Source organism: Noviherbaspirillum album (assembly GCF_035916955.1).
Lineage (GTDB): Bacteria > Pseudomonadota > Gammaproteobacteria > Burkholderiales > Burkholderiaceae_D > Noviherbaspirillum > Noviherbaspirillum album.
Window position 1 is genome coordinate 1 of sequence record NZ_JAWIIV010000034.1, and the last position, 57,041, is coordinate 57,041.

A 57,041-nucleotide genomic window follows, 5' to 3' on the forward strand; every position below is an offset into this window, starting at 1 on the left:
TCATGAACTGCGTCGATGTGTGTCCGAAGGGCTTGAATCCGACACGCGCTATCGGCAAGATCAAGGAACTGATGGTACGCCGCGCGGTGTGACGGCGAACAATGTTTCTGCAGCCGGCTTTCTCCGGTTGCGGATTCCCGAATCGGCGGTGCAGGCCTGACCGCCTGCACCGCTTTCCAAACCAGCATCCACAACCCCGCGCATAACTTGTCGCGCCTCAAACCGCAGCGCAACATTTTTCCCTTCTTCCGCAGCAAATTACACTCTGTAATGTCGCGTGCTGCATCGCAGCGAATTATTCGCTAGTCGATGGAACTTTGCTAACAACCCGGCCTCTACCATGCTCCGCTTGCCAGCCGCTTCCGGCGCGCGGTACTTGCCTTGCCGACGTGTACTCCCGGTCGGTAATCGTTTCCCTGCTTACAGCATAGCGGGACTGTGAATTCATCCCGTCTGATTAAGGATTACGATCATGTTTAGCTTTCCATTCAACACCAATGCTGCAACCAACACGAACAATTTCGGTTCGCAAGCCCCGTACATGGCCTTCACCAACCGGCTGGTGCATGCCTCATTGCAGCTGCAGGAATTAAATCGACAGGCGCTGCGCCGCCTCGTCGAGGAGTCGGCAGTCGACATGCAGAAGGCGCTGAGGGTGAGGTCGCTGGCCGATGCCCAGATACTGCTCGGCGAGCAATCCAAATCCTCCATCGAAAAAATCACGGGCTACTGGCAGAACGTCGGCAATATTGCACTGGAAACCTGGGGCTCGCCGCGCATGGTTCTCGGCGCCGTGGAGACGACTCGCGCCGTGGCGGAACCCTCGGTACCGGTGAGCGAGGCCTTTGTCGAGACGCCGGCCGTGATCACCAAGCCGCATGACAACGAAGTTCATCCGTCGCCGCTGGTAGAGAAGCTGGTGGCTTCGGTAGCGGTTGACCCGGAAAAGTCGGGTGCCCGCAGCAAGCACTGATCCAGCATTGCTTGATCGCACGCGGTCTCCCCTGAGATCATCGGCAAGCAGCGGCCATGCATGACGCGCCGCCGCTGCCGCCCGCCGGCTCGCGCGTAGCTTGGCCAGCAATGAACTTCCTTAAATCCTCCCTGCTCCCCGCCCCGTGTCTTCCCTGCTAGCAAACCCCTGTTAACTTGGGAAAATCGTGGTCTGCGCGCGACAAGGCTGCCCCAAGCCGCACTTCGACGAAGAAGCGCGATTCAACGGGGAAGATCGGCGCGGCTTTCCCGGCGGCGCTTCTTGCCGCCGAACAAGCGGTGCATGACCAGCACATAAAGACCGGCTGCGCCGCCGATGAAGGCTGCGGCCATCAGGTATCTACCGGCCAGGTTCAAATAGTAGGCACCCGGATCGGATGCCTTCAACGCATTGTCAGCCGCTTCGCGCTGCCGCCGCTTTTCCTCTGCCAATGCTTCCCGCTTGCGCACGGCCGCTTCGCATGGCTGATTGCCATGGCAGGAAGCGACCGCCCTCTCCAAGGCATGGGCGGCTTCCCGCCCGCTGTCGGCAATGGAAGATGCAGCGGGCAGAAGGCTGAGGCTGAGGCTGAAGCAGAACAGGAAAAGAAATCGAAGGATGACGGACATTCGACGGGAGATTCATTGCTGATGAGAGACGGTGCCGACTATACGGCATTCCGGCGTCAGCAGCAGACTTTACGAAGAGCCGCGTCGGATGCAGCTAGCTGTACCGTTTCCGATATAATTAAACACCTGTTTGAAACAAGCGTTTGAAACATCTGCTTGAAACACACGTTTGATCATGAAATGGCAACTTCCGACAATGTTCTCCTGGCGCGCGAGCGCCTCCTGCAAATAGCCGCCGAAACCTTCGTCGAAAGCGGCTTCAAGGCGACCTCGATCCGCAAGATATGCGAGCGGGCAAATGTCAATGTCGCCATGGTGCATTATTACTTTCGCAGCAAGGAAGACCTTTACCTGGCTGTTCTCGATTTCGCCCGCCAGCAGGAACGGGCAACGGCCATTGACCCGGCGGCGTCCGGCGCTGAAGTCGAGCCGCGGGAAAGACTGCGATTGGCGATCAAGGGGCTGGTCTTCAATCTGTTGAACCCCGGTCAGTCGTCGCTGCGGACCCGGCTGCTCGCATGGGAACTGATGGATCCGTCTCCAGCCATCGGCACCATCGCGGACAGGGACATCAAGCCCGAGCATCGTTATTTCGCCGACATGATCCGACGCATCACCGGTGACGCGCTGGACGACGATGCAATTCAGCGATGCGTATTCAGCATCATCGGGCAAGCCGTGTTTTATGCGAACGCCCGTCGCATTCATGAGATCGCCACGCCGGAAATCACCTATGACGCGGCCGGCATCGACATGATCGCCGAGCATGTCTACCTGTTTTCCATGGCCGCCCTCGATGGTTTCGCCGGCCACCACGATCACACCGGCCCCGTCCAAATCAATCAAGATCCATCGCAATGAATACCAAGCTGCTGACCATCGTCCTGGCCGGACTGGCCATGATCGGCCCTTTCGCCATCGACACCTACCTGCCCTCGTTTCCCGCCATCGCCGAACATTTCGCGGTGGCTCCCGCGCTTGTTCAGCAGACGCTTAGCGTCTACCTGTTCGCCTTCGCGCTGATGAACCTGTTTTACGGAACCCTGTCCGATTCCTTCGGCCGCCGGCCGGTCATTCTCGTGTCGCTGCTGGTCTTTACCGCCGCGTCGGTCGGCGCGACGCTGGCTCCCGGCTTTACCTGGCTGCTTGCATTCAGGGCGCTGCAGGGCGCTTCCGCGGGCTCCGGCATGGTCATCGGACAGGCCATCGTGCGCGATCGATTCCAGGGCGCGGATGCGCAGCGCTTCATTGCCAATATCATGATGGTGTTCGGCGTGGCGCCCGCAGTCGCCCCTGTGATCGGCGGCTTTCTCCATGCCGCGTTCGGCTGGCGCTCGACCTTCGCCTTCATGACGGCCATCGGCATCGTGCTGCTTCTTGCCTGCCACGCCTGCCTGCGCGAAACCTTGCCGCTTGCGTCGCGGCAGGCATTCCAGGCCTCGAGCATTGCCCGCAACTACTGGACGGCCATGCGACATCCGCAATTCCTGCTGCGCGCGCTCGGCGCAGGCTTCGCGTTCAGCGCCTTTGCGCTGTATATCTCGTCGGCGGCCAGTTTCGTCATGCAGGTGCTGCATCTGCCCGAAACCGCTTTCGGATGGCTTTTCATTCCCATGGTCGCCGGCATGGTGATCGGTTCGGCGGTTAGCGGCCGGCTGGCGCACCGGGTCGCTCTGCCGAGCATGATCCGGCGCGGCTTCGCCGTCATGGCCGTGGCGACTCTCGCCAACCTGGCCTACACCAGCCAGTTCGCTGCGGCCGTGCCCTGGGCGGTGCTGCCGATCATGCTGTACGCATTCGGCATGGCGATGGCGTTGCCCGCGATGAGCGTGATGACGCAAGGTCTCTTTCCGCAGATGCGAGGACTTGCCGCGTCGCTGCAGAACTTCGTCCAGATGCTGATCTTCGCCCTGGTATCGGGTTTCGTCTCTCCGCTGCTGTTCGACAGCGCATTCAAGATGGCCGCAGGCGTCGCCGCCGGTTTTCTCCTGAGCGTCGCTTGCTGGACGCTCGGCAACCAGCACGGCAAGCAGGTTCAGGCCGCCGATCAGGCATCCAGTCCTGCGTGAAATGCGGCTGGTCACCCGGGCAGGCGCACAACCGCGCGAGCGGCAAGCGCTGTCAGGCCGGACGGTCCACCCGCGCGACGGACTGTACTGCGCTGGCGTTCCGTTTTTCCCACCATGCGTTCAATCGCAGCCGGATCGGATTCTCGAACAGGTAAAAGGACAGCGCTCCGGCGATCATGGCCGCAGCAAGATAGAACATGCCGTGTGCAGGTTCATGCCTGGCGGCGTGATAAAACGGCTGCTGCCACAAATAGAGCGAGAAGGAGCACACCCCGAGCCAGCGCAGCCAGGCGGCCGATAGAAGCGTCCTGATCGCCGCGGGAAGCACGGCCAGCTGATTGACGGTGAACGCCAGCAGGAGCGGCGCAAGCATCAGGTGGAGGCCTTTGTCGCGATATCCGATGTAACACACCAGCCCAATCCCGAAAGTCACTACCGGCAGCAGGCCGGGTACGGCAATTCGCATACTCGATGCGTACTTGTGATGCAAAACTCCATAAGAAGCGGATGCAAGAAGTCCGAGAGCGGCATACTGGCTTTGTATTGCCCAGGGAGTCGCGTCGCCCATCATGGCAAACCGGTGTGCCGTAAGAACAAGGATCAGGCCGGTCGTTCCAACGAGGAAGATGTCCGCCGCGAGATGTCGCCGCACAAGTCTCAGCAGGACGACGCCAAGAGCAAGATAGGCATAACTGTGCTCCTCGACATTCAGGGACCATACATGCTCGATGGGCCAGTCATTGGCCCAGATGTGGGGCGTCGCCGGATAATAGGTTCTGAGAAAGGCCAGCGTGCTGACCAGTTCGCTGAAAGGCACCTCGTAGACTTCGGGCTGAAATGAGGCCGCGTAAACCGCCATGGTCGCCGTGAACAGCCAGAACGTCGGCAGCACCCGGCTGAACCTGCGGAAGAAAAAGGTTTTCAAGCCGACGCGTTTGATGAAGAGAAGCTGCCCCATCAGCAGCCCCGATAGCACGAAGAACATTTGCACGCCGAGTCCGCCAAGCACATCCAGCTTGAAAAAATGGCCGACCAGGACGCACAGGATGGCCAGGCCGCGCCAGCCGTCAAGGTAGGGAATGCTTCCGGTCCTAGTCTTCACCATGTATAGATCTTGTCGCTTTGAAAGGTTTCGTTCGAGGCTCTCGCAATCGAATCCAATAAGATTTGATAGGATTCAATGGGATTCAATAGGGTCCAATAAGGGCCGATGGGGTCATCCGCAAGTTAACCAGCGATCCTTGCATTGCGCATTGATGCGATTGGAATGAGGTTGCGAACGCCGGCGCATGGATGCCGGCGGCCGCACCATCCAATCAGGACAGCAACAGTTGTTTGACGCGTCGCGTCTTACACCCCTACTCCCCTACTCCCCTACTCCCCTACTCCCGCAGGCGGGGTGGAGGCAGGAACTGCGAACCCGCGCGGTTCGCGCTGCCGGCAGTCTTGCACCTGCAAGGCATCATTCGTCACTTTCATGATTGCCTGTGCCTGAATCCGTTTGTGTCTGCGTACGGCAGCGCTTCGATCAGCTTAGGGCGGCGCAAAAAAGCTGAAGACGAGACCTTATTCGTAATACGAATCGTCGAGCAGCACGTCTTCGAAAAATGCGCCAAACCGACGTTGCGGATCAACAAGATGAATCTCGAGGATCCAGCGCATCGGCGATGGGATATCGCCAAAATCGGCCAGCGCACCCGTATGAATGGCCGCATGCGGAAAATCCGAGACGCGATGGCCCGGCAACTCGGGATTGAGTTCCCATCCCATTTCGGCTGCACGGCGCACGGCGAAATCGTATAGCTGCCGGCCGGTCAGCTTCCCGTCCTGCCAGGCACGGCGGACCTCGTGAAAGAGGCGCTCCGCATCCGCCGCACACCGGGCGTACTCCGGCGCCTCGCCGACCACAAAAGCGGCACCGCCATCGCCTTCCCAATCCTGCACGCGCGGCGCGATATCAACAAAAAAGATATCGTTCTCGCCCAATACCACGCCCGGCTTCGATGCCCTCTTCATTGGCTGGAGTGTGTTAACGCCGAAACGCACCCGGGTCGGATGCCAGCTCAGCGAGTGGCCCTGCGAGGCGATGATCTCTTTCGCCAGCTGGACGGCATCTTCCTCCACCATTCCCGGTTGACGCGAGCCGCGATTGCCGCGATCGCTTTCCTTGTCTCGGCACGTGCCAGCATCATGCCCTCTACTGAAAACGCGGGTCCTACCCGTTCCGCCACATTTGCCACGTCGATCCCTTTCAAAGAATAGATAAATGAACTGCATGGATATTGTGCGAAAAGTGGAAATGGCATACCGGGATACCGAACGAGGAAAACGGCCAATCTGCGCGTGAAAACGGCCAGCACCGCATGCCGTTCGATCATGCGCCGCTCTAACCGTTATAGTGACGACGATTCAATCAGGAGACTCCAGTGCGAACCGTTGCTATTCTTGTCTTCCCGAATGTGCAGTCTCTCGATGTCACGGGGCCGATGGACGTATTTGCCGAGGCAAACCGCTTTCTCGAGCCGGCCGATCAATACCAGATCCGGGTGATCGGCACCGAAGCCGGTCTCATCAGCTGCGCCAACGGTCTATTGATCCAGCCGCATGACACCTGCGCCAGCTTCAGTGAATCCGTGGACCTCCTGATGGTCGCAGGCGGTCCGACCGTCACTCAGCAGCCGCGCAATGAAATCTTGTGCGACTGGCTGCGCGCGATGGACCGCCGCTGCGCGAAAATCGCATCGGTCTGCAATGGCGCCTTCCTGCTTGCCTATGCCGGGCTGCTTGAAGGCCTGCATGCGACCACGCACTGGAATGACGTACCCAAGCTGGCGGCGCGCTTTCCAAACGTGCGGGTTGAAGCGGACCGCATCTTTGCGCGCTCCGGACGCATCTACACCTCGGCCGGAGTCACGGCGGGAATCGACCTTGCGCTGCACCTGGTGTACGAGGACTGCGGGCCGGAAGTATCGCTCAATGTCGCAAAACGGCTGGTTGTATTCAGTCAGCGTAACGGCGGGCAGTCGCAGTTCAGCCCTTATCTTGCTCCTTACACGGATGAAGAGGCTTCCCTGGTACAAACCGTCCAGCAGTACGTGCTAGGACACCTGCACGAGGAACTGAACGTGGAGCGGCTCGCAAATGTGGCCGGCATGAGCGTGCGAAATTTTTCACGTGTATTTGCAAGGGATGCACGGATGACGCCAAGCGAGTTCGTCGAACGTGCGCGCGTGGACGCCGGCCGGGCATTGCTCGAAACAAGCGCGCATCCATTGAAGACGATTGCGCATCGCTGCGGCTTTGGCACATCGTCAAGGATGCGCGCCGCCTTCGTCAAGAATCTCGGCGTCACTGCACAGCAATACCGCGACAACTTCGGTGCGTACTCGGGGTCCCATATGCCATCCAGTGTCTGCAATGATTAAGGCCTTATCCGGCGCTGCGATAAATTGACGGCGACACGCCAACCTCGCGCCGGAATACCTTCGCGAAATGACTGGGGCTGGTATAGCCAACCTCCATTCCCACCTCGATAATGCTTTTGCCGGTTTCCCGCAGCAGGCGGCGCGCCCTCTCCAACCGGAGCCGAATGAAATAGGCGGAAGGCGACATGCCGGTAGACTGCTTGAACGCCCGGCAAAAATGATACTCGCTTAGACCTGCTTCCTCCGCCAGCCGGGACAGGCTGAATTCATCTTCGAGCGATTCCCGAAGGAGGTCCGTGATGCGCTTGAGCTTGTAGGCAGGCAGTCCGCCGCGATGCACGCTGCCTCGCAGCGCAGGGTCCGAGTACTGGCGCACGATATGGACAGCCAGGGATTGCCCGATGCCATGCACATACAGCGGACTTGGCTTGTGCTGGCTTGTCAGTTCCCGTCGCAAGTGTTCGAGCAATTGGGACAGCACCGCATCGCTGGCGCCTGAAATTTCCTTCAGCCCGGCATCCGTCGAATCCTCGCTGAAAAGTTCCATGACCGCCTGCCTGACCAGGCCCAAACCGAGATACAGGTGCATGACGGTGAAAGGCTCCGTCCCCTCCGCTTTCCAGCGCAGCTCGCAGGGACGCGGCGAATTCGTTAGAAAGAAGTCCCCCTGCGTGACGCGACTGGCCTTCCACTCCCCTCCCGGCTCTCGCTCCTCGACCACGGCAGTGCCAGACAGGATCCATACGACCAGCGGTTCAGGCACGGCGGGCAACATGATGCTTTCCTGGACCTGGCTGCGGGTGAACATCTGGATGTACAGATCTTTCAAGGGATAGTCCTTGCTCGTGGCAAGAAGCACTCCCGGTACATGTTCGTCGAACGCCTCTGCGGAGCTTCGGTGCGATTGGGTCAATGGCATGCTGTCTCCAGAATGTTCGTCCATTCGATCTCCCGGTGAGTTACCGGCAACTTACCGGTATCAAAGATGACTGTGCAGGAATATGGCAGTCAATGGACTTCGGCACCATGGCCGAGTTCCAGGATCCAAGTCACAACTCCCAACACCCGAGACCTGACTGCCCGCGCGGATACGGAACCAACAGGATGGCAAGTCAGTGAATGCTTGCCGTCGGCCGTACGATGATTTCGCTGACATCCACATCGGCCGGCTGTTCGATCGCATAGGCAACCGCGCGCGCGATCGCACTGGAGCCGATGGCGATTTTACGGAACTCGCGCATCTCGGCGCGTCCCTGTTCGTCGGAAATGGAGTCCGCCAGCTCCGACTCCGTCACGCCAGGCGAAATCACGGTTACGCGAATATCTTCTCCGACCTCCTGGCGCAACCCTTCCGAAATAGCGCGAACCGCATACTTCGTGGCGCAATACACCGCCGCAGTCGGGCTTACCGCATGGGCTCCGATAGAGGCCATGTTGATGATCTGGCCGCTGCGCTGCGCCTGCATCAAAGGCAGCGCGGCCGCAATGCCGTGCAGCACACCGCGAATATTGACGTCGATCATGCGGTTCCATTCGTCTATTTTCAACGCGTCCAGCTTCGACAGCGGCATGACGCCGGCGTTGTTGAGAATGACGTCGACCCGGCCATGCGCGCGCCGGGCAAAGGCGACGAACTCCTGCATGTCTTCCAGGCTGGTCACGTCGAGGCTGCGGTATTGCGCCGATCCGCCGGCTGCCCGGATCTCCCCGGCCAATGCCTCAAGGCGGTCGGTACGGCGAGCGCCGAGCACCACATGCGCGCCCCTGGCCGCCAGATGGCGCGCCGTGGCTTCGCCAATCCCGCTGCTCGCACCTGTGATGAGAATGACCTTGTTTTCGATGCCGCTTGCGTTGTGTTGGTTCTTGTCCATCTCTCGACTCCAATAGGTAGGAAAAATGCGCTTGTCCTGCACGAAGCAGCCGATACTTTTTTCAGACTTGCGCGATGGAGAAAGTGTATTGGCGGGACCGGCGATGGAAAATGGCTATTCCTCGCGACGCATTGCCTAAATCTATTGGCGTGAGTACCGACGATTCCATGCTTCAAGTTTTCGCCAGGTCCTTGATAAACGTTTCCAGCATGGCGACGGTCCTGTCGAATGCCGGGTCCGATGGATTCACCGGTATTGCGGAGGCCGCCTCGTGCATCTGGATGCTCACCGGAACGTGTGCATCATTGAGCCGCTGCGCATATAGACTGGCTTCGTCGCGCATCGGGTCCGAGCCTGTGGAGATCAGCAGGACCGGCGCTAACCCTGCCAGTCGCCGCGACCGCAACGGCGATGCATAGGGATGGTTGAAGTCTGCCGGTCTCGATAAATAGTCGGGCCAGGCGCGCAAGCAGGGATGCTGCCGCGTGCCCCGCAATGCCGCGGTCGCCTGTGCCGGATCGAGCAGCGGTGTAATCAGCACCTGTCCCGCAAGGCGAACCCCACGACCTCGGTTGAAGTGCCGGTCACGCGCGATCATCGCGATTGCCGCGGCGATGGTTCCGCCGGCTCGGTCGCCCCCGACAAACAGGTTTGCCCGATCGATCCCGAGCGCTACCGCATTGCATGCGGCCCATTGCAGCACCGTGTATCCCGTCTCGAGTGCGGCGGGGAACGGTGAGGCAGGAGCCAGCGGATAAGCTACGCAAATAACGGCAGCCGTGCCGCGCATTTCTCTTGCAATCGCATCGGCGTCTTCAATGCGACCGCTGTTGAAATAGCCGCCATGCAGATAGATGAGAGCGGGCCGGCGGGCGCGTTCGGCGTTGCCGTACATCCGCAGCTTGACCGTACGTCCGATAAACGGGACGAGCAATTCCAGTTCCCGGTACATTGGCCGCTCCGTCCCGACGAGCTTAACCGTTGCATGCATGGTGTGCTCCGCGTCCGCACCGGTTATTCACGCGGCAGCGTATTCAGGATGGGCGTTCCGAGCGCATGGGCCGCGCGCACCGGGTCGAAATACTCGCGCAGGACGGCGATTCTTCCGTTGGACGCCTTCAGGAAGACGATGTATTCCTGGCGATAGACATGACCGGTGTCATTGATGATGCCTTCGGCTTTCACCTGGGCGACCGCGGTCTCCGGGTCCGCACCGGGCATGATCCGCAAGTCGTAAAAGCGGAAGTCGCTCACTGCCTTCAGGAACCAGCCGACGTGCGTCTCGACTGCGCCGCGTCCTTCCAGTTTTTCGGGGTGACCGATGGCACCGGCATACGGCAGCTCCCAGACGATATCATCGGTTATCAGTGTTTTCCACCTTGCATTGTCCATTACCAGGGTGTTCAGGTGCTGCTCCAGCAGTTCGGATGCGATTGTCATGTCAATTCCTCAGAAGTGGTCAAGAAGGCCGCAATCGATTCACGGCCATTGGAAATCCGCCAGCGGTTCTTACGCAGGCGAAGCCGCGCTACGGATCGAACGGCGGGCGTCGAGGCTGAAGGCACCTGCACCGAAAGCCGCCACCTGCAGCAAGCCGCCGGCCATTGCAAAGTTTTTCAACAGATGAATCATCTGATTCTGGTCGCCAATCGCGCCGTGGAACAGGAGGCCGGTCACGATGGAGAATGCGGCCAAGGCGAGGGCGGTCAGGCGTGTCTGGTAACCGACGATCAGCAACAGTCCGCCAATTAATTCAATGCCCACGGCACCCGCCAAACCCAGTGCCGGCAATGGCAAACCCATTGCGGCGATGTAGCCCATGGTCGCGGCTGGAGCCGCCAGCTTGCCTGCTCCGCTGATGAGAAAGATGGCAGCCAGAAGTGCGCGGCCGATGGCAGGGACTAAAGAAACTTGATTGAATTGCTTGTTCATGATGGACTCCGATTTTAAGAATTGAAGGATGTGAAGTAATGGCACCGCGGCTTTGCTCGTCACGGTGCAAGATGCAATATGCAACAGTGGTTTATCAGGGAATCAGGATTGCGGGACCGACGAGGCTGCGCGATGCGATATCTTCGTGGGCGCGCACCACATCCGACAGCGCGTAGCGTGTTGGCTCGATCGTGCCGAAGACGCCGGCACGATAGGCGGCGAATACATCCGTGCTGGCTTCATCGAGGCTGCTGCGCTCGCCGACGTACTGCGACGTTGCGGGTTGCACGTAACGAATCCCGCGCCCCGGCAATCCCGCCTTGTCGTCCGCGGCCGGTGCGCCCGATGCGTTGCCGACATGTGCCAACGTGCCGCCGGACCGCAGAACGGCTGCTGACAGAGCGAAGGTAGCCTTGCCGACGAACTCGTAGACGGCATCCACGCCGCGCCCGCCGGTGATCGCATTCACGGTTTCCAGGAATTCCGGATCGTCAGTAACGAGGACATGGTCGATGCCCCGATTCCGTACGCCTTGCGCCTTTGAAGGCGAACCGACGGTGGCAATGACGGTGGCGCCAAGCGACTTTGCCCATTGCGCTACCAGCGACCCGACACCGCCCGCTGCGCCATGCACCAGAACGATGTCGCCCGGCTTCACTACATGCACGCGCTTGATCAGCATCCACGCGGTCAGTCCCTTGGTGAGCAGCGAGGCCGCCACGTCGCTGGCGATGTCGTCCGGGAGCTTGACCAGGACCCCGGCATCAATCAGCCGCATATTGGAATAAGCGCCCGGAGTAAAGAAGTATGCGGCGCGATCACCGCTCTTCCAGCCTTGAACGCCATCGCCGACCGATTCGACCACGCCCGCACCTTCGACGCCCATGTCGAACGGCAGGGATACGCCGAAGGCGCCGCTGCGGAACAGGGTGTCAACGAAATTCACTCCAATGGCTTCGTGGACCAGCTTGACCTGTCCATTTCCGGGGCCGCCTGCGATAGCTGCGGAAGTCTCGTATTTCATCACCGAGGGGGCTCCGTTTTCATAGATGCGTACGCGCTGTTGTTGCATGTGACTCTCCTTTAATAGGGGCAAGCCATCCCGAGATTTGAGCGGGATTGCGTTGCCAGGCCAGCGAAGTGGTGTCGTTCGCTTTCAACCTTGGATGTACGCAGTCTATAAGCACGCAAATGATTGATAAAGATGCCATCGAAGACATCAATGTTCCTTTTTCTGTGATAATCTACTCGCAAGATAACTCTGAGAAACGCCATGGATTATTTCGCTTCGGTGCGTGCCTTTACCCGTGTGGTCGAATCGGGCAGCTTCGTCAAGGCAGCCGCCTCGCTGGATTTGCCGCGCAATACATTGACAAAACAGATACAGGCTCTGGAAGCGCATCTGCGCACCAAGCTGCTTAACCGCACGACGCGGCGCGTATCAATGACCAACGATGGCGCGGCTTACTATGAGCGCATGTCGCGCATCATGGAGGAATGGGAGGAAGTCGAATCCGAACTTGCGCATGCCCAGGCAAGTCCGCGAGGACGCCTGCGTGTCGATATGGCGTCCGCAACCGCGACGCAACTTGTCATCCCGGCGTTGCCGGCGTTCCATGCGCGTTACCCGGAAGTGCAGCTTGATATTGGTGTAAGCGACCGGCCGGCGGACCTGGTGAGCGAACGTGTCGACTGCGTTGTACGGGCCGGGAAAGTGGCCGATCCCTCGCTGATTGCGCGCCATGTCGGCGACTTGCCTTTTGTGACGTGCGCAACGCCCGCCTACCTGAAGAAACACGGGACACCGGCACATCCCGCTGATCTGGAGTCCGGACACCTGCTTGTGCGTTATTTCTTCTCTGGATCCGGACGACAATTACCCGTCGAACTGACCCGCGATGGCGAACGACTGACGGTCAGGGGAAAGCACTTCATTTCGGTCAATGACGGCAATGCCTTGCTCGCCGCCGCGCTGGCAGGGCTGGGCATTGTGCATACGCCGGCGTTTATTGCGCAGTCCCACATCGATGCGGGACGGTTGATACCGGTACTGGAGGACTGGAGCGCCGATGTCATACCGATCTCCATCGTCTACTCTCCGAATCGTCACTTGAGCACCCGGGTACGCGTCTTTGTCGACTGGATGATTGAACTGTTCAGGAATAAGCAGCAGTCAAGCTGAGCTGAACTAAACTGAGCTGCGCGGTTTAATTCTGGATGAAACGTGCTGGTGGAGACAACAGTTCTTTCAAGGTTCGGCACCCGTGATACTAAGCAATGCGGTTTCCGTTACGCATGAAGAACTGTTGCGGCCAATGCCGTACCGGCCCGGCCAGCCACTTTTTCGTTCACGGTCTTCCGATAATACATTGCCTTATTTGGAACGCATGGATGCGTCATGCGCGTCGAACGCTTCATTAAGCGCATTCGCAGCATCGATGGCTCTCGGAAATCCCGCCGTGACAGTCGTCAAGTTGATGATTTCCTTCAGCTCGTCGGGCGTGACGCCAAGGTTGAGCGCATACCTTGCGTGCACCTTCAACACAGTCAGGTTACCTTGCGCAGCAAAAGCCGCGACCGCCGCCAGCTGCCGGGTTCGGTCATCGAGCCCGGGACGTGACCAGACGTCGCCGAGAGAATAATTCACGATTGCGTCGGCGAGAAAGGGGAAGTCCTGCTTGAGCTTGTTCAGGACCGGTTGGCCGGCGCCCGCCGATAACTTGTTCATGACAGACTGGCCGCGGGCGTTTCGCTCCGCATTCGTATCCTCCGCTGCAAGCGCAGGGGCAACGGCGGCAAGGAGCAGGGTATAGACTGCGAGGGTTCGTTTGATCATTTCATCTCTCCGGTTTCAAGTGTCCATTGCAAAGGGAGACCGTGCGGGCAAGTCATCCCGCCATCATCCAACTGTCATTAGAAGAATGTGCATCCGCATGACGGCAAGAATAAAAGGGATGGCACGTCGCAGGAAATGCCGGATTCTGGATTTGGTTTGCCTAATCCTCTTTCACGGTGGACATCGGAAGTGTGTAAGATTAAAGTGCATTTTCCGTTAGACGCGCCATATACCTGCCTTGGATCTTGCAATGAAAAATCCGGCTCCCGACAAAGAACAATTGATCGAACTCGTCAAGAAGCTTGCACCCTCCGAGGGCTATACGCTGACGTCCCTGGAGGGCGTACGGTTCATGAGGGCAGATCGCGCCTTGCCCCGCACACCCGTGTTGTACGAGCCCAGCATTGTCGTTGTGCTGCAGGGAGGGAAACGAGGCTTCATAGGAGACCGCATCTACAATTACAATGCGCAGGAATTTCTGGTGCTGTCGGTTCCCATGCCATTCGAGAGCGAAACCATCGCAAGCGCTGAAGAGCCGATGCTGGCAATCTCTATCCGCATCAATCTCCCGGTTGCAGCCGACCTCCTGGTTTCATTGGACGCCGAGCAGTACGGGCGGTCCGCGCCGCCGGCGGGAATATGCTCGACCAAGCTCGGCGCCGACCTGAGCGATGCCGTCTCCCGGCTTCTGCTGTGCCTCGACTCTCCGCTGGAAGCAAAGATTCTCGGCCCCTCGATTGTTCGCGAGATTTATTACCGCGTTCTGACCGGCGAACAAGGTCCGGCAATCCGGGCTGCGTTGAACCACCATAGTAATCACGCAAAGATCAACCGCGCACTGCGAAGGATACACTCCGACTATGCGGGAGACCTGGATATCAATACGCTGGCAGACGAGGCGGGGATGAGCGTAGCGGCCTTTCACTCCAACTTCAAATTGGTCACCCATACCTCTCCGATTCAATATCTCAAGACGGTGCGCCTGCACAAGGCGCGCTTGTTGATGATCCAGGATGGAGTGACCGCTTCCACCGCGGCGGTCAAGGTTGGTTACGAGAGCCCCTCGCAATTCAGCCGCGAGTTCAAGCGCTTTTTCGGCCGTCCGCCCGCGGAGGAAGCGACTCTCATGAAGAGCGCCCTGATCGTCAGCGCCGCGGAAACCAGGCCGGGGCACATTAATTTCTGATATCCCGGCAGCGCCGGGATCGTGGACTGCCTGCTTCGGCTTTAACGATGCGCTCAGCTTGCGTTGATGCCGCGTTGCAGGACCGGATGGTGAGTTTTACGCCATGGATGACTTTGACGAAACCGGAATATGGATCAGCGAGGACGGCGATGTCCGCCTCGAGTTGCGCAGCGGTCGCTTTCATGAAAGACAAAACTCCTTGCAGCTTGAATATCGAGGAAACTTTCGGGTAAGAGCCTGTTCGATCGTCTTTGTGGACGACTTGGATGGGCTGGCCACGACGGGGCATTTTGAATGCGATGGTCTGCATTTGCGGGGCACCGTCTTCCGTCGCCTGCACTAGCCTATGCAAGTAGACTCGCGGTCACGCGATCAGTCGCCGTCCACCATGCAGGTGTTGCACGAACCGGTGGTGCGCACGATTGACTCAAATGTTTAATCCGCACGTTCTCGAACCGGGTTAACACGCTGCAATGTTTGCTAAGCCAAACCATTCCGGCAATCACAACGCTGACCGCCCATCGCCCATGCCTGCTTGCAGGCCACCCTTCTCCCGCAAGCCAAGGAGACGAAACGGCCTTCCCGCAATATCGCGACAGTCGGCGCAATCCTGCGCGAGAAGCGAGCCTCTCTTTGGTCGATAGTACATCCATGTCGACAGCGACATGTCACATCAAGCCGCCTCGGCCCATGCTGCGGCCAAGGCACACACTATCGATAAAGGAGAAATGCAATGAACCAGACCGTACCGACCCCTAACGAAGTCGCAGACAAAGTGATCCTCGTCACCGGTGCAGCAAGCGGCATCGGCCGTGCCATCGCCGAAACGCTCCACGCCCGCGGCGCCCGTGTCATCGCCGAGGATATCGATCCCGCGGTCCGCTCCCTCGAGCGTCCCGGTCTCGTGCCCTTCGTCGCCGACATCACCGCCGACGGTTCCGCCGAAGCTGCTGTCGCGCTCGCCGTCAGTCGCTTCGGCACGCTCGACGTGCTGGTGAACAATGCCGGACGCATCCTCTACAAGCCGGTCGTCGAAATGACGCGCGAGGACTGGAACTGGCAAATGGAGACCAATGTCACTGGCGCCTTCCTCCATTCGCGCGAAGCCATGAAGGAAATGATGAAGCGCAAGTCGGGGGCGATCGTCAATATCGCGTCCTATGCTTCGTACTTTGCCTTCCCGGGTATTGCCGCCTATACCGCATCCAAGGGAGCGCTTGCCCAGCTTACGCGTACCCAGGCACTGGAAGCCATCGGGCATGGCATCCGAGTCAACGCGATTGGTGTGGGCGATGTCGTCACCAACCTGCTTAATCATTTCATGGACGACGGTCGCGGCTTCCTTGCCGAGCATGGCAAGCAGGCGCCGATCGGCCGCGCCGCTGCGCCCGAGGAGATTGCCGAGATCGTGGCCTTCCTCGCCTCGGATCGCGCGAGCTTCATTGTCGGCGCCGTTGTCATGGCTGATGGCGGCATGAGCGTGGCGATCGGAAGCTAGCGGCGGACGGGAAGCGCCGGTGGCTGACGCCGGCCTTCTCGCCGGGAGGTGCATTTATTGCGATGCCGCTTTGGCAACAACGTCGCTTTCAAGCAGGACCATCGCAGGGGGGAACGCAAGGAAGCAAGGCCATTTTGCCAATGTTTGTTGCAAAATACCGCAACACCCGCCGAAGATTCTTTGGAAGATTCTTTGTAGTCTTGGGCGAAATCAGTATGATGTTGCAGGGCGGTAATAAATACAGACAAGGTCGACGAACCGTGCGCAGAGACGATGACAGGCAAACGAATGCGGCATCAGGCCAGCACCATGGCTCTGCACGCGATTTGGCGGAACATGCAACGACCGTGGTATGGACTTCCGACCTGCAAGGGGTCTGCACCTGCATCCATTCCGACGTACCCGATAAATTCCCCGAGCAAGGCATGTTTGCGCAGACCGACTGGCTGGAGTCGATTCATCCCGAAGACCGCGTGCGCCTGGGGCCCCGGTTCCAGGAAGCCAGGGAAAAAAGAGTCCGCTATCAGTTCGAATACCGGGTCATCAAGCGGGACGGCTCCATCCGCTGGCTGAGAAGTTCGGCCGTTCCGCGCTTTAACGAAATCGGCGAGTTTCTCGGATATGCCGGTGCGATTACCGAATCCACCGAGCTGCGGGAAACGGTGCTGGAGCTTGCCAAAAGCGAGCTGGCGCTCCGCCTGGTCATGGAGCACAGCACCGACCTTATCAGCCACCACGCGCCGGATACGGGCGACTATCTTTACGTCTCCCCGTCATCGCAGGTCCTGCTCGGGTTCAAGCCCGACGAACTGCTCGGCGTCAGTGCGTATTCCCTGATTCACCCTGACGATGCGCATCTTGTCCGTGCCGAAGTGGCAAGACAGGCCTCCCGCGACATCGACAGCAAGCTGGTTGAATTCCGCATCCGGCACAAGGCCGGCCATTATGTCTGGCTGGGCGCAAAAATAAGGGTGCAGCGCGATCCGCTGACCGAGGAAAAACTCGGCTCGGTGGTCGTGGCGCGTGATATCGGGACCGAACGACGCGAGCGCGAGGCACTGATACGCAGCGAAGAGCGGTTTCGCAGCCTGGCGAACCTGTCCTCGGACTGGTACTGGGAGACGGACGCCGAGGGCCGCTTTACCTATGTCTCCGATGGCTTGTATAGGCTGTTTGGCGCCTCGCCCGGGGAAGTCATCGGACGCACGCGGATTGACCGGGCTGCCGACACCACGCAAGCCGGGCTGCTCGAATACCTGAAGGCGCTTGAGGAAAGAAGGGTCTTCAGGGACATCCGCTACTCCGTCTATGTTCAGAGCAAGGGGACAGTCCGGCATTCCGCGATTTCCGGAGAGCCTGTCTTCGAGGATGGGCAATTCAAGGGATATCGCGGCGTGGGGCGCGACATCACTGAACAGATTCTTGCCGAAAAGCGGCTCGAACAGCTCGCCACGCATGATTCGCTCACCGGACTGGCTAACCGGGCTCACATGCAGGAACGCCTGCAGCGGATGCTGGAGAATTCGCAGCTGGAAAGTCAGGTCGCGGTGCTGTTCATCGACCTGGACAGGTTCAAGGAAGTCAATGACACGCTCGGTCATTCGCCCGGCGACATATTGCTTGCGGAAGTCGCCCGCCGGCTCCGCAAGAATCTGCGCCCGGACGACCTTGTCGCCCGTCTTGGCGGGGATGAGTTTGTCGTTGCCATACCTTGCCCCCAGGGCGCCGAATCCGCGCGGATGCTGGTCGAAAAGCTCAGTTCCGCGTTATCGGAACCGATGGTGATCGCAGGTCATGAAGTGTTCGTCCGCGCCTCCGTCGGCATCAGCATGTATCCCGACGACGCGAAGTCGAAAGAGGCATTGCTGCAGGCAGCCGATATTGCGATGTATCGGGCAAAAGAGGCCGGGCGCAACAGCTATCGCTTCTTCAACCAGGCGATGAGCGAACAGATGAAGGGGCGGATGACGATCGAGAATTCCTTGCACCGCGCCCTTGAGCGAAAGGAATTCGAGCTTCACTATCAGCCTCGGGTCAATCTGTCGACGCTGCAGGTCGCCGGCTTCGAGGCGCTCATTCGCTGGAATCATCCACAGCTGGGGCGGATTGCGCCCCTGGAATTCATTCCGATTGCCGAGGAACGGGGTTTTATCGCCGAGATAGGAAAATGGGTCCTGGACGAGGCTTGCTGCCAGGCCCAGCGCATCATCGACGCGACTGGCAAACCGATCCGCATCTCTGTCAACCTGTCCGCGCGGCAGCTCGCCGGCGAACAACTGCTCGATGACGTTCGCAATGCATTGGACAGATCGGGACTGCGTGCCGATCTGCTGGAGCTTGAGCTTACCGAAACGGCGCTCGTCAACGACATCGATGCATCCACCAGAATCTTCCAGGCACTCAAAGGCCTTGGTGTTTCCCTCGCGGTCGACGACTTCGGCACCGGCTACTCGGGCCTGGCCTACCTTGGACAGTTCCCGATCGATGTGTTGAAGCTCGACCGCTCCTTTGTGAACCAGAAGAATCGCGACAAGACAGGCAACAAGCGAGTCATCGAGGCGTTCATCGAGATGGCGCATCGCTTGGGCATTCCGGTGGTCGCCGAGGGAGTCGAAACCGCCGATACCCTCGCCTTCCTTATTGCGTGCCGTTGCGACGAAGCGCAGGGATACTACTTCGCACCGCCGCTGCCGGCGCAGGAAGTAGCGGGCTTCCTTGAACGCTTTTCAGGAGACGCGCCCGCAATTGAGCCGAACACCTGCATAACGCCTTAACATCGACCGAAATTACGCTCTAGCTGCCGCCCTTGGCAAGGTGATGGGCGACCAGCGCATTGGCATGCCCATGGCCCAGCTTGTGCTCCGACTTCAGAATCGCAACCATCTCCATGTGCTTCTTCCCCGTCATGGCACCGAGCACGTCCATCCAGTGGGCGATGGGTTTGCCGTAGGTCTTCTCTATGGAAGGGAAGTAGGAAGCCGGTCCTTTCACTTTTTCTTGCATGCCAATCTCCTTTTCAGATTTCTGATAACGGTTTCAATTGTGCGGAAGCGCCCGCCGTCCCGATCTCCGGATTGCCAAGCTCGCCAACTTTGCCGATCAGGCAAGTCGGCCGAGCCCGGGAGCAGCATTTGCTTGAGGATGAAAACCTAGTCCTTGATCTCGGCCTCGACGAGTTTCGCCAGCAGCTCGAGCGACTCCTGCCAGCCAAGGTAGCAGGCTTCGGCCGGGATGGCGGAAGGGATGCCTTCCTGCCTGATGTTGACCTCGACACCGCAGAATACCTCGCGCAGCGTCACGGTGGTGTGCATCTTGCCGGGCAGGTTAGGATCATCGAATTGGGCTGTGTAGCGCAGACGCTTGCCCGCCTCCATTTCAAGATATTCGCCGCCGAATGAATGGCTGTGACCGGTCGTGAAATTGGTGAACGACATGCGATAGCTGCCGCCGGTGCGGCTGTCCATCTCGTGCACGGTGCCGACGAATCCATGCGGCGGCAGCCATTTTGCAAATGCGGCCGGCGTAATGAATGCGCGATACACGCGATCGGGTGTGGACTTGAGGACACGGTGAAATTCAACGTTATTGGTAGACATGATCGATTTCCTTTTTTAGGTTCGGCAGAGGAAAGCCCTCTGATGACACGACGAACGAACGGTCCGCAAATCGACATTCAGGCGCAGATTTTTTACGGGGTTCGCCGCCGGACCGCTCCAGGTCCGCGGCGCCCTCGCCTAAAGAAACATTTAAGCCTGTTGCAGGGAAGAAGCGAATGCGGCAAGTTCAGCATAAGCCGCCCCGCGCGGCACGGTCAGTTCGCGAACTGTTCCTGATCCATCAGCCTGTCCCACCATGCCTGCGCTGCCTGCTCTCCCCGATTATCGAGCAGGTAAGAGTACCCCGCGCCGGCCACGCTCTCGACAAGGCTGCTGTCGTTCCTGGCTGCCGTCAACAGATACTCCAGGCCCCGCTCGTTCTTTTCCTCGATCAGGATGTGACCATAGCTGTATGCTGCCTTGGGGAATGGTCCGCCGGGCTGCCCCAGGAGATGCTCAAGCACGGTTTTGGCAGCCTTCGGCGTTTCGAATTCGGCTTTCAGCAACGCCAGTTCCTGCAGGTCATGCAGTGCAAGCGCCTGCAGCGGCTGGACGTTCAGCTCGCTCAGCCGCTGTGTCGATCGCACGACATATCGATGGTGGGCTTCCCAATCCTTCTTTTCCTTGTCCCACCATGCCGTGTCGAATTCCTGTATCAGGCGCTTCGCGGTTCCAGCGCCAATCAGGGCCTCGGCCGCGGTGATCTCGATTGGTTTCGGAAGCGACAGGGCTTGCCCTGTCGCTTCCACGCGGTCGCGAAGCGCAGGGTGCGTGTCGAGCAATCCGGACTGTTCGCGCCAGGCTTCGGCCAGGCGCTCGGGATTGGCCCATTCCGGATAACCGGCCCTGAAAGCCGTGCGCATCGAGGTGTAGGGCATCATGGCGGGACGCGAGACGGTATTGGCTTGCTTGAAGATCGCTGGCCAGAACGATTCGTGGAACCAGCGGCCCAGCAACGCATCCCGGATCAGGCCGCAGGCGTTGACGTCGGCGCCGACCAGCTGCGTCGCAGTACGGTCGGCTTCGTATTCGTTCTGCCGCGACAGCACGAAGGTGTACGCATTATAGTAAGGCATGAAACGGTCGAGGGCGGCGGCCAGGAGTGCATGGGCCCAGCTGGTTTCGCGGTCGCGGTCCACCTGCTCGTGCAAGGCGCCGAAGGTGCGCCGTTGGCGGTAGATCCATGCGCCGATTTTGCCGTGATGTCCGCACAGGTGGCCATATTCGTGCGCGACGGTTGCCAGCATTTCGTTCGGAGGCACGCCGAGCAGGTAGGGAAGCCCGAGAATCAGGTAATTGGCGTGGCCGCCGAACAAACCCCAGCGGGGACGCTGCGACACAGCCGCGTTGAACCGGTCATCGATGAGCACGTAATGGATCGGCGGGCCATCGAGTTTCCTGCGCATCTTGTCGAGCACTTCGAACAGCCTGGGCGCTTCCTCCCGCACAATCCGCCTTCCTTCCGGCGGCGCAAGGCGCATGAAGAACATCCGCAGCACGACGAACATTACCGGGATCATGGTAATCCCGAAGATAGCCACCGTAATCATGCTGGCCCGCTGCGCCTCGCGCGCCCAGTTGAAGCCGGCATACACAAAACCGACGATGGCGGCGAGCGTGGCGAAAAGTGCGATATAGGCGGCGCCGCTGATCAGCAGGACTTTCGTGCGAAACAGCGCGGGACCATGTTCGGCCTGCGCCTCCAGCCTCCCTATCAAGCCTTCGTAAACATAGCGGTCCACCGATATTCCCTGCCATACAGTTATTTTCCGGAAAGCATAACTTATGCTCCAATGCTGCACAATCACCCGGGCCAACCATATCGGTGCTTGAAAAAAGCAATCCAGCTTTCCTTCAAAGCCATGGCGGGTTCTGCCTGAAGGATCGGCGCTTTGCCTTTGTTCAAGGCGGCTATAGACATATCCGGCTACATTATTGATGATGTGAAGCTAGAGCGCTTTCGGTTTGACCGGTCTAGGCGAGGCCGAGGTGGTTTGCCTGCGAAACAAGGCGTGGTGACGCGACATGGCGGGGCTCGGCGCCCCCGGGCCATGGCAAGGAGGACTCGGCGTCCCCACACAACGCAGTGTCGCTGGCAAAGCAGCCGGGATCGCCAGGCAGATCAAACCGAAAGCGCTCCAATGTTTTCACATAAACCGAGCGGAGGAACACTTGTCCAGCATATGGCGCCTTTCAGCTTCNCCAGGCAGATCAAACCGAAAGCGCTCCAATGTTTTCACATAAACCGAGCGGAGGAACACTTGTCCAGCATATGGCGCCTTTCAGCTTCAGACCTTGCCGCAAAAATCCAGGCGAAGGAAATATCCGCACGCGAGGCGGCGCAGGCTGCGCTGGACAGGCTGGCCGCGGTCAATCCCTCGATCAATGCCGTCGTCGATTGTCGGCCGGAAGATGTCCTGGCACAGGCCGACCGCATCGATGCCGCCATTTCCCGCGGATAATCGCCGGGCATGCTCGCCGGCGTTCCGGTGACGGTGAAGGTCAATGTGGATCAGGCAGGCCGTGCGACCACCAATGGCGTCGCGCTGCAGCGCGACCTCATTGCGCATTCGAACAGCCCGGTCGTCGACAACCTGTGCAAGGCAGGCGCGATCATCCTGGGACGGACCAATACGCCCGCCTTCAGCTACCGCTGGTTCACCAGCAACCAGTTGCATGGCAACACCCGGAATCCGCGTGATCCGGCACTGACGCCGGGAGGTTCGTCCGGCGGCGCGGCTGCCTCGGTTGCGGCGGGAATCGGCCACCTGGCGCACGGCACCGACATCGCCGGATCGATCAGATATCCCGCGTATGCTTGCGGGGTGCACGGGTTGCGCCCGACCCTCGGACGGGTGCCCGCGTACAACGCGTCCCTGCCGGAACGGGCGATCGGCCCCCAGCTCACCGCTGTCTCCGGCCCCATCGCCCGCACCATTGAGGATGTGCGACTCGGCCTCGCCGCGATGGCGGCGCCCGACCCGCGCGATCCCTGGTGGACTCCTGCGCCCCTGCAAGGTCCTGAAGCGCCGCGCGTGGCAGCGCTCTGCCTGCGGCCGGATGGCCTGCAGATACAGCCGGAAGTCGAGTCGGCACTGGTCGAGGCGGCGCAGCGGCTCCGGGAGGACGGCTGGCGCGTCGACGAGATCGGCAATACGCCACCGATGAAGGAAGCGGCCGATCTTCAGATCGTCCTGTGGCTGGGCGACGGCTTCGACGCAATGGAAGCGGCCGCCATCAGGGAGAACGATCCCGGTGCGCTGGCTGCGCTTGCCGGGCACAAGGCGAGAGCAAAGTCGCTCGACCTTTCCTCGTTCTCGCACGCCTTCACGCGCAGGGCGGCGCTTTTGCGCCAGTGGCGGCTGTTCCTGGCCGACTACCCGGTGCTGCTGCTTCCGGTATCGGCCGAACTGCCTTTCCCGGATGGGCTTGATCTGCAGGGCGAAGCTTCCTATGCTCGCGTATGGACCGCGCAAATGACGCAGATCGGACTGCCATTCCTGGGCCTGCCTGCCTTGACCGTTTCAACCGGAATGGCGGGGACCGCCCCGGTCGGCGTCCAGCTCGTTGCGGATCGTTACCGGGAAGACCTTTGCCTGCTTGCCGGCGAAGCAATTGAACGGGGCGGGGTACCGCCCTCGCCTGTCGAGCCGGCCTGATCGTCGGCGCGGACCATGCCGGGCGGCGCGGCAAAGGCTGGCATGCCCGATTGACTGGCGCCATTCCAATTTCAAGATCGAATTCAAGGAGACAACATGACGGTTCTTCAAGGGAGCATTGCCTGGATCACCGGCGCCGGTTCGGGAATCGGCCTGGCCGGCGCCCAGGCCCTGGCCGAAGCAGGTGCGACAGTTGTCATGTCGGGGCGTCGCGCCGAACTGCTTCAGACTGAGGCCGAGGCCATCGTCGCCAAGGGCGGAAAGGCGGAAATCGAGGTACTTGATGTCAGCGATGCCGAGGCCGTACAGCAGGTGAGCCAATCCATCCTGGCCCGGCATGGCCGCATCGATATCCTCGTCAACAGTGCCGGTCTCAACGTACCCAACCGTTTCTGGAAGGATCAGAATGCCAGCGGCTGGAACGAAGTCATCCGTATCAATCTCGACGGCAGCTTCTATTGCATTTCAGCGGTGCTGCCGTCCATGCGCGAACGCAAGTCGGGCCTGATCATCAATATCTCCTCCTGGTCCGGCAAATACGATACCTATATGACCGGGCCGGCCTACAACGCCGCCAAGCATGGCGTGGTGGCCATGACCGAGCACCTGAACCAGGAAGAATGCATCAACGGCATTCGCGCCTGCGCCGTGTGTCCAGCGGAAGTCGCCACCCCGATCATGGACAGGCGGCCTATACCGCCATCTGCCGAAGACCGCGCCAGGATGCTGCAACCCGACGACCTCGGGCGTACCATCCGCTTCATCGCGGAAATGCCGCCGCATGCCTGCATCAATGAAATCACGATCAGCCCGACCTGGAACCGGATATTCCTCGGGGCATCGGATATCAAGCGCACCTGATAGCTGCAAGAGGTCCCCGAAAATACGCGCGCTTCAATCAATGGGGACTCGCTGTCCGCCGGCCTTCCCCAGTACGGAGGCCAGCCTCCTGGTATCCACCGGCTTCGCAAAATGGTGGTCGAATCCGGCGGCAAGGGAAGTCTTGCGATCCTCTTCCTGTCCATAGCCCGTTATTGCGACCAGCATCGAATCGGCAGTCTCCGGCTGGCTGCGAAGATGCCGGGCCAATTCGTTGCCATCCATTTCAGGCAAGCCGATGTCCAGCAGGCAGACATCCGGCTTTTCGAGCTTGGCCCGTCGCAGCGCATCTTTCGCCCTGTGTTCCACGAATACATCGTGACCGCCGGCTTCAAGCAGCATGGCCAGTATGTTGGCGGCATCGATATTGTCGTCCACTATCAAAATGCGAAGCGGCTGCGCAGTCTTGTGCAAGCCTTGAGAAGCATGCTGCAGGAGTTGCCGCTCGCCCGTTTCGAGCAGGCGCGGCAGGCTGATCGAAAACCGGCTTCCCTTGCCTTGCCCTAGGCTCGCGCACGATACGCTCCCTCCATGCAATTCAACAAGGCTTTTCACCAGGGCGAGGCCCAAGCCGAGTCCGCCCGACGAGCGGTCGGATGTGACTTGTGCCTGTGTGAACAGATCGAATACACGATCCACCAGCGCCGGTTCCATGCCAATGCCGTCATCAATGATCTCGAGCAGGACATGGTTCGCGCGCACCTCGGTCTTGATCAGGATGTTTCCGCCTTCGGGGGTGTACTTGGCCGCATTGTTGACAAGATTGGCGATGACTTGAACCATCCGGACCCTGTCGCCCAGGACGACGGTCACATCCGGCGAGATATTGGTAATCAGATGGTGGCGCCGGGACTGGATCAGCGGAGTGACCTGTTCCACCGCATCTGTCACGATATTCCTCAGGTCGAGCGGCGTCATTTCCATTTTAACGAGGCCTCTGGTTACCCTCGACACGTCCAGCAGATCATTGACGAGGTTGGTCATGTGGTCGACCTGGCGGGAAATGATTTCGCTCGTATGGCGCACGCGCTCGGGTGGCAGCTCTTTCAGTTTCAACAACTCCGCCGCCGCGCTGATCGGCGCCAGCGGATTTCTCAATTCATGTGCAAGCATGGCAAGAAACTCGTCCTTGCGGCGATCGGTTTCCCTCAATGCCTCCTCGGCGCGCAGGCGCTCTGCTTCCGCGTAGGATCTTTCGACCGCCGAGCGGATTCTGTCGACGACGTCTCCGGCCAGGGCGAGGTCTTCAGGTTTCCAGGCGCGCGCGTCCGAATCGTGGATGTGCAGCACAGCCTTCAACCGTCCGCCTTGCATCAATGGCATCGCCAGCGCGGAACGGACTCCCGCAGCCAGATATGTCTCCGCAAAAGGAGAGGACTGTTCATCGATGACGACGTCCTCCGCAGCCATGATCCTGCCTGCGCGCACCGCATCCGGGATTAAAGGATGACGACCGTCCAATGCAAGGGGCATGTTGCCCATTGGGGTCAGCTTGCCGTCGTTCCAGTCTCGCTTCAAGGCCAGCAGTTTGCCTGACTCATCGATCTCGCCGTAAACGACCCGCTTCGCTCCCAGATATTTTCCGAGCAGTTCACCCGCGGCCGAGGCAATTTCGTCTGCATCGGATAAAGCTCGGAGCCGGTCCGCCAGCTGAAGCTGAAAGGATTGGCGGGCAGCATACCTTTTCAATTCCTCGCTGGTCTGCTTGCGGTGAGTGATGTCACTGAACAGGAGAGCGACTTTCCTGCTGTCCGGGCCGCCGAGGCGCGTTGCATAGACGTCGAACCAGCGGTTCATTGCGCTCGCTTCATGTTCAAACCTGCAGGCTTCGCCGGTTACGGCCACTCGTCCATAAGTGTCGAACCAGAACCGATCCAGATTCGGCACCAGTTCGCGCGCCGTCTTGTTCGCCGCATCCTTGAGGCCGGTGTGCTTCTCGAACATCCGGTTCATTTCGATGAACCGATAATCGGTTGCCACCCCGTCCGGATCGAACATCATTTCAATGATGCAGAAACCCTGGTCCATCGATTCGAACAATGTACGGTATCGTTCCTCGCTTCTGCGCAGCGCTTCATTGCTTCGCTTGCTTTCTGAAATATCGACCACGATCGCGACAATGCCCTGGAACCTTCCCTGCTGGTCGCGCAAGGCACTCACGCTGCTGGTTGCCCACATCAGCGATCCGTCCTTGCGGCTGTATTGCTTTTCAATGATCATGCCCGCGCCTCCGGCAGCCAGCCTGCTGATCGTATCGACCGTCTCCGGCACGGATGACGGCGCGGTAATGCAAAGGACATCCTCGCCGATCAGATCGGTCTTCTCGTATCCGAGCATGTCGCAATACTTTTGATTGACGAACGTGATCCGTCCTGCGGCATCTGTTTCCACAACGCCCGTGGCCGCCTGGCTGACTATGTTCTGCAAGCGTTCGCGGCTGTTGTAGAGTGCCATCTCGGCCTGCTTGCGCTCGGTCTGGTCCACGCCATGAACCAGTATTCCAGTAATCGTGCCATCACCGTCCCGCAATGCCATGTAGACGAGATCGATGAATCGCTGCTCCAGGGGCGTGCCTGGCGAACGCCGAAGTTGGACCGCCATGTCCGTACCCGTGAACGATTCGCCGGTCTGGTAAACACGGTCCAGCTGTTCAAAAAAGCCTTGCCCTTCTATTTCCGGCAATGCCTGGCGTACCGACTGCCCGACCAGCTGCCTATGCCCGACCAGCTGGCTATACCGCTCGTTGATCATTTCGAACACATGGTCCGGGCCACGCAGCACGCAGATGAAAGCCGGCGCCTGCATTAACACGTCGATCATGCGTTCGTTGACGGCTTGCACCTCTTTGATCAGATGTTCCCTCTGGGCGTAGGCCAGGACCTGTTCGGTGATGTCGGTGTGCAGGCCAACCCATTCACGGATAGCGCCGGTGGAATCGGTCAGCGGGACCGCCCGCACACTCATGTGACGGTACTGTCCATCCGCGCGTCGCAATCGATGCTCATGCTGATAGAGCGTTCCGGTTTCATTCGCCAGTTTCCACGTGCGGGCGCTTTTGTCCCGATCTTCCGGATGGACGGCATCGAGCCATCCCCAGCCCCGGTACTCCTCGAACGTCTGTCCGGTAAAGGCGGCCCAGCTTTCCTGCCCGGTCTCGAACTGGCCTGAGGCAGGGACGTTCCACACAATGGCGGCCGTCGCTTTCACGAGTGAACGAAACCGCTCTTCGCTTGCGCGCAGCTCCATGATTGCCCGGTGTTCGGCTGTCATATCGCGCGACATCGCCAGCAGGCTTTCGAGCTGGCCGCCGTTGCCATGGACTGGGGTAATAGTGACGTCCCACCATTTTGGCGTCCCCTTGGCGGTTGGACAAAAACCGCTGAAATGGCCCATCGATCCATTCATGGCGGCCTGCATCGCCCTGTCGATCTCGGCATGGCTCGACTCCGGCCAAAACAGCTTCCAGGGTTTGCCGACCACCATCCTGATATCGTCGATTTCCATGACGCAAACACCATTCCTGTTCATTGCTGCAATACAGCCCTCACTATCCAGAAGCTTCACGCAGTCTGGACTGGCCTCGAAGATCCCGGCATCAAGGCCCGTGATATTTGATGGTGGCGAGGCATTATTGATTTTGAACATGAAAATGATCCTTGCTGCTTACTCTGAATTGGAAGTAACTGAGCCAATGAACAAATCCGGCCATGAAATGGAACCGGGAAGCATCCGACCTTTTAAAGCAGGTGCGGTCTTGCGGAAAAATTAATCAATCAATGGATTTGCATAAACAAGTCGAAGTTCATGGTCGCATGAAGAAAGAAGCGAAACAGCACGCCTGCCAATACACGCGACGTGCATAATCAATGCCTTCAATCCGGAATACGGCTCCGCTTCGATGTAGAGAATGCTATTCGGCCTTCTGCTCCGAGCTGAGCTTTGTATTGGACATGACCATATCTTGTACATCATCAATTGATTTTCCATGTGTCCGCCGGACCGATACCGCTTTCATCATTTTCTCCGGTATGCGGAGGCCGTGCTCACTCGGACGAGCACCGATGAATCTTCCCGGTTGGCAGGAGCCGCGTGTACTTTTTACCGATGGCTGGCGTAAAGAGTCGACTCCAGGGAAGAGGATACCGGGATAGCACCTCCTGAAGGCTATTTCCTGCTGACCTAGACACCATGGCGCTTCAGTCTTTCCCTCAACACATTTTCGTCGTCGCTGGCACAGAGCATGCATTAAGCGGCATAACGAGTTGAATAAGAGTTACGCCAATCTGTCATGCGATCACAAATTTCAAGAAGCCTAGCCCCATCAATTTCGGACCTCGCCGCCCCAGGCGCAAAGGGCCTTTATTTTGAACTGATTGCGGACCAGCCCATGGGCAAGCCGCTGCTTGAGCGCAGCCGGGCTTTCCTCGACAGCAAGTTGAAGGAGGCCGATGGCTTGCCTGGCGACCTGCCGCAACGGATGGAAGCCTTGCCCGAATGGATGGAGAAAAGTTCCGAAAAGGCTGCGCAGCAGTACCGCGCCTATCTGGCGGGCCGGCGAGACGGCCAGGGCCGCCGCTATTTCAGCAACAAATCGCACGCCCTCTACTTCCTGAATGCCGTTGCGCCCACCAAACTGGTCGACGGGTCGTGGCTTTACGGCATATTGCAGCGCTGGGAAGATCCGCGCTTCGCCAACCTGATCCGCATCTATCTGGAAGAGCTCGGGGAAGGACTGCCTGACAAGAATCATGTCGTCCTGTACCGCAAGCTGCTCGACACGCATGGATGCACAAGCTGGCCGCAGCTGGATGACGCCTTCTTCACGCAGGGAGCCATTCAACTTTGCCTGGCCCATCACGCGGCCGATTTCCTGCCCGAGGTGATCGGTTTCAATCTCGGTTATGAACAGCTGCCCCTGCATCTGTTGATAAGCGCCTACGAACTCAACGAACTCGGCATCGACCCGTATTATTTCACGCTGCACGTCACCGTCGACAATGCCTCGACCGGGCATGCGCGAAGAGCCATGCAGGCAGTGTTCGATGCATTGCCGCAGACAGGCAATCGCGCTGAATTCCTGCGCCGCGTGATCAATGGCTACAAGCTCAACGACCTCGGCATGGGCACGCTGGACGCCATTGATTCATTCGACATCACGCAGGCGCTGCTTACGGTTTTGCGCGACAAGGCCATCGTTGGATCGGCGGTGCATTCGGATTACTGCCGGGTCGGTGGCCGCACGGTCAGCGACTGGCTGTCCGAACCGGAGCGCATGCCTGATTTCCTTGCCGCGCTGGAAACAGCCGGATGGATAAAGCGGGGCGAAGCCCCGGAGAAAAGCCGTTTCTGGAAACTGATCAGCGGCGAGCGCGCGGAGATGTTCGGCGTCTTCACCGGCTATGAACAGCAGCTTATCCGCGACTGGATCACAGACGATTCCGGGCTCGCCGGAACGGCTCGGACAGGAACCAGGCTGCCGCGCCAGCCGAGCTTCAGGGCGAAGCAGCGAATGGACGAGTCGATCGCGGAATCGACAGTCCGGAGCCGGCCGGCCTACATGTCGCGCGGCGTGTTTCGAAGCCAGCATGCGCGCCACCGCGCGGCCAACGACCACGACGACTTCAATGCCGATCTGCGCCTGCTCGAAGATGAACTCGCCGCGCTCAAGGACCGCAGGATCATCATGTCGCGACTGGTGGAGCTGCTGTCACCCGCCGTTCATCACACTTCGGCCGGCATGATGGCCACGCGCATCTTCAACCGGATGTTCAACGCATAAAGCCCTTGCGCCGCGGTGGTATTGGGGCGCGCAAGCCAGCGGGACAGGCGGGCATGCCTGCCTGTCCCGGGCAGCATCACTCCTCCTGCTTCGCGACCAACACCACCGCGGCGATGCGGTCGGCATGAGTATAGGGTTCGTGCAGCAGTTCTTCGCCGAAAATATCGGGGTCGATCTCCTTGTACTGCCACTGCATTTTCGAATCCCGAAACTTCCGTTCGATCGCCGACCGGAATTGATCGGCGCCATTCACGACCGCGACCCCGGTATAGAGCAGGAGGCTTCCGCCGGGACTCAAGCGTTTCATCGCACTGTCCACGATCGCCAGCGACAATCCTTCACCCAAGCTGCCGGCGCCATGCCGGTAGGTGCGCCGGTCGGAATCGATCAGGTAAGGGGGATTGGCCACGACGAGATCGAAGCTGCCTTCGACATCGTTCAGCAAGTCGCTATACAGCGCATGCACTCCTGCGGTGCCGGCAAGCATGCTATTGATTTGCGTGAAACGGATCGCCTTGTGATTGATGTCGACAGCCAGCACTTCCGCCGATGGGCAAAGACGGGCAATCGAGATCGCGCCGGGCCCGCCGCCGCAACCGATGTCGACAGCGCGATTGACCGGCAGGCAAAGGTCGGGAAGGACTTGTTCGATCGCATTCACGAACCGGTAGGTGTCCGGTCCGAAGAAGATGGCATCGACTTCTTCCGTGGGATAAGCTGAATGAAAAAAGAGCTGGTCGCCCAGGGTGGACGCGCGTACGAGGCTGCGGTACCGATTGCCTTCCTGGACAATGACGCCGGCATCCCGCATGTGCCTGACCAGGTTTTCCGAGACCGCAGACAATTCGAATGGACGGCTCCAGCCGAAGATGCCTTCGAGGTTCAGCGCGAGTTCGTTTCCCTTTCTGGCGTTCACGCGGGAATGCGTCAACGGCGAAACCGTTGTAAAGCGATATCCCTCGTTTTTCAGGAAGTGGCCGAGGTCAACCAGGGCGGCGTCCGATTCGGTGCCGGTTGCGGGTAACGATGAAGTGTGCATAGGGTCGATGCCAGCCTTTGAGTTGTTTGAATGCGTCCGGGAATGGCCGCGATGAGATGGAACCATTCTCTCCGGCACTTGCAGGCAGCCAATTGTTTATGAGCTTAGATTAAGGATCATCCTGAAATGAGAAAGTTCTGGAGAGCCAGCGCGGTGACGCATTCCTGCAAAGCCCGTGGGCTTTGATTGAAGTCCCAATGGATGGACGCCCATTGAGGCGCCACGTGTTGATGCCGATGATGGTGACGGAGCGGCGACGGCCACATGAGAAAGCCAGCCGAAAGCCAATCGGCCTCAGACACGCAGCCGCGGCACCGGGTTTTCTTATACGAGAACCCAGTGGTTATCCAGCCGCAATTTTGCCGGGAGTTTCAGGCGTACATGCGGATCCGCTGCCGCGCCGAGCGCCGCCGCGCTGCCGCCGGCCCAGAGATCACGACCGCCAGCCGAAAGGATGGGACAGGCCTCCTGCAAGCTTATCGGCGGCGACCATCCCGCGTCGGGCCTCCAGTGCAATACGGCATTGGCGCGCGGCGCACTGAGCGCAAAGCCGCCGTTCCAGGCCGCAATGTCGCCAGCGTATCCCGCCGCCCCTGGCACGGGAGGCGCATCCGGCACAAGCAGCCGGTCTCTTTCGAATACCGCCAGAACCGGGGCCGCATCCCGGTCGGCGCCGGCATCATGCTCGGCTTGCATGGCGATGCCTACGCGCGCACCGCTGCGCGCCATATGACGCAGACTCAGGCGCCGGTCGGCAAGTCGCCATTGACCCACCAACGCGCCGCTGCCTGCATGAAGCCGGACCAGGGACGAATCCATGGCATGCAGGTTACGCTTGATTCGCCCCGTCTCCGGCTGAGTGGGCACGCCGCCGTTCGCCACCAGCAGCGTATCGCCTTCCATCAGCATCATGTGGGCATCGATGCCATGGGTGGGCCACTCATCCACTTTCTCGAGCGAGCGCGCATCCCACACGCCAATGAGCCCCTGCCCCGTTTCCAGGTCGGTTTCGGTCGTAAACAATCGCTTGCCGTCGGCCGAGGAAACGACATGTCCGTTAAAGGCCCGATCCGGTTCGGCCCAGACCCAGTGCGGCGCACTTCGTCCGGGATGCCAGCGCAACATCCAGTCGCCAGGCCGCCGCGCGACAGCCAGCAGACTGCCTCCCGCCTCCGCGAGCAAGCCGTGCGCGCGCGTAGGCACTTCGATACTTGCCGTCGGCAGCATTCCATCGGCGCGCTGCGCCAGCAGGCCGACCCGGTGGCCGTCCCGGTCATTCCACGCGGCGGCAAACCTCGGCGTGGATGCCTGTTTCGGCGCGCTACATGCCGGAGTCACGCAGGTGAGCAGCGACGCAATAACGAAGCGCCGGCGGCCGGGATTGCGAATGTGACTGCGGCCTGGTGGGGCGGCTTTTGATTCAATCGCCATCTGCGTCCGAGAAACCGATGCTGACATTGAGCGCGGGCGCGATGTCTTCCTCGGCCAGGCGCTTGACGACAGCCAGGCTCTTGGCTGCCGGGAGCAGTTGTCCACGCTTTTCCGGGGTGAGTCCATGCATGGCAGAGCCCGCCTGGCCGATAGCGTCCTTCCATCGCTGCGCCAGGGCGGCCTGGCCGCGGCCGCGAAGATACAGCTCCACCGGAATGAGGGCACGGCCGGGTTGCGGCGCTTCCTGCTCCCCTTCCTGCTCCCTGAACACCGCGAGATCCTGCAATGCCTTCCAATGCGTTTCCCAACTCGACGCCGTCGCCCCGCTGGCCTGGCGCGGGAAGCGCGCCGCACTGCGAGAGGCGGACTTGGCCTCGCGCACCGGCCGCTCGATTTCCTGCCAGCGCAGGCGTTCCATGGAACCGACCCATTGATTGACGAATTCGGTGAACGCCGCTGCAGTCTGTTCGGCGTCCCAGGCGCCGGGGTCGGCTCCGGCAAACGCCGCCTTCAGGGCCTCGGCTTCGCGCGTGATGTCGGCCGCCACTTCCGCGGCATAGGCGCACGCCTGGCTGCCTCTCTCGACAGGCTTTTCCCACAGCAGCCACTCGAGCGCCGGAAAGCCTTTGGCCGGCGTACCGATGCGTTCCATGGCTGCCGCGCCGCGCGGCGCCTGCTTGATCGCGCGTTCGATCAGTGGCGGCCGCGGTGGCGTAAAGTCGATGGCACGCACCGAGCGGCGCTCGATCAGCGGCCCGAACGGTACGGCGGATAGCCGCTCCCAGTCCGCCACCGCAGCCTTCCAGGCGCTTCTCGCTGCCGCGAGGCCAGCGGAAGCCCCGCCTTGCGCGGGCGCGCAAATCCTCTCCAGTGCGAGGTGCAGCTTCTGCGCGGTGTCAGCGAAGGCCACTGCACGCGGCTGCGCCCAGTGCCGATAGAGCCCGGTCATGACATCTTCCGGCTTGTAGAAAGGTACTGCAACATCGCGGCTCAAGGATTGTGCCGCAGCCGGTCCCCCCAGCGACACAAGCAGGGCGGCTGCCGCCCATTTCAGCGCGGAGCGCCGCAAAGGATCAGTCATAGGGACTCCACGAATTTTACGAGCGCTGCCCGTTCGGCCTGGTTCATCTGCAGCACCCGCTGCTTGCTGCCCTCCGCTTCGCCGCCATGCCAAAGTATGGCTTCCAGGATGCCGTCGGCCCGCCCGTCGTGCAGCAGGCGGGTATGGCCGTTGACATCCTTGATCAGCCCGACGCCCCATAGCGGCGGCGTGCGCCATTGCTTGCCGCTTGCCGCGTGATCCGGGCGCCCGTCGGCCAGCCCGTCGCCCATGTCATGCAACAGAAGATCGGTGTAAGGCCAGATTGTCTGCCCTTGCAGCGCCTTGCTTGTAAGTTTGGGAAACGGACCTTGCGCCGTCGTATAGCTTGGCCGGTGGCAGGTCGCGCATTGCGCCTGCATGAACAGCTGCCTGCCCTGCTCAACGCGGCTGTCATTCATGAAACGACGCGCGGGCGGAGCGAGGGTAGCCTGGTAAAAAATGACGTTGCCCAGGGTTTCATCGTCGATTTCCACCTTGGTGTCGGGATCGTTGCCGTTCCTGGCCGCGAGACAATCCTTCTGCGCGTCGGTGCATGCCTCGCGGCTGAATCTTGCAGACGTGATACCGATGTCGCCGAGGAAGGCCGATGCTGTCTGGTGTGCCAGGGTGGCGGCATTGGCTTTCCATCCGAAGCGCCCGATCATCTCGCGTTCGGCGAAAGCGTCGTAGACGCGGTTGGGAATGCCCTTGATGGGACCCGGCGATGCCGCCTGCAACGCGGCGTTGTTCAGGATCTCCTGTTCCGGAATGGCTTCCAGCAGTCCGACGCCGATCAGTTGCGGCGCAATGCGAGGGCTGACCATCACATCCCTGGACATGGGGCCGTAGGCCAGCTTGCGGAATCCGTATATCGGCTTTTGCAGGGTATAGCGCGTACCGTCCGCAAAGCGTCCGCTGACTTCCTCCCAGCGCATCACGATTTGTCCTTCCGGCTTGACGCCCTGGACCGCATGATTGGCAAACTGGTCGCCGTAGACGGGTTCAGGTTTTGGAAAGCCGAACTTTTCCTTGCCGGGAACCGACAGGCGCAGCAGCAAACCGACCGGCTGCTCGTCGCTCAGCCCCTTGCGGAACGACGGCGGCGCGGCCCTTCCATCCTGGACATGACAGCCGCCGCACGAGCGGGCGATGAAATGGGGGCCAAGGCCGTCGCGCGCGGTGGTGGAGGCGGGCGACTGCACCCAGTTGCGGCGAAAGAAGGAATTGCCGATGACAAATCGGGTGCGCTCCTCATCGCTGAGGTTGGCAGCCGGGAAGGAGAAGGCATTGCGTCCGTCCGCATGGACTGTCGTCGCTCCGCCCGTCAGTTCGTCCTGCGGCGCATTGCCGTCGCCGGGGACGGCGGCATGCAGCACGGCCCCGCCGGCCGCGGCTAGCGCCACTCCGACAAGCAGGGTCATTCGCCTGATCACGGCTGCACCAGGGTCAGGCGCTTGATGCCGACGGCATTGGCGGCTTCCACCAGGTTGCGCGACTGTTCGACCAGGCTGTCGATGGTTTTCTGCACGCGCTTCCTGCCCGGCGCGTCCTTTCCGCCAATGATTTCGCGGTCGAACGGTGCCTGTATGCCCTCGGCCGCTTCCACCGAGGCACGAATCTGGCGAGTCGTCTTGTCACCCAGGCCGGCGTCCCGGGCCGCGACCAGCGCCTGCAGCCCCGGGCCTTTCAGGACCTCGCCATCCGGCCGCTTGTATTCACCGAGCCAGACGTTTTCGATTCCCTTTGCATTGGCGACGGCGTCGCGATGGGTATTGTCGGAAAAACAGCTGTGCTCGTCTTCCTGATCCTGGCTCGACAGCGCCACTTCCAGCCGCTCGCCGGCCAGCTCGCCGCGCGACAGGGAACCCAGCCCCACGAACATCTTGCGCAGGGATTCCTGCCCTCCCTTTTCGAATCGGGCGCGATAGTTCGATGCCTGGCCCGGCGCCCATGCCTTCACCATTGTCTGCAGATCATCGACGAGCAGCGCGCTCGTGACCTTCAGATACTGGCGGCGGCGATCCGCATTGGCTTTCTTGCCGTCCACGAAATCCTCGAACGACCGGTTGCCGGGACCGTTCTCGGAAAGGTCCTGGCCCCAGAGCATGAATTCGATGGCGTGCCAGCCGGTTGCAATGTTTTCCTCGCCGTCGCGTTCGTTCAGCGCAGCGAGCGATTTCTTGGTGATCGCATGCTTTCGGTTGTTGACGATGCCGGCCTTGTCGTTGCCTTCGACGGCGTCCACATAGGACTCGTCCATCGGCCACGCATTGAGGCGTCCTTCCGGGCCCTTGTCGTCATCGATGGGACCGCCGTAAAAGCGGAAGGCCTCCGTCTGACCATACACTTCACGCGCGTCCAGCCACGCCTTCCGCGCCTTCGCGAGTGAATCCGCAGACGGGGCGCCCAGGAATTCGCCGATGGCCTTGTCCATGCGCCGGGCCGCGGAAACGGCATCCGAGTAGTTTGCGTGTACAAGCGTGGCGTAGTGCGCGACGACGCGCTGGACACTCGGGGTCGGCGGTGCGGTTTGAGCCATCACCAGCGGACTCGATAGTGCAAAGGACATGCTCAATGCAAATGCGGCGAATGTGTTTTTCATTTCGGAATTCAATATCTTGGTGGACGGGATAATGGTGCGTAGTGAGATTCGGACCGGAAGATCGACAGGACCGCCCGGCATGGATGCCTCAGAAGTCGACCTTGGCAGCCACCTTCAAGGTTCTCGGACTGCCCACGCCAATGAAGCCGTTGCCGGCGGTGCTCCAGTAATTCTTGTCGGTGACATTGTCCAGCACGGCCTGGAACGTCGTTCGCCTGCCGGCGAGTTTGGTCGTGTAACGGGCACCGAGGGAATACGTCGTGTAGCCGCCGATGAAGGCCTGGTTCGCGTTGTTGACGGGGCGCTCGCCGACGTAGAACACGCCGCCGCTCAGTGCGAGCCCCGGGACCTGCGCAAGCCGGTATTCGGCGAACAGGCTGCCCGTCCGGCGCGGCGTGTTTTCGGGCGTCTTGCCAAAGGTAGCGGCATTGGCCGCATTCCGTTGTTCCGCATCCATGAACAGGGCCGATGCGATCAGCGAGAGCTGCTTAGAAATTTCGCCGGAGGCAGCCAGCTCGACACCCTTGTATTCGGCCAGGCCATTCAGTACGAAACGGTTTGCCGCATCGATATTGGTCGATGGACGCTCGATGTCGAAGTAAGCGGCCTGGAGAAGCACGCCCTGCGCGACCTCGGCCTTGACGCCAATCTCCTTCTGCTTGGCGACCGCAGGGGCCAGCAGCTCGCCCGCGTTCGCGCGGTTTGCCGGGGCCTGGCCGCTTTCCTCCACGCCTTCGATATAGCTGGCATAGACGGAAACATTGGAAACTGGCTTGTACATCAACGCTGCCGAGGGATTGATTTCATCCGCGCTGTAGCGGGTGGTCGATGTCGTGCTTTCATAGCGGCTTGAGCGTACGCCGGCAGTCAGCTGCCACTGTTCGCCGAACGAGATGCGATCCTGCGCATACCAGCCGCGGTCCTTGATGGCCGAAGGAGCGGCTACCGGTGCCGCCGTCGGGAAGCGCTGCGCGATGTCGATCGGGTTGTACAGGTTCTGCGGGGTGTCGAAGGTCCCGTTGGAGATGGACACGGCATCCCTGTCATTGCGTGTGAAGCCAAAGGTGAGTTCGTGCGACATGCGCGCCCCCGGCAGCACCCCGAGCAGTTCGGCGCGATAGTTCGTGTTCTCCCATTCCTGGCCGCGATTGAAGAAGGTGCGCAGGGTGCCGGCACCCGTGGTCAGGCTGTAATTCTGGAACTGGGAGAAGTTGCGGTCACGCTCGGTCTTTGCGTTCCCGCCTTCCAGCAGCACGCTCCAGTTGTCGCCAAGGCGATAGTCGGTACGCAGGAGCACATTAGTCGCCTGGGCATCGTACTTCTGCCACTCGCCCGCCAGATTGCGTTTCGCGTCAGGCACCTGGGGCAAGGCAATCGTGCCGCCGGATGCGGGCAACAGCGCGATGGCCGCCTGTTCCGAAACCTTCTTGCGGTAATGCTCGAGATCGAGCTTGAACGACAGGTCACGCGTCGCTTTCCAGTCGAGCGCGGCAGAAGCCAGCTGGCGGTCGCCCGAGTATCGGTCGACCCCGATGTCCTCGCGTCCGGTAACCAGATTGATTCGCGCGCCGAACTGCTCCTGCTCGCCGAAGCGGCGGCCGATATCGGCATGCGCCGACGCGCCGCCATACTGGTTGGCCGTCACCGCGAAACTGGTAACCGGGTCTTTGGCCGCGCGCTTGGTGACCATGTTGACGATGCCGGAGGGCGGCACAAAGCCATAGTACAGGGAGGAGGCGCCCTTCAGCACTTCGACCCGCTCCTTGTTTTCCAGCGGAATATCGACCAGGTTGATGACAGGCAGGCTGCCATTGAGCCGGTAGTTGCCACGGTTTTCGACAAGGATGCCGCGGATGGCGATATTGTCATAGGTAGAGCCGTTGAGCTGCGAACGCGTCACGCCCGCCGTGTTGCGCAGCGCCCCGAACAGGTTCGTTGCCGCCTGGGCATCGAGAACCTCCCGCGTGACGACATTGCTGGTCTGCGGCACGTCCAGCGGCGCAACATCCCGAAACGTTCCCACCTGCACGCTGTTGCTTTTGTAGCTTCCATTTCTCTCCGCCGAGACGGTCACCGTCCCGAGCTCCTTCTCCGCCGCCGTGTCGGTCGTCTGGGAAAATGCATTCGAGGCGGTAAAGGCGAGAGAAAATGCGCTGGCAAGCGCGGTCAGGCGGGGCTGCATAACATCCTTTCGGGCAAATAAATGTAAATGAAACTGATTCGCATTCCCGATGATACTATACTTGCCATTCCCTGCGCCTGTTTCACGGTATTGATGCGCGGCCATTCCCCTCAACTGCAGCCATGCGAAAGACCTTAGTACTGCTTCATCGTTATCTGGGCCTTGCCCTGGGCCTGTTCCTACTCGGCAGCGGGCTGACCGGCAGCGCGATCGTCTTCAGCAAAGCCATCGATTCCTATTTCAACCCGGAACTCTTGACGGTGGCGCCCCGCCCTGGCGAGCCGCTGCAGGTTGACGAGTTTCTCCGGAACGCGAAGGAGCGTCTGCCCGGCGAAACGCCGACCTTCATCTATATGCCCCTGGCCCCGCACGAGGCGGCGCAGGTCCTGTTCCAGCCGAGCGGCATGCGGGTGCACGCCGATCCCCATACCGGCAAGGTCCTGGGCTTACGGCATCCCAGCGATTCAGTCACAGGATGGCTCATCGACTTCCATGTCCATCTTCTGGCCGGCAAGACCGGCAAGCAGATACAGGGCTGGATTGGCCTGGGTGCCATATTGATCAGCCTTGTCGGGATTTATCTTTGGTGGCCGAACACCGGGAAGTGGAAACAGGCCTTTTCAATCAAGTGGGAAGCGGGAGCATTCCGGGTCTGGTTCGACGCCCATCGCGTAAGCGGAGCCCTCGCGGCGGCATTGATCGTGCTGACCGCGCTGACCGGTTCCGCGCTTGCGCTTTACGACTTGTTGACCGAGCCCCTTCTCATCAAGGCGACCGGCAGCGGCACGCGACAACCGGCGCCCAAGGCTGCATCGATATCGACCGAACCGGCCTCGATCGACGCGATGCTGAGGCAGGCACAAGCAAGTTTTCCGGACGGACAGATCACCAGGCTTACCTTACCCGCGAAGGGCAGCAGCGTCGTCGGCGTACGCATGCGGCTCAACGGCGAGATTCACCAGTTCGGCCGATCCTTCATATGGTTCGACAAGCATGACGGCCAGATACTTCGCGTCGACAATGCTCTCAAGGCCAATCGCGCGGTGCAGATTCAAAGCTGGCTGTTCCCGCTTCATACGGGGATGTATGGCGGTCTGTTCACACAGTGGCTTCAATTACTGGTGGGGCTCGGCCTCGCCTTCCTGTCGATTTCGGGCGGCTGGCTGTGGTTCAGGAAATTACGCGCGAAAGCTATTGCCGCTTCGCGTCCGGCGCGCGCGCGTGAAAGTGCGGCCGGCCAGATGTGATGTTTCAATAGGGTGTAAGTGTCCATGCGGACTGGATTTGAGGCACTGGGAATCGCCAAACCCCCACACGTCTCAAAGGAGCCCAGCCGAATGAACATGAATGCCCGACTTACCTTCGTTCGTCGACTGGAAATGGTCATGTCCCTGACATCGAACGGCTTATACCAATCCCAAGTCATGACATGACAGATGAGATCGATGGATTTTTTCGTCTGGCAAGGCGCGGGAGGAATCCATAGCAGGGCTATGGATGACGAGTGCAACGCCGCCAGGCGGGAAAAGACGCGATCTTATGTCATGAAATGGCTTGGGATTGGAATTATCTGTCACTGCCGCGGCCGATCGCTTTGGGGTGAGCATGGCAACAGTCAGGAAGTGGCTGGGACGCTATCTGGCAGAAGGTCCATCCGGCTTGGCCGATCGCTCTTCTCGTTCCGACGTGAGCCCGCGTTCGATTTCAGCCGCCACAGCCCTAATCATTATTCAACTGCGCAAGAAACGCATGACCCAGATGCGCATTGCCGACTACCTGGGCCTTTCCAGGGCCACCGTGAGCCGGGTGCTCAATCGGCCCGGCTTGGCCCGGCTTATCCCGGCTGTCGGACCTGGAACCGGCTGAACCGATTGTGCGCTACGACCATGCTCATTGCGGGGATCTGATCAACCTCGACACCAGAAAGCTCCCGCGCATCGAACAGCCCGGACACCGTGTCCATGGTGACCGTACGACGCAGGTGCGCGGGGCTGGATGGAAGGTGCTGTTTATTGCCATCGATGACCATGCCCGCATTGTTCACCCGGATGTATGCCAATGAAACCAAGGAAAATGCGATTGATTTGCTCCGTGCATATTCCGGTCAGTTGTATTCACCCGTTCCGTCGACGCACACATCTACATCGTAGGATGAGGGGCATTTCCGGCATGGTAAGCAGCGTTTCGGCGCGGTGATCACTGTTTCGACGCCGCAATCATCGCAAGCACAAAAATCGAGGGCATTGGATGTACAAACTTAGCGCGCAAGCAAAGTACACGCACGCCAAAGAACGTGTCGCTCGATAAGGGCATCCCGCAAGCGCGCCGCCGTTAGCAACAGGCCGGGAAGCGGTCAATCGCCGCCAGCCGCCCGAAATCGATCTACTGCGGGGTCCGGCCAAAAGCGGTCGGCAAGCACAGGCCCAGCGGGCTCAAAAGCCGTCAATGAAAGGAAGAATAATTAAGTGTTTAGACGCGGGTATGTGACAGCAAACGTGCTACCCAAGCCTTTACCGTTGCTCATTGCGGTAACTGTGCCGCCATGTAGTTCGACAATGCTCTTTACAAGAGTAAGGCCAATGCCAAGCCCGCCAATCCTGCCCTCCGAGGACCGTTCAGCTTGCACATACAAATCAAACAGCCTCGGCAACAGGTCAGGATCGATACCCTGGCCATTGTCCATCACCTGGAAAGTGACCGTGTCGTCAGCGGTCAGAAGAGCCACCGAAATCTGACCGCCGTCCGGAGTGTACCGTGCAGCATTGCCAATCAGGTTGGTGCCGACCTGAATCAATCGTGTTGCGTCCCCAGACACAAGGCATACCTCGTCGGGTAATGACAGTACAAGCTGATGCGATTTGGCTTTGATGGCCGGCCCGAGTTGTTCTACTGCGGTTTTTGTAATGGTGCGCATGTCAACAGCTTGCTTGTCGATGGCAACCAGGCCGCGTGTAACCCGCGATACATCAAGCAAGTCTTCCACAAGCCGGCTCATATGGCCTATCTGGCGCGAAACGATTTGCCCAAGCTGGGCCGCGCGCTCCGCAGACACGGGAGTGGCCTCCAGTACGCTGGCTGCCAGGCCGGTAGCGGCCAGCGGGTTTCTCAATTCGTGGGCGAGAATAGCAAGAAACTCATCTTTTCGGACATCAGCTTTCTGTAGTTCAGCGGCCTTTTCTTGAAGCTCAGCGTTCAGCGCAACGACCGTGTCATTGGTGGCACGCAGTTGTTGAGTGACTGCCTGCAGTTCTTCCTGTTGTAGCTTTAGAGCAGCCATAGCATCGAGAAGCTCCAGATTCTGATGCCTTACCTCGGCCAGTGCTACATTGTCTTGCAGTGTTCCCAATTGTGCGCCTAACGACCCAACCATAGTTGCCGTCAGTATTGGCGCGTCCGCAGGTAGAGCCCGCTTGAGTAACAGCGTGGTGCCTACGTTCTTGGCCGTTGTAATGTCAACGTGGTCCATCAACCGGCGCGCGCCTATGATACCGAGGCCCATCCCGGTTTTCGACTGATATCGCCCTTCAAGGATCGCATCCAGATTGTCGATTCCCGGTCCTTCGTCTTCGACACGGATCACCAGGTCTTGCGCGGTGGTTGCTTTAGAGACCGCAAATTCGATCTTTCCTGAATTTGCATAGTTGTAGATATTGCGGGCCAATTCAGAGACAACTGTGGCGATCCGTACCTGATCATGTGCATTGAACCCGCAAAGTGCAGTGACCTGCCGAGCCCGTTGCCGCGATACCAGCACGTCGAGCTCGGATTTCACTGCGACGGTCAAAATGCGTAATACCAAGGTCAATCACTCCTTTAATTGATGGCTGTCCGCCAAAACAAGTCGATAGCGTGATCTTCTAGTAATGGCCATTCGACTCTCTTGGCATCATGCCTTCAATATCCAAGACATCATAACATTGCTTACTAGAATCTCAGACTTTGCAGTAGGGTTGTGCCAAGCTATGTATGAGATTTTTCTTAATCTTCAAATGCGAGCCTGTCCTCAGAAGCAATTGCGCAATCCTTTCTGTGAATGAGCGTTAAGGGTATCTGGACCCGACTCTTTGCCCGATGCGTGTTCACTCGCAAGAGCGGCGCATAAAATAGCGTGCAGGATCGACTTGTTCGCCTCTATTTAAGTTTTACCAGAATGGTGCCGAAGAAGTCCCGCAGAAATGGCCGCCTGCATCGCTGCGGCAAGTATTGCGTCACCGATCACCATAACGTTAGTGATCTGCTGCCAGTCCAGGTCGTGGCCTTAGCACAAACCACTCAATCTTCTGGCCGCATTTGGAAAACAGGATTTCGGAAGTGTCGGCTTGTTCGAGCGTATCAACAGTGTCAAAGATCTCGCGTGCAATGTAGAGATTGGACGCATGGATTACAAAGATACCGAGATTGAATGGAATGGGACGCGTCGTCTGTGAACGATACATAGGGCTGACTCCAAACAAAAAATAGGATACAGCCCGAGGTCGGGGGGCCGGTGGGTCGAGCGCTAACGTTCTGAAATATAGACTAGGTACCTGGATTCTGTTGTGCAGGGCACGCAAGAAACTGCTTCGGGTCCGACGTCTGGCAGAGGTTTTTTAGCTCCGTATCAGATGGTCTGTACTATACACCGGTTGCAAATGGTCGCACGTATACCGATACAGCCATGCCAACCTAACTCGCGGCTTACCAGACATCATTTACTGATCGCAAGTGAAACAGGGGGCCGACGGTATAGCTCAAGACATAAACCATCATTAAGTTTGCGAAACTTTCACATTCTTGACCGGCGAATCACTAAGACGGTGACATCATCGCGACGGCGTACAAAGTCCCGATAGAGGGTAGCGGCAATGACTGCAGGATGACAGGCACATAATCCTGGATAACTATCGAGATTCCAGCGCGTACCCAGCCCATCAGAATGCATGACAAGCATTGAGTCCGTCATCCATGGAACAGTGAATTCCTGGACTTTGCGCAGGTTGCTTCCGACAATTCCATTGTGCGCCATCATATGCTGGCTGACGTCGCCATCAATGATGCATGCTTCAACGTTGCCAATGCCACTAAATCGCAGTTGCTCTAGTGAACCTTCAATCTGGACCACGGCGACCGCTGCACCGCGGGTTCCAGCCAAGGCGCTATGTGCTTCTCGGATAACAACGGCCGGACACACATCTGCTTTTTGCAGAAGGACATCGACAGCGGCCTGTGATGCTCGTGCGGCATCGGGGCCGTGGCCCAGCCCGTCAGCCACTAGGATAGTAATCGAGTTGGGTTTGCTGATGGCTGCCCAGTCATCACCGCATGCTTCCTCGCTCGCTATGGGAAGGCAAACGGCACCAATATCCCATTGCGTACTCAACTGCATGTCCGCGCGGGCCCAAAGCTGAGCCCACAGCACACTGCCCCGGCCCGAGACGCTATGGAGATCGAAGGCGTCAGCTAGCCGGTTGATGGCGCCTAGCCCGACGCCATACGTCCCAGTGGTGGACGTGCCATCGCGCATGCTTTCCGTCAGGTTGGTTATTCCCGGACCGGAATCAATTGCAAGCACTTCCACTCCGTAAGCCGATTCGTGCGATATCGTCCGAACAATGATTTCTCCGCGACCAGCATGTTTGACTATGTTCGTTGCCGCTTCCGTGATGATGAGCGCCAGCTTGCCGCTCCTGGTTTCGTCAAATCCCAGCTGGCGTGCTAGATCAACCCCAGCCCGTCTTGCGGCAGAGATTTCTCCCAACTCACCCACCTGATATACAGCCTGTCGGCGTGAGTTATTCAGAATGCCTTCCACTTCACAATCTTTACCCTGGTACCTTTACCCGGTGCCGTATCAAGCTCAAACTCGTCAGCAAGGCGCTTGGAACCGCTAAGGCCTAGTCCCATGCCTCCGCCAGTGGTGTATCCATCCGTCAGCGCGAGTGTGACATCGGGAATGCCCGGCCCTTCATCATGAAAGCTCATGCAAACGCCACGACGGCTGCCATCGGCCACTTTCGATAGGTAGGCGTCGCCACCACCGCCATAACGCAATGTATTGCGTGCCAGTTCGCTTGCTGCGGTGATCATTTTGGTTTGGTCCACGGTGCCGAACCCGCTGGAGACCAGGTAGTCGCGCGCAGCCTTGCGTAGGCGTACAACATCCTCGTCAGTCCGTATGGGCATCGTGATGGAGTCCGATTCGGTTAGGGTGCTCGACGTCATCGTGTGTTGCTGCATCAGAAGTATTCCTGTAACGTCGAACGTGAATGGAGATAAACCGCGCGGGACGTCAATCTGAAGGGCGCTCAAGCAAGCGAATGCCTTGCTCGACGTTGAGAGCAGTCTGGACACCGACAAGGGCCATGCCGAGTTCAACCAGCGTAATGGCCACTGCTGGTTGCATGCCAACGAGCACGGTACTAGCATCCAGAATTCGCGCCATCGAAGCCGTGTTACTGATCATACGGCCGATAAACGAGTCGACGATGTCCAGCGCCGAGATATCGATTAGCACTCCTTGCGCACGATCCTTGACTATTCGCTCGGTAAGGTCGTCCTGCAATGTGATTGCCAACTGATCGTGCATGTCTACCTGTATGGTCACAAGTAGCAGACGACCCATTTTTAGGATGGGAATACGATCCATGCCAACCTCACTTTCCGCTCTGCGCGTAGCTGATTGTGGATCCAGTACGCTTTAATGCGACAACAAACGCATCGGCTAGAGTAGCCTTGGTTGTAACTTCTTCAAGGTTCACGCCCAAGTGAACAATGGTCTGAGCAATTTGCGGACGGATTCCGCTAATAATGCAATCAGCGCCCATCAGCCGTGCGGCGGCAACAGTTTTGAGAAGATGCTGGGCAACGAGAGTGTCCACTGTTGGTACGCCGGTAATATCAATGATGGCGATTGCTGCGCCAGTATCCACGATCTTCTGAAGCAAGTTTTCCATGACGACTTGTGTACGTGCGCTATCGAGGGTGCCAATCAATGGTAGAGCAAGGACGTTTTGCCAAAGCTGGACCACTGGAGTGGATAGTTCGAGCAGTTCCTGTTGCTGACGCTGGATTACTTGTTCACGGGTGCTTTGATAGACCTGGATGGTGAACAGGCCGAGTTTGTCAAACAGCGTGCTTGTCACGGCAGTTTGCTCGGCTAGTTCGCGGGCATCATTTGCTAACGCAGTACGCAAATGCGCAAAAAGCGGTTCCTTAAGCGAAAAGATGAACATTGCGGTTTCGATGGGACTGAACCCTTGGCGTACGCGCGCTTGAGAAATTTCTGTCAGCAGCTGCAGGGTATCCGTCCAGTTAGCAGCTTCGATATCCTGTATCTGCCCCGTCTTGATCGTTTCTGCAAGAAGTGGAAGGAAGCGAGACGCTTGCTGACGCGTCGCTTCTTCGGCGGCCTTGTCGCGTCGCACCAGGAGCGAAAGCATTCCAGTGATCCATCCCTCGAGGAGGGAATCGTGATGGTCGATAATGATTCTGGCTAATTGACTACTTTTCTCGGTGCTCATGGGGTTGCTCCTGTACTCCATGCGATCCTGGTTGGCAGGGCATGTCGATGATGTGAAGTGGGGGAAGAGATGGCCTGCCGATAAAATCACTGTCAGGATTTCAGGAGGCGGGGATGTGAGGTGCAGCGCATTGTAACAGAGGCACAGGTTGTGACCTTGAACCGAAGAATATACATTTTTCGGCTCTGTCAGTCGCTAGGCAACGTCCGGTTTGACAAAGGGCGACAGCCAGCAACAGGTCGATACACTGTCCGGAAAGGAATCTATAGCGGCCAGTTGTGCACATCAGACCAACTCCCGCGCAAAATGCAGACGCTCCCGTCAGTGGCATGACACGACATGCAGGCAAGAGTTTCCTGTCTCTTTAACTTGCCCATGCTCATTTATGAGAGTGATGGAAAGGAACTCGGAAACGCTTTCAGGATGTCGGTAAGGGATAGTCGTAAGCAGGTGCTAAGTAGGAATGACGAAATATAGTTGGCTATATGTCAGATATAGGACAAATGCCGCGCTTGTTCGTATGTTACGGTGTGATCCATCTTGGTAGACATATCTGCAACCATTTTCATTTAGGGTGCATATCTTTCTTTTAAGACCTGTCTTAGGTCGAGACGCTTCCCTAGCCAACCTTTAGGCTTTTGACTTGTTTCCTCCCATTGTTGCCGTATCCGTACAAAGGAAACATGATGGCCATCACGCTTGCCGAGGCGCGCTTAGGCGCCAACCATATGCTCGCCCACCTTAGCGATGAGCACTTCGCCCAGTTGTGCACCAAGCTCGATCGGGTGCATTTGGAAGTCAAGCAGGTGCTGCACGAGCCCAACGCTCCTATCTCGCATGTGTACTTTCCCTCCAACGCCGCGCTGTCGAACTTGGTGTTTTTTGCTGATGGCTCAGCGGTGGAGGTCGGCACGGTAGGCAATGAAGGTTTTAACGCGGTAGAACTACTGGCGCGGGCGTCCGCTGCGACCGAGACTTGCATCTGCCAGGTTGAAGGCCACAGCCTGCGCATGACGGCAAGAGATTACCTCCAGGCTATCGATGGGCCCACGCCGCTGCGCCATGTCAGCGAGTGCTACCTGCAGGCTTATCTGTCGCAAGTGTCGCAAACGGCTGCCTGCAATCGCAAGCATATGCTCGAAGCGCGCATGGCGCGCTGGCTGCTCATCACCCATGACCGGGTGCAGGGTCGAGAATTCACGCTAACCCAAGAGTTTCTGGCTGATATGCTAGGTGTTCACCGGCCCAGCATCAGCTTGATCGCTGCCGCGTTCCAGGATGACGGCATCATCCAGTATGCCCGTGGGCACATGAAGATTCTGGATCGTACCAAGCTCGAAGCGCTTTCCTGCGAATGCTATACCTGCGTGCGAGCTCAGTTCAAGCGGGTGCTGGGCGCACCCTATGGTTAAGCAGGAACGCGCGCAAAAAGCGACCCTGGACATCTTGGCACGATGTCGTGAAGTCCGGTTCGGTTTTGTTAGCAAGAGATTTGAGGCGAGATTTTTTTGGATAGATTTTTGTCCCCTGTCGCATTGAGTCATCTCCAGGCATTGCATTACTGGCTGCGCAACGATGCCTCTGGGTGGGACATTGCCTTGCCGGAGAACGAAGTAGTGGCAGCGGGCAAGGAATACCCTCCATTTCCGCTTTACCGCGATGGGTTGCTCATCTGCATGGTCGAGTCGCCTGAAGAAATGTTCGAGCGTATTGGCGACGCTAAACTGACGCACAAATACGAAAAGCTCGTCAATGAAGATCCTGACAATCCGTTGGCATAACGGCTTTGGGTCTAGCTCATATGAAAACACCTTGATCGCTCACGCCTTTCAGAATGTGCAGATGAACGGCAGCTATAGGATGCGGCCCTGGCAGCTTGGGGTCGCGTCCGGCATTTCCTGCCCTAGCACCGTCCGGAAAGTGGCCAGTAGCCGCAAACCGCCAGAAAGCGGTCTACTGCCGGGTCTGGCCAGAAGCGGACCGATGAAAGGATCATTTATAAGCCAAAGTAACGAAAACAAATATGCTGCGTTGCACTGTGTTGAGGTTGTCTTCTTCAACTCTCTGGAATTGCATTTAACCAGCAGCCGAAAGGTACTCGGGCTTTATTGCTGCGGAACGTGTGTTCGCGTTTCACAGCAAAATAGCGTAGGTCTACTGCTAAAACATATCCTGCACGAATATGTCAAACACAGAAAGAAGGTGAGCGTACTTGATGAAACGTTCAATGAATCAGTTTGTTTAGTTTGCCGAAAATAGTGCTCTAGGCTGTTTGTGGTCTGAATGGCTGCGGAAATTAAACTTTCTGCTCAAGTACAAGCAGGGGCAATAGAAGTGATCATAGTGGGCTTCCTGAAAAAGATTCGGAGTATGCAACTACTCGACAAATCCTTGATTTGAGGGCCATCTTTGCGGGCTGTTTTGCGATTTAGGCCAACAATGCCTTGTACAAGTTGAAAATGCTGACGACGCTGATCAGTGTGCCGACCAAAAGTAGCAAAGTACGGGTCTTCAAGCGTTGCGTGACCATGGCAGCGAACGGTGCGGCAAACAAGCCGCCGATGACAAGGCCTAGCACCAGCACCCACACGCCTGTTCCTACCATTAAGGTGAACGACGCAGCACCAGCGAGCGCCAGAAAAAACTCGGCGAAGTTGACCGAGCCGATCGTAGTACGTGGGTCATTGCCTGAGCCGACCAGCGACGTGGTTACCACTGGCCCCCAACCGCCGCCGCCGGCAGAATCGACAAAGCCACCGAAAAGGGCGAGCTTCCCAACATGCTTGGGTTCATCGATGCGCGGCGTGATCTTGCGCCATGCTTTGCTGAGGATATAGATGCCCATAATGAGCAGATAGGCAGAAATGAAGGGCTTCATTGCTTTGCCGTCAACCTGGGTAATGAGGACTGCTCCGAGCACGGCTCCAATCATGCCCGGCACCAGCAGACGCAGAAACAGTTTCTTGTTGACGTTGCCGACCTTGGCATGCGAGAAGCCGGATACACCGGTCGTGAAGATCTCGGCAATATGGACGCTGGCGCTGGCCATGGCAGGCGTCGCACCGGCGCTCAGAAGGAACGTGGTGGATGTCACCCCATACGCCATGCCGAGCGCGCCATCGATGGCCTGAGCCAGAAAGCCGACTGCCACAGCACTCCAAAACATTTTGTCCGACAAGGTCTGATCGATCAGGGAAAGCGCGCTGCTGGAATCATTCGTTATCAGGAATCGCCCGACGACAAACACCGTCAGGGTCAGCAGCACCAGAGAGGTGAAGCCCATAGCTAGGCGAATCACCAACGGTTGGGCGATGGCCGCCGAAGTCTGGGTTAAAGGGAGAGGTGGTGACTGTTCTGCTTCGGTGAAGAGCTTGCGATAAAGCTTCATGTTTTCCTTTGCGTATCTCATGGGCGCTGTTGGGTTCGAACAGTACCCGAGGAGTTTAAAACCACAAAGTAATATTTATTTCATCCATTATTACTTTTTCCTATATAGACGACATGGCTATATTCCGTGCATGGGTCCATACAAACAAAAAGGTACCAACTCGCAATACACCGCAAATTACATGGACAAACGATAACTCATCCCCAATCTTCAAAGCTGAGAGCAAAGATTCGTTCCCGCTTTGCAATTTTGTGTCCTATCAGGGCTGCCTCCTTTAGCTACTGCAGCCTTTACCGTGATACTAGGCCGAGTCTCGTCTAAGCCTTTCCAACACAATTTGTCAATAGCCGCCGGTAGAGAAGGGGACAGTCGGCGTGAAAACGGTCATTTTTCGATAAGAACCAAGAAGTTTGGGGTTGTCGGAGATACATGGTGCCGGTCTGCAGTCTCGGGCAGAGATTACCGTTCTCACTACCAATATCTGAGAGGTTTCCATGCAGCAGATGATCGATCCTGACACCGGTAACGCTGGCACGTTGGGTATGGTATTCAGGAGTGCTATTGCAGGCGCAATCGGCGTGTGGGCCGTGGACCGGCTCGACTGGTTTCTGTTCAGGCAGGAGGATCCGCAGGCGCGCCAACTAATCGATCATGTGCGTCCACAAGAGCTTGATCCAGCGCATGTGGCAGCCCAAAAGGCTGTCACATTCATGGGTACATCATTGCACCCGGCACAACCGTACCCCGCCGGAGTTGCAATTCATTAGGCTTAGGGATTGGCCCTGCAGCTCTGTACGCAGCATCGCGAGAGCGCTTTCCAGTGAGTGCACAAGGGCAGGACTTCCTGTATGGCATGGGCATGGGGTTGGGCTTGTTCTTGGTACAGGATGAGGGGTTGAATCAGCTAATGGGTTTGTCGGGCAAGCAGAAGGATTATCCCTGGCAAGCACGCGCGCGAGGCATGGCTGCGCATCTGGTGCTGGTACTGACGATCAGCACGGCTCTGAACCTCATGCGGGCCCCCACCCTGTGCAGCAGCATATGCAACCGCTGGATGACCGCCTAGATGGGACGGAAAGTGAAGGCATGCCGCTCATATTGGACCGCGATGCTACGAACTCTAGCGCCGCCATGCATTGACTCGTACGAAAGTATGCCTCGTGCAGCAAGCATACGTCTGGATCGATATGGATAAGCTTAGGCTTGTTCAAGCTGCTGGTGCAGGCGCAGTGGTGGTATGGATAATGGATCGCTTTGACTGGTTCGCATTCGACCATGTCGACGAGCAGGCAAGGGGCCGCACCGAGGCTGTGCGTCCGGACGGGACGGACCCGGCGCACGCATTTGCCGCAAAGGCTGCGCACGCGATCGGAACAGATCTTGGCCCGTCGCCTGCGCATCAGCACCCGGCGGGATTGCTGGTGCATTATGCTGTGCCCATGAGCCTCGCCGTGCTCTACGACATACTACTGAGGCAACGTCTGCCGGTGGTTGGGAAGGGGGCGGGATGCTGTATGGCGCTGCAGTTTTCATCATCCTGGATGAAATCATCAACCCAGTCCTCGAGCTTGCCGCGCCACCCAAGTGCTATCCCTTGCAGCGCCATGTGCGGGAGATGACTGCCCATGTGATCTATGCCGCCACAGTCAATGCGCTTTTGAAACTTCGCTCCAGTCATCAACCCCCGTCCCGGTGTGATAAAACATGACAGGAAAACTGGCGACGCACAGGACGCCGAGGCGCTAGCTGACTTCGTTGCTTTTTGTTTGCCCATGATGGCTGCGAGCACATCGTCTATCGCAAGGGTAAGGGCCCGGCGGTCATCATCATGCATGAAGTGCCTGGTGTTTCGGCAGAAGTAATTCGTTTTGCGCGTAAGGTCGCCAATGGGGGCTTCACCGTGTACATGCCGCACGTGTTTGGGGTAATCGGCGTTCTGACAACAGAAACCGATCGCATGAAGGAACTTGCCAAGCTGTGCATCGGCCGGCAGTTCCATGCTTTGGCCGAGCACCGCTCCAATCCTATCGTCGATTGGCTCCGAGCCTTGGGACGTCATGCGATGGATGAACTTGGCGGCCCAGGCGTGGGAGCAGTTGGCATGTGCGTGACCGGCAACTTTGCGCTCACGATGACGCTCGACCCATGGATAGTCGCGCCGGTGATGGCTCATCCTTCCTGTCCCCTTCCTATTACGCCGGCAAAGGTAGCCGCCATCCATGCCACGAGAGACGGTTACAAATGCGCGCCGGCGCATCCGGGAAGACGGCTTGAAGGTATTGGGGCTGCGTTTTGACAGCGACGTGCTGTTTTGCAGAGCTGCACGCTTCGAGACGCTGCGACGGGAGCTTGGAGGCGGTCACCTAAAAATTGTCTACGACTGCTTTCTGATGCATTGCCGACTTTGCGAATCATTCGCTTGAATTGAAGACGTAGCCGGAACGGTGAAGATCTTCAACGCTCCGGCTGAAGACGTCGCTGAACATGGTGCTTACGTGTACCGGAATACGCACTCCGCAAGGCCTATGCCTGGTACACCTCGTTGGGCATGCGGCCCAAGACCATTCTCACTGACAATGGATCGGGAGATTGACGCTTGACACTCCGGCTAGCGCAAGTTGTATTTCTCCATGATGGCCATCCATGCCGGGTCGCGGGGCATCTTCTTCACCAACCTGTTCAAGTCTGCGGCAAGCACCCCTTCCGTCTTCCATATTGAGATAGCGCGTTCGAAGCGCAAGTGCGGCTTGGGTGACGCATGGAGGCCGTCGATCGGCTCGCCGGAAGCGCTTGCCCGCATTAGCAGGTAACGGTAGACGCTATTGGGCAGAATAGTGAAATCGGCTCGACCTGCGGCCACCTTCCTCAGGTTCGACAATTCGGAATTGGCATCCTCGCGCACAATGTCGTTTCCGAACCTGCCTTCGAACCCCTCATACCGATGTCCCAGCACCCCGGCGAAATGAAGTCCACTCATCGATTCGCCATTGCCGTACCTGACATCACTTTCCGTTCGCGATACAACGACGTTGTGGTCGATGAACAGTGGCGGTGTCCAGTGGAACATCAGCTTTCTGGCGTCAACCCAAAAGTTCGGACTCAGAAATAGCACGACACCACCGAAGGCGCCCTTAACCTCCAGCATGCGGTTGAGCCGGTTCCGAGGCACATTGTGCAGCCGAAACTCGTACCTGCCGGCGAAGTGTCGATTCAGATAGGCGACAAGATCGAAGGCCAGTCCGCTCCCCTGGTCTTCGCCCACAAAGGGTCCGTGCGGATAAGGGTTGTAGGCGGGCACCACCTCGACCGCAGCGGCCATGCTCTGTAACAAACTGAAAGTCACCGCAACTGCTGTGCGCGATACCGGCGGCATTCGAAAAACACATGGCGAGGGGCGCATGAGGCTTCAGTGCTGCACCAATTGCGCCGTTGCGGCGGCAACCAGGTCGCGCAGCCATTTGTGCGCAGGCGCGTGGTGTACACGTTCATGCCAGAGTTGGTAGAAGCGCATTGGCGGCAATTCAAGCGGCAGGGAAAAGGCCTTGATCGGCATCGCTTTTTCATAGGCGCGCATGAACTGGCGCCCAGTAGTCAGCACCAAATCGCTATGGGTGAGCAGCGTCGGGATAAGCCCGAAGTAGGCGGATTCGACGACAACGTCGCGCTGCACGCCTTTCTTGGCAAGCAAGGTATCGACGATACCTTCACGGCCCGCCTGCATCTGCGACGGCGCTATGTGTGGCAATGACAGGTACTGTTCCAGGGTCATTTCGTCATGTGTGGTGCGCTGTGCAAACGGTGAATCCGCGCGCATGAAACAGGCCAGTTCGTCATCAAAGAGCTTGGAGATATGCAGATGCTGTGGCGGCTCCGACCAGTTGCCGACCACAAGATCCAGCGAGCCGTCCGATAGCATTTTGACGTAATCGACCTCCTGCCCGAGGTTGTGGATGGCTACCGTGCTTTTGGGCGATTCGCGGCGAATACTTGCCACGATTCTCGGCAAGAACTGGCTGTCGAGGTAATCGGGCGCGGCGATATGGAAATGTCTTGCCTCGCTGGCCGGTTGAAACGCTGCCTTCTGCAGAAAAAGACGCTCCGCTTCGTCCAGGATGCGCTTGGCGGGGGTCAACAGGCTCACGCCATGCTGAGTAGGTACCATGCCGCCTGCGCCGCGCACCAGCAACGGGTCGCCGGTCAAGTCCCGCAGTTTGCGTAACGATGCCGAGACCGACGGCTGCGGCTGGTTCAGTTTCAGTGCCACGCGGGAGACGTTCTTCTCCGTCAATAGCATGTACAGGATGCGGATCAGATGAATATCGAGGTGTTGCGGCAGCGCGGACATAGGTCGTTCCATGGAAAATCAGACAACGGTCGCTTTGGCCATATGAGGAGTCGGGCACAAAAAAGCCCGCCAGCGCGCAGCCAGCGAGCTTCGGTCCTGCGTTAGGGTGCTGATGCGGCGGATTAGAACTCTTCCCAATCATCGGCCGATGACACCGGCTTACGCCCGTTCACCAGTGCGCCGCCTTGCCTTGGTTCGGGCGATGCCAGGCGAGTAGCCGGGGCTTGGCGAACCGCGGGCCGGCGAGGCGTTTCCGGCTTGGCAATCACCGGTACGGCGACAGGTGCCGAAAAGGTGGCTTGCGCCACACCGCTCTCGTCCAGCTTGAAGACGCTGACAATGCGCGACAGGTTCGCGGTCTGGTCCTGCAGTGACTTAGCCGCTGCAGCCGCCTCTTCCACAAGTGCGGCATTCTGTTGCGTCACATTGTCCATCTGGGTAACGGCCAGGTTGACCTGACCGATACCGTCGCTCTGTTCATGGCTGGCGGTGGCAATCTCCCTCATGATGGAGGTGACGCGCTTGACCGAGTCGACCACGTCACCCATCGTCGCACCGGCTTCGTCTACCAACTTGCTTCCTACCTCGACCTTGCTGACGGAGTCGTCGATCAGCGACTTGATTTCCTTGGCCGCCGTGGCGCTGCGCTGAGCCAGGCTGCGCACCTCGGAGGCCACGACCGCAAATCCACGCCCCTGCTCGCCTGCCCTCGCCGCTTCCACGGCCGCATTGAGCGCCAGGATATTGGTCTGGAACGCAATGCCATCGATGACGGCAATAATGTCGACGATCTTGCGCGAACTTTCCCTGATCGAACCCATCGTTTCCACCACCTGTCCCACCACCTGCCCACCTTTGACCGCCTGGTCCGAGGCGACGATGGCCAATTGATTGGACTGGTCGGCACTTTGTGCATTCTGTTTCACGGTGGCGGTCAGTTCCTCCATCGCCGAAGCGGTTTCCTCCAGGCTGGAGGCCTGCGCCTCGGTCCGGGAAGACAAATCCATGTTGCCGGTGACAATTTCGCTGGTGGCCGCTGCAATGGTCGCCGTGCTTGCCTTTACCTCACCGATGGTCCGGTTAAGTGACGCCACGAACCGGTTGAATGCAGACGCCAGTGCGCCGACCTCATCCTCGCTTTCGACTTCCATGCGTCGGGTCAGATCACCATTGCCATCGGCAATCTCGCCAAGCATCCTGGCAGCACGCGCCACCGGTGCGGCGATCGCACGGCTGATCAGGAAAATCACCAGCAGCCCGATACCGCCACCGACCAGCGCGGCTGCCAGCGCCGACACCATCGCCGACTGCGCCACATTGCCCAGCACCTCGGCTTCCGGCACTTCGGCGACGACATAGGCATTCAACTCAGGAACAAACGATGCAGCCACCATCTGCGTGCCGCCTTTGGATTCATAGCTGGCGTTGACGAACTTTTGACCGCTCAGTAGCTTCGCGCTCAACTCCGAATTGAAGCCGGGCGCATCCTTCAGAAAATGCTTGCCGTCGACAAGGGAAGGATCACGGTGGATCAAATAGCTGCCGTTGGCGCGCAGAAGATAGACATAGCCGGATTCGCCAATGCGATACGAGCGCACGGTATTGGCCAAGGTATCGACCGACAGGCCAAGGCCAGTCACTACCGGCTTGTCGGCACCGGCGTCAGCGCGCATATTAATGAACAACATGTACTTGTCGGCGCCGACATCCTTGTCGATGTCGAGCGTGTACGGCTTGCCGCTGGAGAGGAAGCCGTACAGCCACTGGTCGCTGGCGGCGGACTTGTCCAGCGTCCGGTTCAGTCCGGCGTCCGTGAAATACCTGCCAGTCGCACCAGAGACCCAGAATACCGAGGCGGCACCAGTCTTTGCTTTGAGGGTACTTGCGTACTTCTGCCAGCCAGCCGCGTCCTCGTCGATCAGGCCACCCGCTTCCCAATCGAGTAGATAGGTATTGTTGGCGATCGAACGGGAGATGGCCAGCGGCTCACTAATCTGTCGAAGAATGTCATTGCGGATCTCGCCGACCACTGCTGGCAGCTCCGTTGCAATGACGCGTTCCCGGATGCCGTTTGCCGTCAGGATGACGCTCAGTGTGGACGAGATGGCCATGAACAGCAGGAGGCAGCATGCCATGCTGACCACGAGCTTTTGTTTGATGGATAACTTGCGTATCAGCTTCAAAGAATGCTCCGTGAGGTATGAGGGTCCAAGGTAAGGCGGCTAGGCGTCTACCAGCGGTCCTGCTGCGGTTGGCACCTGCTACGGTTCTTCTTATGCGATCCAGCATGGCCAATCTTGCCAATTCGAAAGTCGTCCGGGTGTGTTACAGGATGATTACACCTATAGCTGGATGCTTATAAGCCACAGGCGCACCATATACGTGCGTTTATGAATTCCTTGAACTCCTTGAACTCCTCTCTGCGCATCGCATGCGAGCGCAATTCAATAACCCCCGATATACGGAAATAGGCATGAGCCTTATCGGGAGAGGTCTCAGCGCGATGTGGAAAACGAGGGTAGGATGAACTTTGTCTCCTCCAACTCCTGTGAGTGCGGATTTCACCCTGTAGGCTTTGCGGCCTGCAGGGTTTTTTCATTTGGGCCTTCTCATATAAGGCCCAAATGAAAGCGCTAAGGGCAACGGTAGCGCGGGACGACGCCATTGCTGCGTTTTGCTGCGTCACGGCATATATGCTTTGTGAATGAGGCTCGATCATTTTCTCAAATGACCTTATAGCCTCTATTATTTTGCGCGAATAGTTTTGTATGCGCCGGTTCTTATAATGGGTCCTGTTGTAATTCGTTAGGAGCAAAACATGACAACCATAACGATCGGCTCGCCGGCGTCCTATACCCGGAACGTCCAGCGTACTGCCCATGACTTTCTTGCCGCACTTCTTGGCTTGAACGGTAGGACAAAGCGCCGTATCCGTACCCGTACCCCAAATCCTGCCTGCTCGATGGCCAGCGCCTATGCTGACGTGCTCAGCTACAAATACCAATGCGGCATCAAGGCTTCGGCTTCCCAGACTGCACCTGATCACGGCTCTGCGTTGATGCCCGAGCTATAGTCGGATCTGGTGTACGGGCTGAGCTCTGAAGGTGGGGAGGAAGGCGGTGGAGATTTTGTTGGACAATTT

The 57,041-nt window shown here is 58.7% G+C and carries 50 protein-coding genes and 3 pseudogenes; 23 read left to right on the forward strand and 30 right to left on the reverse strand.

Features of this window, described 5'->3' with window-relative positions:
• Positions 1-92 (forward strand): annotated as a pseudogene (gene sdhB / locus RY831_RS26195) (succinate dehydrogenase iron-sulfur subunit); the annotation flags it as partial.
• Between the two features lie 380 nt (positions 93-472).
• Positions 473-973 (forward strand): phasin family protein, encoded by a 501-nt coding sequence (locus RY831_RS26200; protein WP_326509327.1) that lies wholly within the window; start codon positions 473-475, stop codon positions 971-973.
• A 242-nt stretch (positions 974-1,215) separates the two neighbouring features.
• Here the strand turns inward: RY831_RS26200 and RY831_RS26205 are convergent, their stop codons facing one another.
• Positions 1,216-1,602 (reverse strand): hypothetical protein, encoded by a 387-nt coding sequence (locus RY831_RS26205; RefSeq protein ID WP_326509328.1) that lies wholly within the window; start codon positions 1,600-1,602, stop codon positions 1,216-1,218.
• A gap of 180 nt (positions 1,603-1,782) precedes the next feature.
• Between RY831_RS26205 and RY831_RS26210 the strand changes: the two genes are divergently transcribed.
• Together RY831_RS26210 and RY831_RS26215 are read left to right on the forward strand one after the other, a co-directional pair.
• On the forward strand, positions 1,783-2,463 hold the full coding sequence (locus RY831_RS26210; protein WP_326509329.1) for a CerR family C-terminal domain-containing protein: 681 nt from the start codon (positions 1,783-1,785) through the stop codon (positions 2,461-2,463).
• The gene (locus RY831_RS26215) at positions 2,460-3,671 is read left to right on the forward strand and encodes a multidrug effflux MFS transporter (protein ID WP_326509330.1); all 1,212 of its coding nucleotides are present in this window, start codon (positions 2,460-2,462) and stop codon (positions 3,669-3,671) included. The genes RY831_RS26210 and RY831_RS26215 overlap by 4 nt, the downstream gene beginning before the upstream one ends.
• 52 nt (positions 3,672-3,723) lie before the next feature.
• Here the strand turns inward: RY831_RS26215 and RY831_RS26220 are convergent, their stop codons facing one another.
• Both RY831_RS26220 and RY831_RS26225 read right to left on the reverse strand, forming a co-directional pair.
• Positions 3,724-4,776, reverse strand: a complete 1,053-nt coding sequence (locus RY831_RS26220) for an acyltransferase family protein (RefSeq protein ID WP_326509331.1) — start codon at positions 4,774-4,776, stop codon at positions 3,724-3,726.
• A 461-nt stretch (positions 4,777-5,237) separates the two neighbouring features.
• The gene (locus RY831_RS26225; protein WP_326509332.1) at positions 5,238-5,798 is read right to left on the reverse strand and encodes a M24 family metallopeptidase; all 561 of its coding nucleotides are present in this window, start codon (positions 5,796-5,798) and stop codon (positions 5,238-5,240) included.
• A gap of 299 nt (positions 5,799-6,097) precedes the next feature.
• Between RY831_RS26225 and RY831_RS26230 the strand changes: the two genes are divergently transcribed.
• Complete coding sequence (locus RY831_RS26230; protein WP_326509333.1) at positions 6,098-7,096, forward strand: GlxA family transcriptional regulator; 999 nt, start codon at positions 6,098-6,100, stop codon at positions 7,094-7,096.
• Between the two features lie 4 nt (positions 7,097-7,100).
• On the opposite strand, the gene RY831_RS26235 is transcribed toward RY831_RS26230, so the two are convergent.
• From RY831_RS26235 to RY831_RS26260, 6 genes are all read right to left on the reverse strand, one after another.
• On the reverse strand, positions 7,101-8,015 hold the full coding sequence (locus RY831_RS26235; protein WP_326509334.1) for a helix-turn-helix domain-containing protein: 915 nt from the start codon (positions 8,013-8,015) through the stop codon (positions 7,101-7,103).
• Between the two features lie 193 nt (positions 8,016-8,208).
• Positions 8,209-8,967, reverse strand: coding sequence for an SDR family oxidoreductase (locus RY831_RS26240; protein ID WP_326509335.1), 759 nt, complete (start codon positions 8,965-8,967; stop codon positions 8,209-8,211).
• Between the two features lie 172 nt (positions 8,968-9,139).
• Entirely contained in the window at positions 9,140-9,958 is an 819-nt protein-coding gene (locus RY831_RS26245; protein ID WP_326509336.1) for an alpha/beta hydrolase fold domain-containing protein, read from the reverse strand.
• Between the two features lie 23 nt (positions 9,959-9,981).
• Positions 9,982-10,407, reverse strand: coding sequence for a nuclear transport factor 2 family protein (locus RY831_RS26250; protein WP_326509337.1), 426 nt, complete (start codon positions 10,405-10,407; stop codon positions 9,982-9,984).
• Positions 10,408-10,476: 69 nt separating this feature from the next.
• Positions 10,477-10,899, reverse strand: coding sequence for a DoxX family protein (locus tag RY831_RS26255; protein WP_326509338.1), 423 nt, complete (start codon positions 10,897-10,899; stop codon positions 10,477-10,479).
• 94 nt (positions 10,900-10,993) lie between these two features.
• Positions 10,994-11,971: a quinone oxidoreductase family protein gene (locus RY831_RS26260; RefSeq protein ID WP_326509339.1), complete on the reverse strand. Its 978-nt coding sequence runs from the start codon at positions 11,969-11,971 to the stop codon at positions 10,994-10,996.
• A 201-nt stretch (positions 11,972-12,172) separates the two neighbouring features.
• Here RY831_RS26260 and RY831_RS26265 point away from each other — a divergent pair, with 201 nt between their 5' ends.
• The gene (locus RY831_RS26265) at positions 12,173-13,081 is read left to right on the forward strand and encodes a LysR family transcriptional regulator (RefSeq protein ID WP_326509340.1); all 909 of its coding nucleotides are present in this window, start codon (positions 12,173-12,175) and stop codon (positions 13,079-13,081) included.
• Between the two features lie 192 nt (positions 13,082-13,273).
• On the opposite strand, the gene RY831_RS26270 is transcribed toward RY831_RS26265, so the two are convergent.
• Positions 13,274-13,735: a carboxymuconolactone decarboxylase family protein gene (locus tag RY831_RS26270; RefSeq protein ID WP_326509341.1), complete on the reverse strand. Its 462-nt coding sequence runs from the start codon at positions 13,733-13,735 to the stop codon at positions 13,274-13,276.
• Positions 13,736-13,985: 250 nt separating this feature from the next.
• Between RY831_RS26270 and RY831_RS26275 the strand changes: the two genes are divergently transcribed.
• The 4 genes from RY831_RS26275 to RY831_RS26290 all read left to right on the forward strand — a co-directional run bounded on the left by RY831_RS26275 (position 13,986) and on the right by RY831_RS26290 (position 19,193).
• Positions 13,986-14,921, forward strand: coding sequence for an AraC family transcriptional regulator (locus tag RY831_RS26275; protein WP_326509342.1), 936 nt, complete (start codon positions 13,986-13,988; stop codon positions 14,919-14,921).
• A 103-nt stretch (positions 14,922-15,024) separates the two neighbouring features.
• A complete protein-coding gene (locus RY831_RS33280; RefSeq protein WP_367576104.1) occupies positions 15,025-15,264 on the forward strand; it encodes an Atu4866 domain-containing protein in 240 nt (79 codons plus the stop codon).
• A 390-nt stretch (positions 15,265-15,654) separates the two neighbouring features.
• Complete coding sequence (locus RY831_RS26285) at positions 15,655-16,419, forward strand: SDR family NAD(P)-dependent oxidoreductase (RefSeq protein ID WP_326509344.1); 765 nt, start codon at positions 15,655-15,657, stop codon at positions 16,417-16,419.
• A gap of 347 nt (positions 16,420-16,766) precedes the next feature.
• Complete coding sequence (locus RY831_RS26290; RefSeq protein ID WP_326509345.1) at positions 16,767-19,193, forward strand: sensor domain-containing protein; 2,427 nt, start codon at positions 16,767-16,769, stop codon at positions 19,191-19,193.
• Between the two features lie 19 nt (positions 19,194-19,212).
• Here RY831_RS26290 and RY831_RS26295 read toward each other — a convergent pair whose 3' ends face one another.
• From RY831_RS26295 to RY831_RS26305, 3 genes are all read right to left on the reverse strand, one after another.
• Positions 19,213-19,422, reverse strand: a complete 210-nt coding sequence (locus RY831_RS26295; protein ID WP_326509346.1) for a DUF4287 domain-containing protein — start codon at positions 19,420-19,422, stop codon at positions 19,213-19,215.
• A gap of 146 nt (positions 19,423-19,568) precedes the next feature.
• The gene (locus RY831_RS26300; RefSeq protein ID WP_326509347.1) at positions 19,569-20,015 is read right to left on the reverse strand and encodes an SRPBCC family protein; all 447 of its coding nucleotides are present in this window, start codon (positions 20,013-20,015) and stop codon (positions 19,569-19,571) included.
• A 215-nt stretch (positions 20,016-20,230) separates the two neighbouring features.
• Positions 20,231-21,757 (reverse strand): M48 family metallopeptidase, encoded by a 1,527-nt coding sequence (locus RY831_RS26305; RefSeq protein ID WP_326509348.1) that lies wholly within the window; start codon positions 21,755-21,757, stop codon positions 20,231-20,233.
• A 519-nt stretch (positions 21,758-22,276) separates the two neighbouring features.
• On the opposite strand from RY831_RS26305, the pseudogene RY831_RS26310 reads away from it, so the two are divergent.
• Positions 22,277-23,674, forward strand: a pseudogene (locus RY831_RS26310) (amidase family protein).
• 96 nt (positions 23,675-23,770) lie between these two features.
• A complete protein-coding gene (locus RY831_RS26315; RefSeq protein ID WP_326509349.1) occupies positions 23,771-24,535 on the forward strand; it encodes an SDR family oxidoreductase in 765 nt (254 codons plus the stop codon).
• Between the two features lie 33 nt (positions 24,536-24,568).
• Here RY831_RS26315 and RY831_RS26320 read toward each other — a convergent pair whose 3' ends face one another.
• On the reverse strand, positions 24,569-28,117 hold the full coding sequence (locus RY831_RS26320) for a PAS domain S-box protein (protein ID WP_326509373.1): 3,549 nt from the start codon (positions 28,115-28,117) through the stop codon (positions 24,569-24,571).
• Here RY831_RS26320 and RY831_RS26325 point away from each other — a divergent pair.
• Both RY831_RS26325 and RY831_RS26330 read left to right on the forward strand, forming a co-directional pair.
• Complete coding sequence (locus tag RY831_RS26325; RefSeq protein ID WP_326509376.1) at positions 28,056-28,322, forward strand: hypothetical protein; 267 nt, start codon at positions 28,056-28,058, stop codon at positions 28,320-28,322. The genes RY831_RS26320 and RY831_RS26325 overlap by 62 nt on opposite strands.
• Positions 28,323-28,940: 618 nt before the next feature.
• The gene (locus RY831_RS26330) at positions 28,941-30,332 is read left to right on the forward strand and encodes an iron-containing redox enzyme family protein (RefSeq protein ID WP_326509350.1); all 1,392 of its coding nucleotides are present in this window, start codon (positions 28,941-28,943) and stop codon (positions 30,330-30,332) included.
• Between the two features lie 76 nt (positions 30,333-30,408).
• Here the strand turns inward: RY831_RS26330 and RY831_RS26335 are convergent, their stop codons facing one another.
• The 6 genes from RY831_RS26335 to RY831_RS26360 all read right to left on the reverse strand — a co-directional run bounded on the left by RY831_RS26335 (position 30,409) and on the right by RY831_RS26360 (position 38,667).
• Positions 30,409-31,371, reverse strand: coding sequence for a methyltransferase (locus RY831_RS26335; RefSeq protein WP_326509351.1), 963 nt, complete (start codon positions 31,369-31,371; stop codon positions 30,409-30,411).
• A gap of 324 nt (positions 31,372-31,695) precedes the next feature.
• Entirely contained in the window at positions 31,696-32,802 is a 1,107-nt protein-coding gene (locus tag RY831_RS26340) for a DUF1513 domain-containing protein (protein WP_326509352.1), read from the reverse strand.
• Complete coding sequence (locus tag RY831_RS26345; protein WP_326509353.1) at positions 32,792-33,883, reverse strand: imelysin family protein; 1,092 nt, start codon at positions 33,881-33,883, stop codon at positions 32,792-32,794. The genes RY831_RS26340 and RY831_RS26345 overlap by 11 nt, the downstream gene beginning before the upstream one ends.
• On the reverse strand, positions 33,880-35,304 hold the full coding sequence (locus RY831_RS26350; RefSeq protein WP_326509354.1) for a di-heme oxidoreductase family protein: 1,425 nt from the start codon (positions 35,302-35,304) through the stop codon (positions 33,880-33,882). The genes RY831_RS26345 and RY831_RS26350 overlap by 4 nt, the downstream gene beginning before the upstream one ends.
• 8 nt (positions 35,305-35,312) lie before the next feature.
• Positions 35,313-36,485 (reverse strand): imelysin family protein, encoded by a 1,173-nt coding sequence (locus RY831_RS26355; protein WP_437126330.1) that lies wholly within the window; start codon positions 36,483-36,485, stop codon positions 35,313-35,315.
• A gap of 88 nt (positions 36,486-36,573) precedes the next feature.
• Positions 36,574-38,667, reverse strand: a complete 2,094-nt coding sequence (locus tag RY831_RS26360; RefSeq protein ID WP_326509355.1) for a TonB-dependent siderophore receptor — start codon at positions 38,665-38,667, stop codon at positions 36,574-36,576.
• 122 nt (positions 38,668-38,789) lie between these two features.
• Here RY831_RS26360 and RY831_RS26365 point away from each other — a divergent pair, with 122 nt between their 5' ends.
• Positions 38,790-39,914, forward strand: coding sequence for a PepSY-associated TM helix domain-containing protein (locus RY831_RS26365; protein ID WP_326509356.1), 1,125 nt, complete (start codon positions 38,790-38,792; stop codon positions 39,912-39,914).
• A 316-nt stretch (positions 39,915-40,230) separates the two neighbouring features.
• Positions 40,231-40,717: pseudogene (locus tag RY831_RS26370) on the forward strand (helix-turn-helix domain-containing protein); the annotation flags it as partial.
• A gap of 411 nt (positions 40,718-41,128) precedes the next feature.
• Here RY831_RS26370 and RY831_RS26375 read toward each other — a convergent pair.
• The 5 genes from RY831_RS26375 to RY831_RS26395 all read right to left on the reverse strand — a co-directional run bounded on the left by RY831_RS26375 (position 41,129) and on the right by RY831_RS26395 (position 46,166).
• On the reverse strand, positions 41,129-42,466 hold the full coding sequence (locus RY831_RS26375) for an ATP-binding protein (RefSeq protein WP_326509357.1): 1,338 nt from the start codon (positions 42,464-42,466) through the stop codon (positions 41,129-41,131).
• A gap of 966 nt (positions 42,467-43,432) precedes the next feature.
• Entirely contained in the window at positions 43,433-44,458 is a 1,026-nt protein-coding gene (locus tag RY831_RS26380; RefSeq protein WP_326509358.1) for an ATP-binding protein, read from the reverse strand.
• Positions 44,443-44,883, reverse strand: coding sequence for an ATP-binding protein (locus RY831_RS26385; protein ID WP_326509359.1), 441 nt, complete (start codon positions 44,881-44,883; stop codon positions 44,443-44,445). The genes RY831_RS26380 and RY831_RS26385 overlap by 16 nt, the downstream gene beginning before the upstream one ends.
• A 52-nt stretch (positions 44,884-44,935) precedes the next feature.
• Positions 44,936-45,292, reverse strand: a complete 357-nt coding sequence (locus RY831_RS26390) for an STAS domain-containing protein (RefSeq protein ID WP_326509360.1) — start codon at positions 45,290-45,292, stop codon at positions 44,936-44,938.
• A 7-nt stretch (positions 45,293-45,299) separates the two neighbouring features.
• Positions 45,300-46,166, reverse strand: a complete 867-nt coding sequence (locus RY831_RS26395; RefSeq protein ID WP_326509361.1) for an STAS domain-containing protein — start codon at positions 46,164-46,166, stop codon at positions 45,300-45,302.
• 683 nt (positions 46,167-46,849) lie between these two features.
• Here RY831_RS26395 and RY831_RS26400 point away from each other — a divergent pair.
• The 3 genes from RY831_RS26400 (at position 46,850) to RY831_RS26410 (ending at position 48,425) form a co-directional block, all read left to right on the forward strand.
• Positions 46,850-47,578 carry a Crp/Fnr family transcriptional regulator gene (locus tag RY831_RS26400; RefSeq protein WP_326509362.1) on the forward strand — a complete coding sequence of 243 codons (729 nt, stop codon included), beginning with the start codon at positions 46,850-46,852 and terminating at the stop codon, positions 47,576-47,578.
• Positions 47,579-47,686: 108 nt separating this feature from the next.
• Positions 47,687-47,947: a hypothetical protein gene (locus RY831_RS26405; protein WP_326509363.1), complete on the forward strand. Its 261-nt coding sequence runs from the start codon at positions 47,687-47,689 to the stop codon at positions 47,945-47,947.
• Positions 47,919-48,425: a hypothetical protein gene (locus tag RY831_RS26410; protein WP_326509364.1), complete on the forward strand. Its 507-nt coding sequence runs from the start codon at positions 47,919-47,921 to the stop codon at positions 48,423-48,425. Before RY831_RS26405 ends, RY831_RS26410 begins: the two co-directional genes overlap by 29 nt.
• Before the next feature lie 169 nt (positions 48,426-48,594).
• Here the strand turns inward: RY831_RS26410 and RY831_RS26415 are convergent, their stop codons facing one another.
• Positions 48,595-49,554: a sulfite exporter TauE/SafE family protein gene (locus RY831_RS26415; RefSeq protein WP_326509365.1), complete on the reverse strand. Its 960-nt coding sequence runs from the start codon at positions 49,552-49,554 to the stop codon at positions 48,595-48,597.
• A 494-nt stretch (positions 49,555-50,048) separates the two neighbouring features.
• Between RY831_RS26415 and RY831_RS26420 the strand changes: the two genes are divergently transcribed.
• Together RY831_RS26420 and RY831_RS26425 are read left to right on the forward strand one after the other, a co-directional pair.
• On the forward strand, positions 50,049-50,321 hold the full coding sequence (locus RY831_RS26420; protein ID WP_326509366.1) for a hypothetical protein: 273 nt from the start codon (positions 50,049-50,051) through the stop codon (positions 50,319-50,321).
• A 128-nt stretch (positions 50,322-50,449) separates the two neighbouring features.
• On the forward strand, positions 50,450-50,620 hold the full coding sequence (locus RY831_RS26425; RefSeq protein WP_326509367.1) for a hypothetical protein: 171 nt from the start codon (positions 50,450-50,452) through the stop codon (positions 50,618-50,620).
• 390 nt (positions 50,621-51,010) lie between these two features.
• Here the strand turns inward: RY831_RS26425 and RY831_RS26430 are convergent, their stop codons facing one another.
• Positions 51,011-51,388, reverse strand: a complete 378-nt coding sequence (locus RY831_RS26430) for a hypothetical protein (RefSeq protein ID WP_326509368.1) — start codon at positions 51,386-51,388, stop codon at positions 51,011-51,013.
• Between RY831_RS26430 and RY831_RS26435 the strand changes: the two genes are divergently transcribed.
• A complete protein-coding gene (locus RY831_RS26435) occupies positions 51,383-51,850 on the forward strand; it encodes a dienelactone hydrolase family protein (RefSeq protein WP_326509369.1) in 468 nt (155 codons plus the stop codon). The two genes, RY831_RS26430 and RY831_RS26435, sit on opposite strands and share 6 nt — an antisense overlap.
• A 312-nt stretch (positions 51,851-52,162) precedes the next feature.
• Here RY831_RS26435 and RY831_RS26440 read toward each other — a convergent pair whose 3' ends face one another.
• From RY831_RS26440 to RY831_RS26450, 3 genes are all read right to left on the reverse strand, one after another.
• Complete coding sequence (locus RY831_RS26440) at positions 52,163-52,897, reverse strand: substrate-binding periplasmic protein (protein WP_326509370.1); 735 nt, start codon at positions 52,895-52,897, stop codon at positions 52,163-52,165.
• A gap of 63 nt (positions 52,898-52,960) precedes the next feature.
• Entirely contained in the window at positions 52,961-53,899 is a 939-nt protein-coding gene (locus RY831_RS26445) for a LysR family transcriptional regulator (RefSeq protein WP_326509375.1), read from the reverse strand.
• A gap of 122 nt (positions 53,900-54,021) precedes the next feature.
• Positions 54,022-56,082 (reverse strand): methyl-accepting chemotaxis protein, encoded by a 2,061-nt coding sequence (locus RY831_RS26450; RefSeq protein WP_326509371.1) that lies wholly within the window; start codon positions 56,080-56,082, stop codon positions 54,022-54,024.
• A gap of 635 nt (positions 56,083-56,717) precedes the next feature.
• On the opposite strand from RY831_RS26450, the gene RY831_RS26455 reads away from it, so the two are divergent.
• Positions 56,718-56,972: a hypothetical protein gene (locus tag RY831_RS26455; protein ID WP_326509372.1), complete on the forward strand. Its 255-nt coding sequence runs from the start codon at positions 56,718-56,720 to the stop codon at positions 56,970-56,972.
• The last annotated feature ends 69 nt before the right edge of the window (positions 56,973-57,041 follow it).

Excerpts from the sequence above, each read along its gene's own strand:
- RY831_RS26365 (WP_326509356.1), top strand. The coding sequence starts at position 38,790 with ATGCGAAAGACCTTAGTACTGCTTCATCGTTATCTGGGCCTTGCCCTG.
- RY831_RS26270 (WP_326509341.1), bottom strand. The coding sequence starts at position 13,735 with ATGATCAAACGAACCCTCGCAGTCTATACCCTGCTCCTTGCCGCCGTT.
- RY831_RS26265 (WP_326509340.1), top strand. The coding sequence starts at position 12,173 with ATGGATTATTTCGCTTCGGTGCGTGCCTTTACCCGTGTGGTCGAATCG.
- RY831_RS26360 (WP_326509355.1), bottom strand. The coding sequence starts at position 38,667 with ATGCAGCCCCGCCTGACCGCGCTTGCCAGCGCATTTTCTCTCGCCTTT.
- RY831_RS26455 (WP_326509372.1), top strand. The coding sequence starts at position 56,718 with ATGACAACCATAACGATCGGCTCGCCGGCGTCCTATACCCGGAACGTC.
- RY831_RS26335 (WP_326509351.1), bottom strand. The coding sequence starts at position 31,371 with ATGCACACTTCATCGTTACCCGCAACCGGCACCGAATCGGACGCCGCC.
- RY831_RS26225 (WP_326509332.1), bottom strand. The coding sequence starts at position 5,798 with ATGGTGGAGGAAGATGCCGTCCAGCTGGCGAAAGAGATCATCGCCTCG.
- RY831_RS26260 (WP_326509339.1), bottom strand. The coding sequence starts at position 11,971 with ATGCAACAACAGCGCGTACGCATCTATGAAAACGGAGCCCCCTCGGTG.
- RY831_RS26420 (WP_326509366.1), top strand. The coding sequence starts at position 50,049 with ATGCAGCAGATGATCGATCCTGACACCGGTAACGCTGGCACGTTGGGT.
- RY831_RS26385 (WP_326509359.1), bottom strand. The coding sequence starts at position 44,883 with ATGCAGCAACACACGATGACGTCGAGCACCCTAACCGAATCGGACTCC.
- RY831_RS26350 (WP_326509354.1), bottom strand. The coding sequence starts at position 35,304 with ATGACCCTGCTTGTCGGAGTGGCGCTAGCCGCGGCCGGCGGGGCCGTG.
- RY831_RS26245 (WP_326509336.1), bottom strand. The coding sequence starts at position 9,958 with ATGCATGCAACGGTTAAGCTCGTCGGGACGGAGCGGCCAATGTACCGG.
- RY831_RS26355 (WP_437126330.1), bottom strand. The coding sequence starts at position 36,485 with ATGAAAAACACATTCGCCGCATTTGCATTGAGCATGTCCTTTGCACTA.
- RY831_RS26395 (WP_326509361.1), bottom strand. The coding sequence starts at position 46,166 with ATGAGCACCGAGAAAAGTAGTCAATTAGCCAGAATCATTATCGACCAT.
- RY831_RS26315 (WP_326509349.1), top strand. The coding sequence starts at position 23,771 with ATGACGGTTCTTCAAGGGAGCATTGCCTGGATCACCGGCGCCGGTTCG.
- RY831_RS26415 (WP_326509365.1), bottom strand. The coding sequence starts at position 49,554 with ATGAAGCTTTATCGCAAGCTCTTCACCGAAGCAGAACAGTCACCACCT.
- RY831_RS26240 (WP_326509335.1), bottom strand. The coding sequence starts at position 8,967 with ATGGACAAGAACCAACACAACGCAAGCGGCATCGAAAACAAGGTCATT.
- RY831_RS26215 (WP_326509330.1), top strand. The coding sequence starts at position 2,460 with ATGAATACCAAGCTGCTGACCATCGTCCTGGCCGGACTGGCCATGATC.
- RY831_RS26275 (WP_326509342.1), top strand. The coding sequence starts at position 13,986 with ATGAAAAATCCGGCTCCCGACAAAGAACAATTGATCGAACTCGTCAAG.
- RY831_RS26330 (WP_326509350.1), top strand. The coding sequence starts at position 28,941 with ATGGGCAAGCCGCTGCTTGAGCGCAGCCGGGCTTTCCTCGACAGCAAG.
- RY831_RS26205 (WP_326509328.1), bottom strand. The coding sequence starts at position 1,602 with ATGTCCGTCATCCTTCGATTTCTTTTCCTGTTCTGCTTCAGCCTCAGC.
- RY831_RS26295 (WP_326509346.1), bottom strand. The coding sequence starts at position 19,422 with ATGCAAGAAAAAGTGAAAGGACCGGCTTCCTACTTCCCTTCCATAGAG.
- RY831_RS26255 (WP_326509338.1), bottom strand. The coding sequence starts at position 10,899 with ATGAACAAGCAATTCAATCAAGTTTCTTTAGTCCCTGCCATCGGCCGC.
- RY831_RS26235 (WP_326509334.1), bottom strand. The coding sequence starts at position 8,015 with ATGCCATTGACCCAATCGCACCGAAGCTCCGCAGAGGCGTTCGACGAA.
- RY831_RS26200 (WP_326509327.1), top strand. The coding sequence starts at position 473 with ATGTTTAGCTTTCCATTCAACACCAATGCTGCAACCAACACGAACAAT.
- RY831_RS26445 (WP_326509375.1), bottom strand. The coding sequence starts at position 53,899 with ATGTCCGCGCTGCCGCAACACCTCGATATTCATCTGATCCGCATCCTG.
- RY831_RS26435 (WP_326509369.1), top strand. The coding sequence starts at position 51,383 with ATGCATGAAGTGCCTGGTGTTTCGGCAGAAGTAATTCGTTTTGCGCGT.
- RY831_RS26250 (WP_326509337.1), bottom strand. The coding sequence starts at position 10,407 with ATGACAATCGCATCCGAACTGCTGGAGCAGCACCTGAACACCCTGGTA.
- RY831_RS26340 (WP_326509352.1), bottom strand. The coding sequence starts at position 32,802 with ATGGCGATTGAATCAAAAGCCGCCCCACCAGGCCGCAGTCACATTCGC.
- RY831_RS26285 (WP_326509344.1), top strand. The coding sequence starts at position 15,655 with ATGAACCAGACCGTACCGACCCCTAACGAAGTCGCAGACAAAGTGATC.
- RY831_RS26210 (WP_326509329.1), top strand. The coding sequence starts at position 1,783 with ATGGCAACTTCCGACAATGTTCTCCTGGCGCGCGAGCGCCTCCTGCAA.
- RY831_RS33280 (WP_367576104.1), top strand. The coding sequence starts at position 15,025 with ATGGATGACTTTGACGAAACCGGAATATGGATCAGCGAGGACGGCGAT.
- RY831_RS26300 (WP_326509347.1), bottom strand. The coding sequence starts at position 20,015 with ATGTCTACCAATAACGTTGAATTTCACCGTGTCCTCAAGTCCACACCC.
- RY831_RS26410 (WP_326509364.1), top strand. The coding sequence starts at position 47,919 with ATGAAGATCCTGACAATCCGTTGGCATAACGGCTTTGGGTCTAGCTCA.
- RY831_RS26345 (WP_326509353.1), bottom strand. The coding sequence starts at position 33,883 with ATGACTGATCCTTTGCGGCGCTCCGCGCTGAAATGGGCGGCAGCCGCC.
- RY831_RS26220 (WP_326509331.1), bottom strand. The coding sequence starts at position 4,776 with ATGGTGAAGACTAGGACCGGAAGCATTCCCTACCTTGACGGCTGGCGC.
- RY831_RS26325 (WP_326509376.1), top strand. The coding sequence starts at position 28,056 with ATGACGCAAACACCATTCCTGTTCATTGCTGCAATACAGCCCTCACTA.
- RY831_RS26400 (WP_326509362.1), top strand. The coding sequence starts at position 46,850 with ATGATGGCCATCACGCTTGCCGAGGCGCGCTTAGGCGCCAACCATATG.
- RY831_RS26390 (WP_326509360.1), bottom strand. The coding sequence starts at position 45,292 with ATGGATCGTATTCCCATCCTAAAAATGGGTCGTCTGCTACTTGTGACC.
- RY831_RS26430 (WP_326509368.1), bottom strand. The coding sequence starts at position 51,388 with ATGCATGATGATGACCGCCGGGCCCTTACCCTTGCGATAGACGATGTG.